The following is a 56,818-nucleotide window of genomic DNA, read 5'->3' as shown; positions in this document are numbered from 1 at the left end:
TTTACTGAAGATAAACTGGCTTTAGAAGTCGCCAATCGCATGTTTGGCGGTAGCGGATTTAATGCGGTATTGATGCAGGAACTGCGGGTGAAACGTGGTTTTACTTATGGCGCTTATAGTTCATTGAGCTTTAGTCAGGCACCCGGCGTATTCAGCTTTAAGTATTCCACGCGTCAGGATCAACTGCTGGAGAGTATTCAGGTCGCACATCAGGCTTTTATCAACTTTGTCAGCCAACCTATTGATACTCAGCGTCTGGAAGAAACCAAAGCAGGCATGTTACGTGCTTTTCCTAATAATTACAGCAGTAATGCCACCATTAATGCCCAGCTAGGCAATATGGGTTTTTATAGTGAGCAAACTGATTATTTATCCAGTTATCCAGAACGCTTGGCTAAAATCACAGCGGCAGATGTACAAAATGCAGTGCGCAAGCATTTTCATCCTGATCGCTTAACCCTAGTCGTCGTCAACAAAGAACTGGATCAAAATGCCTTGAAAATGCGTTTGGAGCGAAATTTAATGGATGCCAATTATTACTTACCAACAAACCCTATGCCTAAGGCATCTCCACAGAAACCGGCGGAAGCTGACGTGCCCGAAGTGATTCCTGCTGATAAGCCTGCATCAATTTAAGATATTGCCCACGACGGATATGCTGCTGCTCTAATAAAGCGAGTGCCATATCCTGAGTTTGGGGAAGGTTTTGCTGTTTAGACAGTTGCTGAATCTGGGTGACTTGAGCAATGCTCAACGGACGATATAGAGCAAATGCGGCTAAAAGTAGAATGATCGCAATAATAAAAATAACCACACTGTTATAAATCTGTTCCAGTTTGATTCTGCTGAAAAATTGGCTTAGTTTTTCTGTATCTATAGACATACACTACCTCAGGTTAGAGGTAGTGTATGGTCGCAGTTACATAAGTTCAAGTCAGCGCACTGAATATTCATAAGAGCTGAATCCTGCTATTTCGAGGACTAATTCATGATTCTGGTAATAATTGTTGAATACAGCACCAATGCAACAACAAGCAATACCAGTGCAATTGCAAATTTACTTAAACCCGCTTCTGCTTCAGGCGGATGCAGACGATCCTCATCTGCAATGCGGACCAGCTCACCATTATAAAGCTTATAAAACTGCTCACGCTGGTTTTCATCCAGCGCACGGGTAAAGTCGTAGACTTCTTTACGTTGTGCCAGTCCATAATCACCCAGATGGGTGTGTTTACTGAATATAGCTTGATCGAGTTTTTTACGATGCAAATCGGCAAGTTCCATAATTTGACCTGCAGTCGGAGGCATATCAAATTTCACACCATCTAAAGTTCTTGTCATCATGGCCTTCTCCTTATTGTTTGCTATCCATTTACAATGTAGCTTAATAATATTTATAGTTGTGTATAGTTTAATCAGTTAAACTATAACTTAAGTAAACAAATAAAATCGAATAGTTGACTTTTCCATTATTTTGTAATATTAGTTTAACAATACTAATTTATATTTGTATTTAGACTAAATAGTCTATCCTGTAATCATAATTAAAATTAAGGAGTTTTTATATGATACAACAACTCTCTCAACACGATCTGGAACATCTGTACGCAGATGCCGTGAATACCATTCAATCGCAAATGAACTTTGCTGATGCAGTAAAACAGCTTGAAGAAGCCGCTCGTGCTGGCCATGGTAAAGCAGCGCTTTTTTTAGCAGAACTTTATTATCAAGGTTTCCGTGTAGAACGAGATTCACTCAAAGCCCAGTACTGGCAGAACATGGCCACCATGCAAGCATAAAGAAACGTCACCTAGGTGGCGTTTTTTTATGCCCTTTTTTCAATAAGTAGCAATCAATACATATTTTCTTACGAATCCTTGCAAAGCTGAAACAGTAATTTCATATAAAGTTTCTAGAATAGAGCCTGAACTCCAATAGCACTTTATTCTAATGAAACCACGAAAAATTATTCAATTTGATCCGATCTGCAAAAACTTTCTGTTAAAGATCACGATGCTTAAATCTTTGATGAATTGTGGCGAGCTATGGGGTGCATATCACCAAGGCTGGGCGATGATGCGTGACCAGGAAGACTGCATCTTCCCATTCTGGCTCAATCCGCTGGATGCTAAAAATTATGCCCAGCAGCATTGGCCGGATTACATCCCGCGTAAAATCAATTCTGAAGATTTTGAAAATGCATTATTGCCGACCCTGTCGCGACTGAATGTTACGCCAGCCCTGTTCAACACCAATGGAACCAAACTCAAACTGACTGCTGCACAGATGCGTCATCTGTTTTTTTCGCAACAAAGACTGCACATTGCTTAAATAACATGCTATTTATAAAGACTAAAACCTAAACACTTAGAGATGTTCAGGTTGAATACATACTCTAGGATTAATAATAAATTAACCAATAAGGATGATTAAGCATGACCAATGTGGCACAGGTGCTCAGTGAAAAAATGCATCAAGCTATTTATACCATCCGTCCAGATTCTACTGTTTTAGAAGCCATCACCTTGATGGCGGATAAAGGAATCGGGGCGCTTGTGGTAACCCATGAAGACAATGTGGTGGGGATTTTGTCAGAGCGGGATTACACGCGTAAGATCGCCCTGATGCAAAGAACCTCATTCGACACCACTGTTAATGAGATCATGACCTCTAAAGTGATTACCGTAAATACAGCTACTAGCGTAGAAGACTGTTTATCTTTGATGACTGAACGCCACCTACGCCACTTACCCGTGGTCGAACATGAAAAACTGATCGGTCTGATTTCAATTGGGGATTTGGTCAAAGCGGCCATGGATGACCAACGCAAATTGATTGAACAGTTACAGCAATATATCTCAGGTTAAAACATCATCTAGCTTTCTCTAAGGCATTTGAAGATCACTTAAGTGACACCAAGATAAAGTTTTATATCTGATCCATAAAAAATCCCGGTATGTGTACCGGGATTTTTTATATGAACATTCTGAATAAAATCAGTTTAGACCTAATTTTTCTGCGACGTAATCTGAGTCTTTATCACCACGACCCGATAAGTTCACTACAATCTTGGTATCTTTTGGCAGTTTCCCTGCTTCACGAATGGCCCAAGCCACCGCATGCGAACTTTCTAATGCAGGTACAATGCCTTCTACGCGTGACAGTGTCATGAATGCATCCAGACATTCCTGATCAGTTGCTGTAGTGTACTCTACCCGGCCCAAATCTTTCAGCAAGCTATGCTGCGGCCCCACACCCGGATAATCCAGACCAGAAGCAATTGAATGCACTGGCAATGGCTCGCCCTGTTCATCTTCTAGCACATAACAGGCCATACCATGTAACTGGCTCGGTTTACCTAAGGTCAAAGTAGCTGAATGCATATCGGTATCTAAACCATGACCTGCCGGCTCAACGCCAACCAGTTTCACATCGGGTTCATTTAAAAATGCAGTGAATGCGCCAACTGCATTGGAACCCCCACCGACACAGGCAACAACATAGTCAGGATTTGCACCAAAACGCTCATTGGCCTGAACTTTAATCTCATCACCAATAATCGACTGGAAATCACGTACCATCATCGGGAATGGGTGCGGCCCGACTACCGAACCAATGGCATAGATGTAGTTTTTCGGGTCTTTTAAATATTCTTCAAAAGCACTGTCGACTGCATCTTTGAGTGTGGCTGTACCGCGAGTCACAGAAATCAGCTTGGCACCCAGAATTTTCATCTTGACGACGTTTGGATGCTCTTTTTCAATATCTACTTGCCCCATATGAATTTCACATGGGATACCCACCAAGGCACATGCAGTTGCCAAAGCAACACCATGCTGGCCGGCACCGGTTTCTGCAATGACTTTGGTCTTGCCCATATATTTCGCAAGTAAAGCTTCACCCAGACAATGATTGATCTTGTGCGCCCCGGTATGGTTCAGATCTTCACGTTTCAGATAAATCTGCGCCCCGCCAAGCTGTTCAGAAAGACGTTTGGCATGAAATAAAGGACTTGGGCGACCGACATAATGGGCAAACAGATCTTTCAATTCATTCTGAAACTCTTCAGTCTGACGAATTTCCTGATAGGCCACATTAATATCATCCATGGCCTGTTTCAGATCGGGTGGAATAAACTGACCGCCATACTGACCAAAAAAACCCTCTTCATTCGGTAACGCAATACCATTAATTTGATGAGCCATAATCATGCCTGAAATTTTAAATAAGAGATAATGAGTGACTTTATACTAGAATAATTTTTTTTAAATCACTAGGGTCTGTTGACATTTCAAGTATAGAATTTACCCGATAAAGGTAGCCAAATAAATATACAAGCTAATGCAACTGCCCCCTCATAGCTACACTTTAGCTTATCATATCGTGTTGCTATTCCTCTGAACTGCTTTAACCTACAAAATGCATTCTCAACTAAGTGTCTGATTTTATATAAATACCAATCCATATGATCATTATTTGACTGAGTATTTGATTTTCTTGGAATATTCGCTTTAGTTTTTTTCGCAGATATTTGTTCTCTTAATGATTCAGAGTCATATCCTTTGTCTGCACAACATACTTCCGTTTCACTCAAATCAAGTTTTTCAATCATTTTGGGAGCAATCTTGACATCATGTATCGTTCCATCGGAGATAATAATTTCGATTGGATTGCCATCCGCATCAACAGCTAAGTGTATTTTAGAACTATTTCCACCAATGCTTTTAGAAATATCCTGATCTTTTATTCCAGCAGAATGTTGGTGTGCCCGAACATGACTACCATCAATAAAAACCCATTCCATATCAGCACTTGAAGAAATTAATTTAAATATTTTCATTAACTTATCATTTTTACACCAACGATTATATTTTTTAAAGATTGAGTTATACGAACCAAATTCTTTAGGCAAATCACGCCATGGGCAGCCTGTTCTTATTCTATAAAGTATTGCTTCGACAAAATTTCTCAAATTAGATTTGAAATAGATATCAAAATTTCGGAAAATAGAAAGTAACTTAGACCAGTGTTGATCATTCAGCATTGTACGAGGCATAGCGAGAAGTAAATTTAGTTTGGCGATTAAATTTTACTTTCTCGCTATTTTTTTGAACAGTAAATGTCAACAGACCCTAATAACTCTAACTAAAGTCACTTATAGATAAATGGAATTAACGCGCCAGATATTTAGTCATGTCTTCAATGCCTTTCAGCGTCATTGGAAACATATGATTTTCAAATATTTGCTGGATCAGACCAATAGTATGGGTGTAATGCCAGTATTTTTCTTCTTCAGGATTCAGCCAAGCGGTTTTATCAAAATGCTGACGTAGACGCTGCAACCAGACTTGCCCAGCCTCATCATTCATATATTCAACCGAACCACCGACAGAATTCAGCTCATAGGGTGCCATGCTGGCATCACCGACTACAATCACGCGATAATCGCGCCCATAGGTATTGAACAAATCCCAGGTATTCATACGTGAACTGGAACGACGGACATTGTCTTTCCAGACATAGTCATACAGACAGTTATGGAAATAAAAATATTCCAGGGTTTTGAATTCGGTTTTCGCAGCACTGAACAACTTTTCACACTGGGCAATATGCGCATCCATCGAACCACCGACATCGAACAGCATTAAAACTTTGATGCGGTTACGACGCTCCGGTACCAATTGTACATCCAGAATGCCCTGCTTGGCCGTTTCACGAATCGTCCCGTCAATATCCAGTTCTTCAGCAGCACCCTGACGGGCAAATTTTCGTAGACGGCGCAATGCCATCTGCATCTGGCGGCTACCCAAAATCTGTTCATCGTCCAGATTTCGATATTGGCGCTGTTCCCAGACTTTCACCGCAGAACGCTTACGCCCCGGCCCGCCAATACGCACACCTTCAGGATGATCGCCATAGGCACCAAAGGGTGAAGTGCCACCGGTACCCATCATCTTGTTGCCACCCTGATGTTTTTTATGCTGTTCGCGCAGACGCTCTTCCAGCATTTTCATCAGTTCTTCCAGCGATCCGGCTTTTTTCAGCTCTTCGCGCTGCTCCGGGGTCAGATGCTTCTCGAGTAATTCGAGATCGAACCAGTCTTTGGGCAGCTTATGCACCTGATTCAGCAGCTCATCCAGATCAAAGGTCGCGATACCATCAAAATAGTCTTTCATAGCACGATCGAACTTATCGAAATAGCGCTCGTCCTTGACCATGACGGTTTTGGCCAGCTGATAGAATTCATCCTGATCGGCAAACACCAGACCTGCAGCAACCGCCTGATTCAGGTCAATCAGCTCACGAGTCGATACCGGCACGCCGTATTTGCGTAAGGTATAAAACAGTCGCACAAACATGCGTGTTTCTCCCTTAACGACGTGACATAAATGCTAGACGTTCGAGCAACTGCACATCTTGCTCATTCTTGATTAATGCGCCGTACAGGGGCGGAATTGCTTTGGATTTATCAGTATTGCGCAGAATATCTTCCGGCATGTCGTCAGCCATAAGCAGGCTGAGCCAGTCGATCAGTTCAGAAGTTGAAGGTGGTTTTTTTAAACCCGGAATCTGACGTAATTTAAAGAAGACTTGCAAAGCCTCATTGACCAATGTGGTCGAGATATTGGCAAAATGCACATCGATGATTTCACGCATGGTGGCTTCATCCGGGAATTCGATGTAATGGAAGAAGCAACGACGCAGGAAAGCATCTGGCAATTCTTTTTCATTATTTGAGGTAATGATCACGATTGGGCGCTGAGTTGCCGTAATGGTTTCGCCAGTCTCGTACACATAGAACGACATTTTATCGAGTTCATGCAGCAAGTCATTTGGAAACTCGATGTCTGCCTTATCAATTTCATCAATCAACAGGACACAGCGCTCTTCACTGGTAAACGCTTCCCATAATTTACCCGGCTTGATGTAGTTCTTGATGTCATAGACACGGTCATCACCCAACTGACTATCGCGCAAGCGGGATACGGCATCGTATTCATACAGGCCTTGTTGTGCTTTGGTAGTGGACTTGATGTGCCAGGTGATCAGCTTCAAACCCAGACTTTCTGCAACTTGCTCGGCCAGCAAAGTCTTACCTGTACCCGGCTCACCTTTGACCAGCAATGGTTTTTGCAAACTGCGTGCAGCTTTCACCGCAAGTTTTAAACTGTCAGTCGCAATGTACTGATCGGTACCTGAAAATTGTTGAATATCAGCAGACATGATTGAACCTTATTTTTTACTTACAGCGGTGAACTTTTCTCGTGAACACGAATATTGCTTTTGTTCGACACATAGGTCGACCAGCAATAGCCAACCACAGATCCAATCCCAATGACAAATAAAATAAGTGACGCATTAATCCAAACCAGGGATTGCTCTTTGGTTAGCACCCCAAATAACAGACCAAAGATCGCGGGTGCAATGGATGCATTCGCCCCCTCGGATACCGTCGGTGTCAATAGAATGGCAAAGGCCACAATCCACAAAAAACCGCCCATAGGTTTAGGCAGACGCTTGGTTACGCTATACCAGCACCATAAAGCAATCAGGCTGCCGAGCAGATAAACTGCAACGGCAATGCTCTGTTCAGGAATTGAGTCTAATACAGCCACATAACCATTCATTTCACAACTCCTGAATTAACATTAAGCACCGCGTAAACCTTCTGGTGCCACAGCATTTGGATCAATCAAGCCTTCTGGCGGCATTTGCAGGAAGAAACCGCGAGTTTCAATAGAATCCATAACATGCAAGACATTGGCACGTGCCAGTTTACGTGATTCACTTAATTCAAGATGCATGACAAAAGTCGCACGTCCAAATGCTGCCTGTACTGCTTCAGTTAATACACTTAAAGGCTCGAATGTTTCAGCTTCGCTTTCATTCGCAGGACGCGCCACATACAGATACATTTCACTTTTTTTGCTGGATTTGTAGATAGACACTTGCATATTTCAAACGACTTTTCTGGAAAAACAACTGCAAGGATACATCAAAAAAAAGACAGAAACATTAGCCACGTCTCATGCATCAGTCGTGATTTTGTATAATTGCTTTTTCTTTAACCATTCCTGTAGCCAATCACTCGCTAACTTTCATCTGGGTAGACAGATAAGATTCATCCTGATGCAATACCTGAATCAGTGGCTGAGTTAATAACTCATAGCGCCAGCCAAGCAGATAATCCGGCAGATCCTGTTCATCCTTGTGAAAAACTACATGCTGATACAGTGCATTCAACCATTTCTTGCGCATCAGCACTTCTTTGGGAATTGAGGTTTCATTGACGACGTTCTGAATAATTGAATCAATTTTTTCGCCAATATCTTTGGAAGAATGGCGAATTGGACGTGCCAGACGTAAAGGCCAATTTGCCGGCTCCGGCAGGAATTTCAGTAAATCTAAAATGGTTTTACCATGCTCACGAACCACATTCGAACGAATGTCTTTCACATGACTCAGCTGGAAATTATTGCGAGGGAACTTTTCCACCAGATCAATCATGCTGGCATTTTTTAAAATAAAACTGCGTGGCTGATTTAGTGCTTTGGCAATCTGATCGCGCCAGACCATCAGTTGCTGCAATTGCATCAACTGACGGCGTGAATGCCGGTAATTGCCGACATCCTGATACAACAAGGCGGTTGGTGTATCTTCGCCAATTTCCTGAGTCAAAAAACGGCAATCTTGCAAAGCAAAATCCAGCAGATCTTTCGAATCCAGATCCTGTTTGATTTTCTCTGACAGTTGCACCAGATAATGTACATCATTGGCAGCATAGAGCAACTGTTCGGAACTGAGTGGACGCGCCAGCCAGTCAGAACGGGTCTGGTCTTTTTCGATATCGACTTCCAGCATCTGCTTCAGCGCATTTTGATAGCTGACTTGCAGACCATGCCCCAAAAATGACATGCCGACCTGGGTATCAAACACATTACTCAGCGATTTCTTCTGGGTATAGTGATAAATCAGATCGATATCTTCACTACAGGCATGAAAAATATTCTGCTGTGCGTTAAAAATTTTATTAAGGAACTCAGTCAGATCCAGCGTGGTTCCATCCAACAAATAGACCTTGTTGTCTACGTTAATCTGAAAAACACCCAGCTTAGGCCATAAGGTATCAACCTTGATAAACTCGGTATCCAGCCCATACACTGAATTCTGATCCATCAGCTTCAGTACATGAGTTAAGTCGTTTTGATGTTGAATAAATTGAAACATAGAACTGAGTCTAAGATTAGATTCTCGATAGATCCATATTAACTGATCTATAGAATTTTTGTATAAAAAATAACGTCAATTCTGCCCTATTTCCTAAAAAATGGCGCTTACTTATCAGGTTTTATATTCTAATTAATATCTTTTTTATATTAAAACTAACAAGATATTTAAGCTCAGCTTACTTCATGCGCATCCGGTTATGTACTGCCTGACTCAAGGTATGGCTATCGACATATTCCAGCTCACCACCTTGTGGTACGCCCTGGGCAATTCGGGTCATCTGGATCGGCAAATGCTTACTGGCCTCAACCAGATAATGTGCCGTTGCTTGTCCTTCTACCGTGGCATTGGTTGCCAGAATCACTTCTTTCACCTGACCATTGGCCAAACGATGCAATAAGTACGGAATACCGATTTCTTCGGGACCAATACCATCCAGTGGCGATAAATGTCCACCCAATACATGATATTTACCTCTGAAGCTGCCACTTTGTTCAATCGCCATGACATCTGCAGGTGATTCTACTACGCAAAGCAATTCATCATCACGATCCAGCGAAGTACAGATATTGCAGACTTCGTCTTCGGTCAAAGAATGACAGACTGAACATTCATGAATGTAATTGGTTGCCTCAGTCAGCGCATGTGCCAGACCAATAGCACCCTCACGATTTTTCATGATCATATGCAATGCCATACGTTGAGCCGATTTCGGCCCAACGCTTGGCAAAATGCGTAATGCTTGAACGAGTTGATCAAAACGATCACTAAACATTGCGCATTCTTCCTTAGAACATACCTGCAAGACCAGGCGGCAAACCCATGCCTGAGTTTGCTGCTTTCATTCTTTCGTCAGATACCACTTCTGCCTGACGTGCTGCATCATTCATTGCAGCTGCAATCAGGTCTTCAATCATGTCTGGATCATCCTGAAGTAATTCAGGATTGATTTCGATACGTTTCACCACGTTACGGCAAGTCATGGTTACTTTCACTAGACCACCACCCGCCTCGGCATGCACTTCAGTTTGCGCAAGCTCTTCTTTGGCTTTTTTTACGTTGTTTTCAACTTCTTTCTGCATGCGCTGAGCTTGCTGCATCAACATGTTAATGTTCATAAATATCTCCGAACATAAATTTATAAAATTAAATCAGGTCTAAACCGCGACGAATATCCTGGATAATATCACCAATCTCTTCCAAACCAACAGATACGCGAATCAAACCTTCGCGAATACCGGCAGCTTCTTTGGCTTCAGGCGACAATTTACCGTGTGTCGTGGTTGCCGGATGGGTAATAGTCGATTTCACATCGCCCAGATTGCCGGTAATCGAGATAAACTGGGTATTGTCGATGACAGTCCATGCTTCCTCACGGCCACCTTTCACTTCAAAAGACACAATACCGCCAAAACCGCTCTGCTGTTTGGCTGCCAGTTCATGACCGACATGCTCAGGCAGGCCCGCATAATATACTTTTTCCACTTTTGGATGCTGATTCAAAAATTCAGCCAGTTGCTGTGCACTTGCTGAATGTTCACGCATACGCAAACGTAGTGTCTCCAAGCCTTTCAGGAAAACCCAGGCATTGAATGGGCTCATTGATGGGCCGGTGGTACGCACATAGCCAAAAATTTCTTCAAGCAGCTTATGATTACCTACGACAGCACCACCCAAGGCGCGGCCCTGACCATCCAGATATTTAGTCGCAGAATACACCACCAGGTCTGCACCAAATTTGAGTGGTTGTTGTAACACTGGGGTACAGAAGCTGTTATCAATCGCCAGTAAAGCATCATTAGCATGCGCAATATCGGCGAGTCCCTGTATATCGGCTACTTCTGCTAAAGGATTCGATGGCGATTCAACAAAGAGAATTTTTGTTTCAGGCTTGATGGCATTTTTCCATGCATCAAGATCAGTCAAATCGACAAAATCAACGCTGACGCCAAATTTTGCGACATATTTTTCAAACATGGAAACCGTAGAACCGAAGACTGCACGTGAACAAATCACATGGTCGCCCGCTTTTAAAAAAGCCATCATCACTGCCATAATGGCTGCCATACCCGAACTGGTGGCGACGGCGCGCTCTGCACCTTCAAGTGCAGCCAGACGCTTTTCAAACATGGCAACGGTCGGATTGGTAAAGCGAGAATAGATATTGCCCGGTTCCTGGCCTGAGAATTTAGCTGCGGCTTCTGCAGCATTTTCATAAACAAAGGACGATGTTAGAAAAATCGGTTCGCCATGCTCACCTTCAAAAGTGCGGGTATGACCGGTACGAATGGCTAAAGTTTCTAATTGGTAAGAAATATCGTCTTGCTGGCTCATCGCTTTACCTCAGCCCTCAGGCTGCCTTTTGTAAAAATTTGCCAACATTTTGAGCGCCTAAGCTATTTCAGGTCAAGGCATAATAAGCGATTATTGCTTAGACTTCGATCAATCCTCCCGCGGATACGGATATTTTATTTACATGATTCAGTTAAAACAAAACTTTCAGCGCCAGCAAAAAAAATTGAAACACCTCAGCACCCGGGTGTTTAATGCCTCCTCACTGATCCTGTCGCAAAAAACCCCTTTTGAATATATTGCCGGCACCGAGTTTTGCAAGATTCGTTATTACGCTTCACCTGAGAAAAAATATAAGGAGCCTCTGGTTTTCATCGCACCGTTAGCCATTAATATGGATATCTATGATCTGTATCCTTATCGCTCTCTGGTCAAGCATTTTCAGCATAGCGGTTTTGATGTCTATCTGGTGGAATGGAAACGCTTTAACTTTAAGCACCGTCACCTGAATTTTTTATCTTTTATCGATGCAGCCATTCCTCAATCCATTGAAACCATCTGCAAGCATTCAGGCAGTCAGTTCATTTCCTTACACGGCTGGAGTATGGCTGGGGTGTTTGTCACGCTCTATACAGCCCTGCATTCGCCTGAACATGTCAAGAATCTGATCGTGGTCGGCAGTCCTATCGACAGTTATGCGTCAGGACGTGTCGGCAAACTTTTTTCTACGACCAATAAACTGATTTCTAAAAATAAGAATTTGCAACAGGCCATTCATCAAGGATTGATCCCGAAGCAATATATTCATACGCCGGGTATTGTAAATGCCTTGGGCTTTAAATTACTTGATCCGATTGGCTGGCTAAAAAGCCAGAAGCAGTTTTTGCTGAATCTGGATCATGTCGAAGATGTCTATGAACATGCCACCATGGGGAATTTCCTGAACAAGATGATCGATTATCCGGGCGGGATTAATCAGGACATGGTTCTGCATTTATGGCTGCAAAATCCTTTAAAATACGGTTCTATCACTTTAGATGGTCGTATTGTTGATCTTAAAAATATCAGCTGCTCCCTATTGGTAGGTGCAGGTCAAACCGACCAGATTGTCACAGAACAGTCAGCTAAGCCTTTGATGGAATTGACAAGTAGCCAGGATAAGACGTTTACTCTTATACCGGGTGGTCATCTTGGACTCATGTCGAACCAGAAAACAGCCAATACATTCTGGCCCAAAATGACGACCTGGCTGGTGCAGCGCTCCACACGTCTTGATGCTTAAAGCAGATTTCTCGCACCAGAAAAATATTAAAAATTATCAATAGATTTAAACATATTCAGAGGGTACAGCATGATTCAATCAGTGGCATTTATCGGCCTAGGTGCAATGGGTTTTCGTATGGCAGCACATTTACCCAAGCATTTTGATACGGTCTATGTCTGGAACCGCAGCTTTAACAAGGCAGAGCAACATGCGGCTGAATATGGCACCCAAGCCGTCACACTGGAACAGGCCGTACAGGCAGATGTGATTTTTTCCTGCCTGCCAACTAGCGCTGACGTTGAACGACTTCTGGAAAATCTGTCGCTTAAATCCGGTTCAGTCTGGGTCGACTGCACCAGTGGTGTACCGGATTCTGCCCAAAAACTGGCAGTACAACTGGCTGAACATGGGGTAATCTTTCTGGATGCACCGGTCAGCGGTCAAACCATTGGCGCTGAAAATGGCACGTTAACTGTGATGGTGGGCGGTAATGCAGAGGGCTATGAACAAGCCCTTCCTGCGATGCAGGCTTTTGGCAAGCTGATCAAGCATGTGGGTGAATCTGGCGCAGGTTTTGCAGTGAAGGCCGTAAATAATATGTTAATGGCTGTAAACCTGTGTGCCGTCGCAGAAGGCTTTACTACACTGAAAGCGCATGGGGTAAACTTGCATGAAGCGCTGGATTGTATTAATGCTTCAAGTGGTAAAAGCATGGTGACTGAAACCGTTTTGCCGCAGCGTATTTTAAACCGCAGTTTTCCTGTAACCTTTGCCCTGCCACTCTTGGCCAAAGATACAGGCATTGCAATCGACCTTGCGCGTGAAGCCAAAATTTCTGCGCCTGTGCTCTCGTTGACCCAGAATCTGATTCAAGCGGCCAGCGATCTGTCGGATAAAAACAGTGATTTTTCCAGTGCTGTGAAAATGTATGAATCATGGAGTAATATTACCATCGAGTAATATCTCGCCATTGAATAATGATAACGAAACCTCATATTGTGACTAGTAGGCAGGCACATATAGTGGATAACCCAGAGGAAACTCTCATGAAGAAATTTTCTGTTGCAGCATTGATCGGCTTTGCAACTTTGTTCGGGGCTTCAACATCGGTTCTTGCATCTGAACAAGAGTGCAAAAAATTAAAAAATGATCATGACGTGATTTATGCGTCTAAAGGTTTCTGTTTCAAAGATCCTGAAGCAAAAGCCAAGTTTGGTAATGACAATTGCTATACAACCAAGCCAAAATTCTCGGAAAAAGAGCAACAACGTCTTGACGCGATCAAAGATCGTCAGAAAGAATTGAACTGTAAATAATTCAGTTTAATGACGCTCAAGGAATATACTTATGACTTATGATGATCAGAATATTTTTGCACGAATTCTACGCGGTGAACTTCCTGCGATAAAAGTGTATGAAGATGACCAGGTTCTTGCATTTATGGACATCATGCCTCAGGCAGAAGGTCATACTCTCGTGGTTCCGAAAACTCCGGCGATCACTTTACTGGATCTACCCCCTGAAGCTGCAGCCTATACGATTCAGATCGTACAGAAAGTTGCAAAAGCCATTGAAAAAGGTTTAGGTGTGGACGGTATCGTGCTGATGCAATTATCAGGGGCCGCAGCGGGTCAGACCGTACCACACGTACATTTCCATCTGGTTCCTACCTCTTTGCACAATCTGGGCAAACATGCAGCACAAATGGGCGACCAGGAAAAAATTAAAGCGCTGGCTGAGAAGATTAAAGCTGCCCTTTAAGCTATTCTTAATACCTAATGTTAATACCTAAAAATGGAGCCTCGGCTCCATTTTTTATGTCTGATGTATTTCACCCTGAATTAAGCCACTCAAATATCAATAAAAGTCACCTAGCCTATTTTTAGGTTTTACAGCAAACACCGAGCCTAGCTGTATTTGTATCAATCCTGCTTACCCCACTTCATAATCCTATAAAAAATAAGACAATGATTGTCTTTAATATTTCTGAAATATTTCCTTAATCATATTGACTTATTTGTAATGAATACTTGGCACCAATAGAGCAGTAGATGTTTCAAAACAATACTGAAACTTGTTTTTAAGACGATGAATAAAAAAGTCTTTATTGGAGCAACACATGAAAAAAACGTTATCTGCATTAGCAATCGGGGCAACAATTTTAACACCAGTGATGGCAGCCGCGGCTGATGTTAAAGTGTATGGTCGTGCACACGTTTCTTTAGATTATCTGGATGATGGCCAGGATTATAACGAAGTAGGTCTTTCTTCAAACTCTTCACGCCTAGGCTTTAAAGCTGAACAAAAACTAGAAAATGGTATGACCGTATTTGGTCAAATCGAACAGGAAATTAACTTTGCAAGTGGTTCTGCAAACGATGATGTTGAATTTGCAACTCGCGATACTTTTGTTGGTTTAAAAGGTGATTTCGGTCAAGCGCGTATCGGCCGTTTTGACAGCCCATTCAAAGTAGCACGTGGCCCGGTCAACTTCTTTGGTGATATGGTCGGTGATGTTCGTAACGTCACACGTGCTGGCAACTTGCGTTTTGATGAACGTAATAACAATACCATTGAATATAAATCACCTAAGTTTGGCGGCGGCTTTAATGTTTTAGCAGCACTTTCTTTACACGAAGGTAATAGCCCTGATAGCGTGTCAACGTCTTCACCAAAAACTACTGTAATTGAAACTGTGAATGGTCCAGTAACAGTAGTCGTACCGGGAACCACAACTACTACCAATAAAGATAATCGCGATGATAAAGCATACGATCTCGCTTTAACCTATAAAGAAGGCAAAGTTGATTTTGCTGCTGCCTATGAACATTATGAAGAAGATGCAGGTCGTGGCGAACGCGATGGTTTCCGTATTGCTGGTGCTTACAAAATCACACCTGAATTCAACTTGGGTGGTTTATACCAATTCCTTCAACACGATAATTCTGAAGCAAACCCAGATGCACAAGTATTTGGTGTAGCCGGTGAATATAAATTTGCACCAAAAACCTCATTCCGTGGTGAAGTATTCCACCGCGATGTCGATGCGGACGATGCAAATGCAACTTTACTGGCAATCGGACTTGAGCACCGTTTAGATCCAACAGTCCGCATTTATGGCAACATAGCAACTGTACTAAATGATGAAAACTCAAACCTTACCCCTTGGGCACAAGGTCGTACCAATACTGTAGGTGGCGTACGCGGTGAAGACAGCCTAGGTCTTTCTCTAGGCATGCGTTACGACTTCTAAGTCGAGCCTCCCTCACAAAGCTTAAAAAGAACATGCCTCCAGCATGTTCTTTTTTTGGTGTGTTTTTTATCAAAATAAATAAGATGAGAAAGATTGTGACACTGATATTCAACCCTTATAAAACCAACCAATTTAGTTTGATTAATTTTATTCTTTATTTTAAAACCAAGCATTTTAATCAGATTTAAAAATAGGAGAATATTATTCCAACCAAAATAATCTACATTAAAATATATAAATATAAGCATTTTAGTCGGATTTAAAAACCAATAAAATTACATAAAATAATAAAAAATATTTAGAATAAATTTTAACTTGAATAAATATATATTTATTACTTTCAAGTATTTATAAATATATATTTATTTAAACTGTATCATCTATTTATTTTTTAGTTACAATAGATTAATAATATACAACAAGTCATATAACAGGCTTAGTCGAATGAGCTTAGTTCCTAAAAATCTAAACCAGAGAGTGGTTAGAGAAATAACCGCCATTTTAATTATCAAGGTTATTTTACTCATGATAATTAAAAATATCTGGTTTGATGCGCCTACGATTCCTAAAAATTTTGATAACCAAGTCGCCGAGCGTATCGCCGGCAATCCTTCCCAAATCCAGGAGACACGTTGATGATTTCTGAAAGCGTGGTCGATCTCTCGCGGTTCCAGTTCGCCATGACCGCGATGTATCACTTTATTTTTGTTCCACTGACGCTAGGTCTAGCATTTCTGCTTGCCATTATGGAAACCACCTATGTGATTTCCGGCAAAGAAATCTATAAAGACATGACCAAGTTCTGGGGAAAACTGTTTGGTATTAACTTTGCCTTAGGGGTAACCACCGGCCTGACCATGGAGTTCCAGTTCGGAACCAACTGGGCTTATTACTCGCATTATGTCGGTGATATTTTCGGTGCACCGCTGGCGATTGAAGGTTTGATGGCCTTCTTCCTTGAATCGACCTTTATTGGCTTGTTCTTCTTTGGTTGGGATCGCCTGTCCAAAGTACAACATCTGGCAGTGACCTGGCTGGTAGCTTTAGGCTCGAACATGTCCGCACTCTGGATTCTGGTCGCCAATGGCTGGATGCAAAACCCGGTCGGTTCAGCATTTAACTATGAAACCATGCGTATGGAAATGATGGACTTTGCTGCACTGATCTTTAACCCGGTCGCTCAGGTTAAATTTGTGCATACCGTATCTGCGGGTTATGTCACAGGTGCCATCTTCGTACTGGCTATTTCAAGTTACTACATGCTGAAAAAACGTGACCTGCCTTTTGCACGCCGTTCTTTTGCCATTGCAGCCATCTTCGGGCTTGCTTCTACACTTTCAGTGATTTTACTGGGTGATGAATCAGGTTATGAGCTGGGTGATGTACAAAAAACCAAACTGGCAGCGATTGAAGCAGAATGGGATACTCACCCTGCACCTGCACCATTTACTTTGTTCGGTATCCCAAATAAGGAAACCATGACTACAGATTATGCAGTGAAAATTCCTTATGTGATGGGTCTGATTGCTACACGTTCTACGACTGAACAAGTCACAGGTATTAAGGACCTGCTGGTTCAGCACGAAGCGCGTATCCGTAATGGTATGGTGGCATATTCACAACTGGAAAAATTACGTGCTGGTGATCAGTCTCCAGAACTGAAAACAGCTTTTGAAGAAAGCCAAAAAGACCTCGGTTACGGTCTGCTACTGAAGAAATACACCCCAAATGTCGTTGATGCCTCTGAAGAGCAAATCAAAGCAGCTGCTAAAGACACTATTCCACACGTACCAAGCCTGTTCTGGGCCTTCCGTGCCATGGTGGCTTCTGGCTTCCTGATGCTACTTCTATTTGCACTGGCAACTTTTGCGGTAGCCAAACGTAATGCTGAAAACAAACCATGGTTATTGAAATTTGCATTATTTGCACTGCCTTTACCTTGGGTTGCTGCGCAGACCGGCTGGTATGTAGCAGAAGTAGGTCGTCAACCTTGGACTATTGGTGAAGTATTACCGACGCATCTTTCAGCATCAAGCTTAAGCACAGGTGATGTCTGGGGTTCAATCTTGGCATTGGCAGCGTTCTATACCGTGTTACTGATTATTGAAATGTATCTGATGATCAAGTTCTCACGTCTTGGCCCAAGCTCACTGCATACCGGTAAATACCATTTTGAAAAGCTTGCAGCTGCAGAGAAGGCAAATGGGGAGACTCAAGCATGATCGAATATGAATTATTAAAAATCATTTGGTGGGTGCTGGTCGGCGTATTGCTGATTGGCTTTGCCCTCACCGATGGCTTCGATATGGGCTCCATGGCGATCATGCCATTTGTGGGCAAAAATGATAGTGAGCGCCGTGCAGCGATCAATACTATTGCACCGCACTGGGACGGTAACCAAGTTTGGTTTATTACTGCCGGCGGTGCGTTATTCGCTGCCTGGCCAATGGTCTATGCAACTGCCTTCTCCGGCATGTACTGGGCCCTGTTGCTGGTCCTGTTTGCCCTGTTCCTGCGTCCGGTCGGTTTTGACTATCGCTCAAAACTGGAAAATACCAAATGGCGCAATTCATGGGATTGGGGTCTAGCGATTGGTGGTGCAGTTCCTGCATTGGTCTTTGGTGTGGCATTCGGTAACATGTTCCTGGGTGTGCCATTTACTCTAGATGAAACTGTACGTTCTACTTATACTGGCAGCTTCTTTGCACTCCTGAATCCGTTTGCTATTGTGTGTGGTCTGGTCAGCTTATCGATGCTGTGTGCACATGGTGGTGCATGGTTAATGCTGCGTACTGATGGTGACCTACGCCAACGCTCTGCCAAAGCAACACAAATCATGGGTCTGGTTTATCTGGTTACCTTCCTGGCTGCAGGCGCTTGGCTGTACTTTGGTGGTATTCAAGGTTATACACTGGTTACACCTTTTGATACCAATGGTGTTGCCAACCCGCTCGCCAAAGAAGTGCTGACCAATGCCAATCCAGGCTGGATGAATAACTACTCGACTTATCCAATCACGATGGCAGCGCCTATTGCCGGCATTTTGGGCGGTTTGATCATTGTACTGGCAGCAGGTAAAAATAAAGCAGGCTTGAGCTTCCTGGGTTCATCTCTGGCAGTTATCGGTGCAATTCTGACTGCTGGTTTCGCCCTATTCCCTTTCCTGATGCCTTCAAGCATTAACCCGGTTGCAAGTCTGACCATGTGGGATGCGGTATCTAGTAAAAATACCTTAACCGTTATGACCGTTGCTGCCTGTATCTTTGTTCCACTGATCCTGATCTATACCACTTGGTGTTATTACAAGATGTGGGGCGTGATTACCAACAAACACATTGAAGATAATTCACACAGCCTGTACTAAGGGCTGTGTCTTAAGGAGAGACAACTATGTGGTATTTTGCTTGGATTCTGGGTGTACTGATGGCATGTTTTGCCAGTGTGATTGCTGCCATTTACATGGAACAACACCAAGACCTAGATGAGGAATAAAACATGACCGAAGCTGCGCTTGAGAAAACCGTTGTAGACAAGAAACCAAACAAATTTGCGATGATGATTTCCTGCCTCCTGGCTTTTCCTCTCGCAGCCGTGTTATTGGTTCATCCTTCTGCAATGCTGGATGCCAACGGTGAATATAGCCATAGTGCCATGATGTATATCATGATTGGTATTTCTGGAGGCTTTGTCCATGGTGTGGGCTTTATGCCGCGCCACTGGTTCTGGAAATGGTTGTTTAGCCCTTTCCTAGCATGGCCTTTAATGATCTGGGGTTATTACACCTGGTTTCTCAGTTAAAGTATGAAATTAAAAAGCCCTCATTTGAGGGCTTTTTAATTTCATACGAATTCTAAAATATTCTTCTTTTTTCTTCTGGCCAAAACAGGATTTTTAAAACAACTTATTTTAAGTATATAAAAAGCCGGAACCAGTCCGACTTTTAGAATGACTTATCGATGAGTATGAATCGACATCACAATGCCCATCCCGGCCAGCATGGAAATCACTGCCGTTCCACCATAACTCATGAGCGGTAATGGATCTCCAGTTACAGGTAAAATCCCGCTCACCATGCCTGAGTTTAAAAATACAAAGAAGAAGAAAGTCAGTCCCATGGCTCCAGCATATAAGCGGCCAAAGTTATGAAAGCTGTTTAAACCAATCATCAGACAGCGAATAATAATGGCAGTGAATAAACTAAACAGCAGGAAAACGCCGATAAAACCGAATTCTTCGGCATAAGTCGACATAATAAAGTCAGTATGATGTTCAGGCAGATAACCTAAATGTGATTGGGTACCTTCGGTATAGCCTTTGCCCGTGGAACCACCTGAACCAATCGCAATTTTGGACTGGATGATATTCCAGCCTGCACCCAAGGCATCCGATTCCGGATCAAATAACGTGGTAATACGTTTTTTTTGATACTCTTGTAGCACGAACATCCATGCAGCCGGAGCTGCCACAGCTACCGCCGCTGCTGCACCACCAATCAGACGCCACGACATCCCACTTAAAAATAGAACAAAAATACCAGGAATTACCAAGCCAATGTTCAAGTCAGGCTGAAGTGCCACCAAAACAAATGGTACGCCCAATAGAATCAAAGCCCCGACAATATGCAAAAATTTGGGAGGAAATGGCTTACGTGCAAAATACCATGCCATCATCAAAGGCATGGCAAATTTCATCACCTCACTCGGTTGCATGCTTCCCACCCCTGGCAAGGTAATCCAGCGGGTTGCACCCAAACGTTTTTCACCAATCACAAAGACCAGAAGCAGCATGAAGATCCCGAAGGCATACAGGTATGGACTAATCGCCTGATAGACTTTCGGTGGAATCTGCGCACAGATAAACAGCAGCACAAAACCAATTCCAAAACTGATCGCCTGACGCACCACCATGCCAGAGTCTTCGGATGTCGCGCTATACACCACCATTAAACCCAGGATTGCATTGAGAACTAGAAAGCACAATAACCAGGGATCAAGGTGCAACTTGGTCCATCGAGATGAATCTTGCGGGTTAATACTACGTCCATCACGCAAAGAGTGACGTAAAAACCGATACTGCTGTGAAGGTATCATTGGCCAAAAGGTGAAAAAGAATGATGGCAAAATTATAAGTGAAAGCTATAGCGAATAGATCGCTATAGCCAGATTTATTCTGCTTTTATTTAGGGTCTGTTGACATTTACTGTTCAAAAAAATAGCGAGAAAGTAAAATTTAATCGCCAAACTAAATTTACTTCTCGCTATGCCTCGTACAATGCTGAATGATCAACACTGGTCTAAGTTACTTTCTATTTTCCGAAATTTTGATATCTATTTCAAATCTAATTTGAGAAATTTTGTCGAAGCAATACTTTATAGAATAAGAACAGGCTGCCCATGGCGTGATTTGCCTAAAGAATTTGGTTCGTATAACTCAATCTTTAAAAAATATAATCGTTGGTGTAAAAATGATAAGTTAATGAAAATATTTAAATTAATTTCTTCAAGTGCTGATATGGAATGGGTTTTTATTGATGGTAGTCATGTTCGGGCACACCAACATTCTGCTGGAATAAAAGATCAGGATATTTCTAAAAGCATTGGTGGAAATAGTTCTAAAATACACTTAGCTGTTGATGCGGATGGCAATCCAATCGAAATTATTATCTCCGATGGAACGATACATGATGTCAAGATTGCTCCCAAAATGATTGAAAAACTTGATTTGAGTGAAACGGAAGTATGTTGTGCAGACAAAGGATATGACTCTGAATCATTAAGAGAACAAATATCTGCGAAAAAAACTAAAGCGAATATTCCAAGAAAATCAAATACTCAGTCAAATAATGATCATATGGATTGGTATTTATATAAAATCAGACACTTAGTTGAGAATGCATTTTGTAGGTTAAAGCAGTTCAGAGGAATAGCAACACGATATGATAAGCTAAAGTGTAGCTATGAGGGGGCAGTTGCATTAGCTTGTATATTTATTTGGCTACCTTTATCGGGTAAATTCTATACTTGAAATGTCAACAGACCCTAAATATTATTTGAATATATTTTTAAGCCTGAGCCTGTAAAATCAGCTTGGCCAGTTCCAGATCGTCCGGATAGGTAATTTTAATATTATCGGAACGCCCTTGTACTACACTCACCTGTTCGCCGATATGTTCCAGCGCACTGGCTTCATCAGTAATCGTAGCACCATCTTGCAAAGCCTGCTCAATCGCCCGTTTCAACACACCTAGCTTGGCCATTTGTGGTGTTTGTGCCTGCCATAGCATTGAGCGATCCACTGTTTCCTCAATATCAAAATTGGTTACTACACGCTTAAGTGTATCTCTTACTGGAATCGCCAGAATCGCAGCCTGATCATTTGTAATCGCCGTATTGACTAACTGTTGCAGACAATCCAGACCGACACAGGGACGCGCCGCGTCATGTACCAGCACCCACTCATCTTCAGAAGCGATTTGAGATAAATACGTGAGTGCATTTAACACGGAATTCACCCGCTCGGCACCGCCCAGACAGAAATGGGCTTTCTCTTGACTGGAAAATGGCAGCATTTTTGCGACGTTGTCCTGTTCACCAATCGCCAGGACATAACCCGCCAAAGGCAGTTGATTCAGACGAGCCACCGTATGTTCAAGAACAGTTCGCTCTTGAATCATCTGATATTGTTTCAGTTCTGTTTTGGAGAAACGGCTACCGGAACCTGCAGCTGGAAGAATGACCCAAAGTTTAGGGTGTGGTTGGTGCTTCAGCTGACTCATTGGTTCGCAGGTCTACTTTAGAATTAGGATTAAGATAGATCGGTTTATATTGAGTACTGATCGTGCTCATTTGAATAAAAGTTTCGCGTGGCTTAATCAGACCAAGATCTAAACGCGCATGTTCTTCGATGGCTTCAATACCATTCTTCAAATCATAAACTTCTGCTGCCAGAACGCGATTACGCTCTTTTAGCTCATCATTCAATTCCATTTGTTGTTGGATTTTCTGGGTCAGTTGCTGATGATCATGATAACCACCTTCACCAAACCAGTATAAATATTGAAACCCTGCGATCAAAATGATCGCAAGGCCCAACAGTACTTTACTCGCAGTCGAGTCGAATACATTTAACATTGACATAAGTCGCTTAGTTCAAACCTTTGAACTCAGCTTTACCGCGATATGCAGCATTAGTCAATTCTTCAATACGAAGTAATTGATTATATTTCGCTACACGGTCAGAACGGCAAAGTGAACCAGTCTTGATTTGACCTGCTGCTGTACCTACTGCAAGATCAGCAATGGTTGAATCTTCCGTTTCACCTGAACGGTGTGAAATTACAGTAGAGTAACCATTTTCTTTCGCAAGATAGATGGCATCTAAAGTTTCAGTCAAGGTACCGATCTGGTTGTATTTGATCAGAATCGAGTTACCCACTTTTTCGTTGATACCACGTTGCAGGATTTTCGGATTCGTTACGAACAAGTCATCGCCAACCAACTGGATCTTGTCGCCAAGGATAGAAGTCAGGTAAGACCAGCCTTCCCAGTCAGATTCGTCCAGACCATCTTCAATCGAGATAATTGGATATTGGTTTACAAGACCTGCTAAATAGTCAGAGAACTGGTTGCTTGTGAACGCTTTGTTGCCTTCGCCCGCAAGAATGTACTGACCATTTTTGTAGAATTCTGAAGATGCACAATCCAGCGCAAGCATGATATCAGAACCTGCTTTGTAGCCCGTTTGACCAATTGCTTCAAGAATAACTGTGATTGCTTCTTCGTTTGAACGTAAGTTCGGCGCAAAACCACCTTCATCACCTACCGCAGTGTTTAAACCTTTTTTGTTTAATACTGATTTAAGTGAATGGAAGATTTCAGCACCTGCACGTAGCGCTTCAGAGAATGAAGTGAAGCCTACTGGCTCAATCATAAATTCTTGAATATCGACGTTGTTGTCTGCATGTGAACCACCATTGATGATGTTCATCATTGGTACAGGCATGGTTAAAATCGTTTGACCACGAAGATCTGCGATATATTGGAAAAGAGGAATTTTCTTTTCTTCAGCAGCAGCGCGCGCAGCAGCCAAAGACACTGCCAAAGTTGCGTTTGCACCTAATTTTTCTTTGTTTTCAGTACCGTCAAGCGCGATCATCGTGTTATCGATGTCTTTTTGTTCGAATACTGATTTACCGACCAAAGCGTCACGGATTAACGTATTGACGTTATTTACCGCAGTTTTAACGCCTTTACCTAAGTAACGCGCTTTATCGCCATCACGAAGTTCTAAAGCTTCACGAGAACCAGTTGAAGCACCAGATGGTGCACATGCACGGCCAACTACGCCAGATGCTAAGATTACGTCTGCTTCGATGGTAGGGTTACCACGAGAGTCCAAAATTTCACGTGCACGAATGTCAACGATTTGGCTCATGAACTATTCCTCAGTTGATTAATATGAGCTGCCTATACGGCAGCGCAAGAGTGATAAACTCAGTGTGTATCTAACTTTTCGAAACCTTTAACCAAGGTATCCAATTCTTTTAGCTGTGCCAGGAACGGCTCAAGCTGAGACATGCGCAGCGCACATGGACCATCACACTTGGCTTTTTCCGGATCTGGGTGTGCTTCTAAGAACAAACCAGCAAGACCCGTTGCCATACCCGCACGCGCAAGCGTTGTAATTTGCGCACGACGACCACCGGCAGAATCTGCACGGCCGCCTGGGGTTTGTAAGGCATGGGTCACATCAAAGAATACCGGGACATTCATTTCTTTCATGATGTCGAAGCCCAGCATGTCTACAACCAGATTGTTATAGCCAAATGCCGAACCGCGTTCACAAATGATCAGCTTGTCATTTCCAGCTTCCAGACACTTATGCAAAATATGACGCATTTCGTGTGGCGCAAGGAATTGTGCTTTTTTGATGTTGATGATGGCATCCGTTTTTGCCATGGCTTCAACCAGATCCGTCTGACGGCTTAAGAAAGCTGGCAATTGAATAATGTCTGCCACTTCTGCAACAGGAGCCGCTTGGTACGGCTCATGCACATCGGTGATGATCGGCACATTAAAGTGTTTTTTAATGTCAGCTAACCACTCGAGACCTTTTTCCAGGCCTGGGCCACGGAAAGAGTTCAGGCTTGAACGGTTGGCTTTATCAAAGCTGGCTTTGAACACATAAGGAATGCCCAAACGTGTGCAGATATCGACATAAGTCTCTGCAATTTCAAAAGCCAGGTCTTTAGATTCAAGTACATTCATTCCGCCGAATAATACAAATGGCAAATGATTTGCCATTTGTATATCGCCCAAACGTACAATTTCTTGTGGTTTTAATTGCGACATTTAAACTTCCCTAGTTGTGTCCTACGCACCGATTATTTGGTTTTTTGGTACTGCTTTTTCGCAGCATCAATGAAACCTGCAAACAACGGGTGACCATCACGTGGCGAGCTGGTAAATTCCGGGTGGAATTGTACTGCAATAAACCAAGGATGTGCAGGAATTTCAACAGTTTCTACCAGATGCTGTACCGGAGAATAACCAGAAATCTTCATGCCTTTTTCTTCCAGCACTGGGATATAACGGTTGTTCATCTCGTAACGGTGACGGTGACGCTCGATGATTTCTTCAGAACCATAAACTTCTGCAGTTTTAGTCCCTGCAACCAGTTCAGATTTTTGCGCGCCTAAACGCATCGTGCCACCCAGATCAGAATCAGCAGAACGTTGCTGAACTTCACCACGCTCATCTAACCATTCAGTAATTAAACCAATCAATGGAGATTTGGTTGAACGGTTAAATTCAGTCGAGGTCGCGTCTGCAATATCAGCAACATTACGTGCGTATTCGATCACAGCCAACTGCATACCCAAGCAAATACCGAGGAACGGCACACCGTTCTCACGTGCGAATTGAATCGCCTTCATTTTGCCTTCAGTACCGCGCTCACCGAAACCGCCAGGAACCAGAATCGCATCAGCATCTTTCAATACTTCTGCTACATCTTGGCTTTCAAGCTCTTCAGCGTTTACGTAGTCAATCTGAACTTTCACACGGTTTTGAATACCCGCATGTAGAAGTGCTTCGTTGACAGACTTGTATGCATCTGGAAGTTCAACGTATTTACCGACCATTGCAACACGTACGGTGTATTCAGGGTTCAGCAGTGCTTCTACAACGTTATCCCAATCTGTTAAGTCAGCTTCAGGAAGATCGTTATAACCAAAACGTTCACAGATTAAATCGTCAACATTTTGTTCGTAGAATGTACGTGGAATCTGGTAGATCGAACGTGCATCTTTACATACCACAACGGCACGTGCTTCAACGTTAGTAAATAATGCAATCTTACGCGTCGTATCTGCATCTACATCGTATTCTGTACGGCAGATGAGAATGTCTGGCTGAATACCAATCGACAGGAGTTCTTTAACAGAGTGCTGTGTTGGTTTGGTTTTTAATTCTGCTGCAGACTTAATGTATGGGAGTAACGTTAAGTGCATTAACATGGTACGTTTATGACCAAGTTCAACCATTAACTGACGTACAGATTCCATGAATGGGAGAGATTCAATGTCACCTACAGTACCGCCGATCTCTACGATCGCAACGTCATAACCTTCGCCTGCACGAAGTACACGCTCTTTGATATTGTCAGTAATGTGTGGAATAACTTGAACAGTACCGCCTAGATAGTCACCACGGCGTTCTTTGTTTAGAACATCCTGGTAAACACGGCCTGATGTGAAGTTATTTAGTTTGGTCATTTTCGCACGACGCAAGAAACGTTCGTAGTAACCCAAGTCTAAGTCTGTTTCAGCACCATCTTCTGTAACAAAAACTTCACCATGCTGGAATGGGCTCATTGTCCCTGGATCGACATTAATGTATGGATCCATTTTTACCATGGTCACTTTTAAACCACGAGCTTCTAAAAGTGCAGCAACAGAAGCAGCTGAAATACCTTTACCTAGTGATGAAACTACACCACCAGTAACGAAAATAAAATGGGTCATTGGGTTTCTCGTACAATCGAGCCTAAATCGGCCTGCAATGTTGCGCAATTTTACTTTACCTTGTACCTAGAAAGCAAAGTCAATCCGCATCAATTCAAAGAACAATAAACAATTGACTATTCTAACAGCAATTCCTATAAAAAATTACAGTAAGTTCATATGATTTCTATCTTGCATTTTGCTGCTATAATAGTGTATCCACTCCACACTTTTATGTTTGATGCAATGATGATGAAGAAACTTTTAATCTCCACCCTAATCCTGACTGGCCTGACATTAACTGCGTGTGTAAAAAAAGAAGCACCAAAAGAAGAAGAGCAAGTAGAAGTTACTCCAGCATCTGAAATCTCGACTCCAGAACCAACGCAATTTGAACCGCTTGAACCTGTAGAGCCAGCGGCAATTGAAGAGGAAGTAGCGCCAACGGTTGAAATTCAACGTGAGCAAACTGAAAACACCACGACTGAAATCCGTCGTGAAATCAAAAAACCAGAAACTACTGAGCCGGCACCAGTGCCTGAAACCCGCGAAGAACCTGCGTCAAAGCCTGCTGCGACCACACCTAAAACCAATTCAAATCCAGAAAACAAGTCTGAGGATGATGCGGTTGCTGACGCAATTGCCGCAGCGATGCCAGCACTTGACTAATTACAGTATCATTCATCAAAAAACCCAGCAGATGCTGGGTTTTTTATTGGAACTTTTTAAGCGGATACTGTTGCCGGTGCACGAGATAAGTGAATCAAATAGTCTGCCATTAGTCGGGTAGCCCAAGATTCGGTTTGCATCAAGCCCTGATAAAAGCCGCAATGACTGCCTTTTTTGGTGGTAATCACCATAATATTAGACATCGCCCGAATTTTTTCTTTATAAGGTTCTAAATTTCGGATGTGACAAACCGGATCATCCTCCGCATTTAAAATCATCAGTGGGATTTTGACACTTTCAAACACATAAATCGGATTGGTTGCCTGAGTATAACTGGCATAATCCGCAAATCCGGCCAGTTCAAAATAAAGTTTTTCAAATTCAGACAGATCTTTAACTTCTAATAACTGTTTCCAGCTTGGGCAGACCTGCCAGGTTTCTTGATAAGGATGAATAAAGCGCTTAATCAGTTTTTTGGCCATGACTTTACTGTAAAACGGATGCACATTGGCAAAACCGGTTTCAGTGTTATAGCCAGGACATAAAGCAAAAGCTGCTTTGAGTGGGGTTTGTTCACCCTCTTCACCCAGATAACGCACCAACAATCCCGTACCCGCAGAAGATCCAACCCCATAGAGATCGGACTGAGGAAATCTGTCCTGTATATACAAGAGCTGCTCACGCAAATCCTGAGTTGAACCAAACAGGTTCATTTTAGGCACAGGCATGGGTAAGTCTGCATGACCACGGCGTAAACACAATGCCACACGCCAACCGGTATGTTTATGCAGATCACGAACCAGTTCACGCATCGATTCAGGAGAACCGGTAATAGTATGGAGTAAGACAATGGTTGGCGTACTTGCCGGAAGATCCAGCCCATACCAGGCAATACCGGTAATTCCGCCATCTGACATTTTCAGCTGTTCAAGCGCATCGTATTTCAGCTTAATGGTACGTTTTTTAATTAAATCAAAATACAGAATATGTGCGTGTGCATTGGCTAACCAAGGTGTAGGACGATATTTTTGTTGCAGCTGCGGTAAGCGTTCAATGAGTCCTGAAAATACACCATTCGGATTGTAATACAGGGTCGGCTCGTCTGCTCCGCTGAAACGATCCAGATATTCACTGGAAAGCTGACCCAATTTTTTAAGCAACATTTTCATCTGTCATCCCCCCTCTAGTTGTACTAGCTGTGATTTACAAATTTCATGCCGACTTGAATCAATAGTTCGAATTAAGTTTTAGCTTGGAATAATTGCATCCGCTGGCCCATCTGTACAGCCAAGGCTTCAAGTCCGGACTTAGGTCGAATCATGACTTCAAAATCAACCATCTGACCCTCTTCATTAAACTGAATCATGTCAACTCCCTTTAGTTTTTTATCGCCCACATTGGCAGAAAACTCAAGTACGACATTGTTACCATCTTCACTTATAAATTCACGGTGATAGGTGAAATTTTCAAAGACTTGAATGACATTGGTCAAAATAAAAAATACCACCTGTTTTCCAGGATAAGGCTGAAAAGCCACAGGCGAACGAAATACCACTTCTTCAGCAAGCAGTTCATTCAAGATCGACATATCACGGCTTTCCAGCATCTCATGCCAGCGTGAAATGGATTTTTTTGTATTTTCGATGGTCATTTTGGATTCCTTTTTTGTTATTAAAAAATTAATCTCCCTCACCCCAGCCCTCTCCCAAAGGGAGAGGGAGATAACACTTTTTATACCGATTTATCCCTCTCCTTATAGGAGATGAGTAGCACTGCTGCGCAAGGGAGAGGTTAATAAAGCTTGACGTTTTTAAATTAAATCACCGCCGCCAATTCAGCACCCTGACGGATGGCACGTTTGGCATCCAACTCACCCGCTTCTTTCGCTCCACCAATCAGATGCACATTTTTCCCGGCTGCTTTTAGCTCATCAAACATGGCGGTATAAGATTCCTGACCGGCACAAATAATCACATGATCGACTTCTAGTACCGCAGGTTTGTCATTCACGACTATATGTAAGCCCTGATCATCAATTTTTTCATAGCTGGCGCCCGCAATCATTTTCACATCACGGTGTTTTAAACCAGTACGATGAATCCAGCCTGTGGTTTTACCCAAACTTGCGCCGACTGAAGCGGCTTTACGTTGCAATAAATAAATTTCACGTTGCGGTTTTTCTACATTTGCAGCTTTTAAGCCACCGACATTTTCATAGTCAGTATCAATACCCCATTCATCATAGAATTTTTCCGGATTGATACTGCCACTTTCTCCTTCATGACTCAGGAATTCGGCTGTATCAAAACCAATACCGCCTGCACCAATAATGGCAACTCGCTGACCCACTGGCTTACGTTCTTTCAAAACGTCCAGATAAGACAGTACTTTTGCATGATCAATACCTGGAATCTCAAGTTGACGTGGTGTCACGCCTGTTGCCACCACAATATCATCAAAGCTTGACTGAGCCAGCTCTTCCAGACTCGCCTTATGATTCAGTTGCAATTTGATACGTGGTTGTAATTCAATCTGACGCTTGAAGTAGCGCAAGGTTTCATAAAACTCTTCCTTGCCCGGAATGGTCTTGGCAATATTAAACTGCCCGCCAATCTGAGCAGCGGCTTCAAATACCGTCACCTGATGACCGCGATTTGCTGCATATACAGCAAAGCTTAAACCTGCAGGACCCGCACCAATCACGGCAATATTTTTTGCTACATTGGTTTCTTTAAAAATGAGCTCTGTTTCATAGCAGGCACGTGGATTGACCAGACAGGTGGCAATTTTCATTGAGAAAATATGATCCAGACAGGCCTGATTACAACCGATACAGGTATTGATCTCATCGCTACGACCCTGCTCCGCTTTCAGGACAAACTCAGAGTCTGCCAGCATCGGACGGGCCATGGAAATCATATCAGCATCACCAGACGCCAATACATATTCAGCCATTTCCGGAGTATTGATACGGTTTGAAGTGATTAAAGGGATCTTCACCTGACCTTTCAGCTTACGCGTCACCCAGGTGAAGGCTGCACGAGGCACTTTAGTGGCAATCGTCGGAATACGCGCTTCATGCCAGCCAATGCCGGTATTGATAATGGTGGCACCAGCTTTTTCAATTTCTTTGGCCAACTGGATGACTTCTTCCAGAGTTGAACCGCCTTCGACCAGATCCAGCATAGATAGGCGATAAATAATGATAAAGTTCTCACCGACCATTTCACGTGTACGGCGTACGATTTCAATCGGGAAACGGATGCGGTTTGCATAGCTTCCACCCCACTCATCATCACGATGGTTGGTACGTGCTGCAATAAATTCGTTAATCAGATAGCCTTCCGAGCCCATGATTTCTACACCGTCATAACCGGCGTATTGAGCCAGCTTGGCACAATTGGCAAAATCATCAATGGTTTGCTGCACCTCAGCCGAAGTTAAAGCATGCGGTTTGACTGGATTGATCGGTGCCTGAATTGGGGATGGCGCGACATTTTCAGCCTGATAAGAATAACGTCCGGTATGCAGAATCTGCATGGCAATTTTCCCGCCCGCTTCATGTACGGCCTGGGTAATCACCTTATGCTTTTCAGCTTCTTCAATGGTGTCAAGTTTGGAACCGCCATGAAACGTTACGCCATGATCATTTGGTGAAATCCCGCCGGTGACGATTAAAGCGACTCCACCTTTGGCGCGCTCTGCATAAAAAGCTGCCATCCGATCATATCCGCCGGGTGCTTCTTCAAGACCAACGTGCATGGAACCCATTAATACGCGGTTTTTAAGTGTGGTAAAACCCAAGTTCAATGGGGCAAGTAAATTCGGATATTTAGACATTTCAACTCCTGAGCATGCGTTTAGGCTGGCTATTGTTTTAGCAACTGGCAGTTTGATCCCTCAATCTTTCCAGTTTAATGCAACTTGTTGCACTAATTTATATGCCAGAATTGATTTTTATGCAACATGTTGCATAATAATCCCGAGTCACTTTTTTGAGACGTTTATGTCTTTAGCGCATGTTTTATTGACCAGCCTGATTGAAAAACCTAGCACCGGAATCGAACTGGCTCGCCGTTTTGACCGTTCCATGGGCTTCTTCTGGAATGCCACTCATCAGCAGATTTATCGCGAGCTGAATGCCATGCTGCAAAAAGGCTGGATTTCGACGATAGAAGAGGAAGACTCGAATAGCCGCAAAAAGACTTATCAGGTAGAACGTCTGGGCCGCGAAGAACTGGCCAACTGGATGTTGCAACAGAGCCCACCAGCACAATTACGTGAAGAGCTGATGGTACGTTTACGTGCCGAAGCCCAACTTGGTGGCAATAACACTTTGGCAGAGCTGGAACGCCATCTGGAACTGCATAAAGAGAAATTGAAAACCTATCAGCAGATTTTTGCCAAGGACTTTGCTCAAGCGGACGAAACTGACCGTACCTTATATATTCATAAAATGATTCTGCAACTGGGAATTGATCAGGAACTGGGTTGGATTTCCTGGCTGGAACAGGTTATTCCGCGACTGCAACAATTTGACGCACAACAATTATAAATACGGAGACACACATGCCCTTTTATCGCATGCCCGATGGTGAACAGCTGTTTGTACGCGAATACGGTCGGGGACAGCCGGTACTGGTACTCTCTGGACTTGGCATGCTGAGCTGGCAATGGAAAGCTTTTCTCTATCCGCATCAGAAAAATTTCTGTTTCATTATTCCAGAATGGCGCGGCTTTGGGGCTTCCAGTCGCTGTAAAATTCCGCAAGATCTCGATGCAATTTCCAGTCACTGGCTGGATGTGCGTTCAGTTCTGACCCAGCTAGAATTAGATCAAGTCATCGTCATTGCCTATTCCATGGGTGCAACCACCGCAATGCACGGCATGCATTATGACAACTTTGCCAGTCAGATTTCTGCTTATTTGCACATTGATCAGACTCCCAAAATTCCGGTCGATGATGCCTGGGATTTTGGTCTTTTTGGTCCACGTTATCAGGAATTTATCGACATCCTGCAGCAGCTCTCTGTCCTACTTACGCAATATCAGCAAGTTGAATTGATCCGTGATCTTGACGTTTCTGTCCGTAAACAAATTGCCGCCCTATGGCTAAAGTTTATTCAGCTACAAAATCAACAAAAATATAGTCTGAAAGCTTTCGAATTCATTTTGAATCAACCTCGCCTGCAAAGTCTGTTAATGCCTTCCAGCCGGGTGGATTATATGGCGTGGTATATCAACAATTATTTATACCATCGTGAGGATTACCGAGAGGCATTGGCCCAGCTCAGCTGTTCGGTGACTTTCTTTAGCGGCGTACAATCCAAGCTATATCCTTTTGAAGGTCAGCGCCTGATTGCAGAAAGCCTGCCTCAGGCCAAACAGATACTTTTCAGCAAATCCGGCCATACACCTTTACTGACTGAACCGCTAAAATTTTCCCGAGAACTTGGCATCTTCTTAAAAGAAAATTCGCAATCTAGCACTTCAGCTGCCTAAAGATTCAGGAGATAGAACAATGAAGAAACTGGTGGTCTTTTCCGGTGCAGGCATGAGCGCCGAAAGTGGCATTAATACTTTTCGCGACAGTAATGGACTTTGGGAACAATACCGGATTGAAGAGGTTGCCACACCTGAAGCCTGGGCCAAAAATCCGCAACTGGTGCAACGCTTTTATAATGCACGTCGTAAAAATATTCTGAAAGCACAGCCGAATGCAGCCCATCAAGTGATTGCCAATCTTGAAGATGAGTTTGATGTGCATGTAATCACCCAGAATATTGATGACTTGCATGAACGTGCCGGCAGCTCCAAGGTGATCCATTTACATGGCAATATTCGTCTGGCCAAAAGCTCAGGCCCCGATGCACAAAGCACGACCGAGTTTTATCCAATTGAAAGTGCTGAATTAGATTTAAATCAACACTTTTGTAAGGCAGGCTATCCGTTACGTCCGCATGTGGTCTGGTTTGGTGAAGCCGTGCCCGCGTATGAAGAAGCTCAAGACAGTGTACAGGATGCCAATATTTTCGTGGTGATTGGCACCAGCTTGCAGGTTTATCCAGTTGCCGGGTTAATTCATGAGATTCCTGCGAACTGTCAGGCCTATTACATCGACCCGAAAGCCGAGCAGCAGCATTTACCTGGACAGTTTTACAAGATCTCCCAAAACGCGACCGACGGCATGCAAACACTGCTAGGTTTACTTAAATCCGGGAATTAGATTTTTTTATATGCTGCATTCTCTGATTGACAGTATGCAACAATCAATTTTTAATCAACTTATCGTTGCAAGAATGGAATTAAACCATGCTGTCTGATCTGGATGACTTTTACTGTTTCGCTCAGGTGGTGGAACATGGCGGCTTTAGTGCAGCCGAACGTGCAACCGATATTCCCAAATCCAAACTCAGCCGTCGGGTGTTTAATCTGGAAGAGCGCCTGGGTGTACGTCTGATTCAGCGCAGTTCGCGTCATTTTGCCGTCACCGATATCGGTATGAATATTTACCGGCATGCCCAAGTTATGCTGAGTGCTGCACAGGCGGCGCATGATCTGGTGGACCATCTGAGTACCGAACCGCGCGGAACCATTAAAGTCAGTCTGCCAGTCTCTATTGCCCAGAACGAACTGGCAAAAATTCTGCCGGATTTTTTGAAAAAATATCCTGAAATTAAAGTCCAGATGATGATCACCAATCGCCGGGTCGATATTATCAATGAAGGCTTTGATCTGGCCTTACGTGTCCGTTCCAGCCTGGATGATGACCCAAATCTGGTGATCCGCCAGTTTGAAAAAATTGAGCAGCATTTATTCGCCAGTCAGGGTTATTTAAATGAATTTGGTGAACTAAAAAACCCAGAGCAACTGGCTGAACATAAAATCCTGAGTATGGCCGAAGACCATACCGAACAGTTTCTAACCTTACAAAATGAACAGCAGGAACAAAAAAAAATTCGTGTCAGTCCAACGGTTATGGGTTCTGACTTAAATATGCTGGCACAACTGGCCGCGTCAGGCTCAGGCGTCACTTTGTTGCCAGATAACGTGGTCGAGCAGTACGTGGCAAGTGGTGAACTGGTTCGAGTGCTTCCTGACTGGAAAGCACCGCATGGTATTTTCCATGTGGTTTATCCTTCACGTCGCGGCTTATTACCTGCAGTAAGGGTCTTTATTGATTATCTGGTCGCTGAATTAAATCGGCGCTAAATGAAGTACTTTTGAGAAAAACTAGACAAAAAAAATAGCTCATTCTTGGGGAAAAATGAGCTAGAGAAACTTTCACTACAGCATAGTGAGCGAAAAAAAGGGAACCTATGTATCTGACTCTTAGTTTAATCAGATATAAAATCCTAAACCACTGTTTAATGTAGTGTTTTGTATGTTTTCGTCAGCAAGAACGAGTGAGTTGTAATTTATGTAAGTGGATTATCTGAATAAAGATCATTCAATCAATATTTTAAATTTCCGGATACTCACCTGTGCCTTCAGGCCAAGGCGACAAGACTTCAAACCCGGTTTCGGTGACATAGACCATATGTTCCCATTGCGCCGACCAGGATTTATCCGTGGTGACTACAGTCCAGCCATCTTTCAGCTCTTTGACGCGGGCTTTTCCCATATTCACCATCGGCTCAATGGTAAACACCATGCCTGGAACCAGTTTAATGCCCTGACCTGGCTGACCGTAATGCAGAATGTTTGGCTGCTCGTGATAGACCTTACCGATGCCGTGACCGCAATATTCGCGCACGATGGAATAGCCTTCACGCTGTGCGACCGTTTGAATCGCATAGCCGATATCACCTAGAGTCGCGCCCGGCTTCACCGCATGAATCCCGGCCACCATGGCTTCATAGGTGGTATTGACCAGTCGCTTGGCTTCTGGAGAAGGAGTTCCAACATAGTACATCCGGCTTGTATCACCAAAATAACCGTCTTTAATAATGGCAACATCAATATTGATAATATCGCCATCCTGCAGAACGACTTTCGATGATGGAATGCCGTGACAAACCACTTCATTCGGTGAAATACAGGTGGTTTTAGTATAGCCATAATAGCCAATATTGGCTGGCGTCACCTTTAATGTATTTACAATAAAATCATGACAGAGATCATCCAGATATTCAGTGGTGACACCTGGCTTGACATGCTCCCCGATCATCGCTAAAACCTCTGCAGCCAAACGCCCAGATATCCGCAATTTTTCAACATCTTGCTCAGTTTTAAGACTAATCGCTGGAGCGCGCATATACCTATCCTCACTATGAATCCCTGAATTATAATCCCTTTTTTGCGAAATATGTCGCAGTTGTTGAGTTTCGGCACAGCAATTTTCCTTGAAATAGGAATTTTCACTGCTGTTTATTTGTACAAACAATAACTGACATATTTTGATATCAAGTGCAGATATTTTTTGAGCTTGTAAGGAAAAATATATTTTTCAGCGAATTATCAAACATATATTTCTACCAAGATTTGAATGACCGGTTATGTGATCCGCAAACTCACTAGAATCAAGGCTTCCAGCCTTAAAATAAACTCCAAAAAATTGGACATATACACTAAAATCGCTTTCTTTTGTTCTATTGATCTCCCTTTATGACAAGTCTGCGTACCCGGGATATTGTCGCCCTAGGTTTTATGACCTTTGCACTATTTATTGGTGCGGGCAACATTATCTTCCCACCGATTGTGGCTCAACAAGCCGGTGAACACGTATGGCTCGCTGCTTTAGGTTTCCTTATTACAGCAGTCGGCTTACCCGTGATTACCATTATTGCGTTGTCTCGCGTTGAAGGTTCCATTCAGGCACTAAGCTCGCCTCTTGGCAAAGCAGCCAGCATCTTGCTGACTGTAATCTGTTACTTAGCTGTTGGCCCTTTATTTGCGACGCCGCGTACCGCAACCGTTTCTTATGAAATCGGTTTTTCATCTTACTTTGGTAATGAATCTGGCAGCCTGCTCATTTACAGCATCATCTATTTTGCTGTGGTGACCATCGTGTCCTTATATCCCAATAAGATTCTGGATACCGTCGGCTATTTCCTGTCGCCACTTAAAATTATTTCTTTGATCATTTTGGGTGTAGCAGCCGTGATGATTCCTGCCAGCAATCCGCCTGCAGCGATCGATAATTACGTTACCAGTCCAGTGACTGAAGGCTTCGTAAATGGTTATTTAACCATGGATACTTTGGGCGCTTTAGTTTTCGGTATTGTGATTGTTAAAGCCATTACTTCACGTGGTGTAACCGATAAAAAACTGATTACCAAATATGCAGTGAATGCCGGCATTATTTCTGGTATTGGTTTAACTCTGGTGTATTTAAGTCTGTTTAAACTTGGACTAGGTAGCCATGAGATTGCACCAAATGCAGCCAATGGTGCCATTATCCTGCATGCATATGTACAACATGCTTTTGGCGATATGGGTGCTTACTTCCTGTCCGGCATGATTTTTATTGCCTGTATGGTCACTGCAATTGGTCTGACCTGTGCCTGCGCTGAGTATTTTTCCAGCTTGACCAAAATTCCGTACAAGATCTTTGTATTTATTCTGGTGGGCTTCTCACTGGTGATTTCAAATCTGGGTTTAACCAAACTGATCGCTGTTTCGGTTCCAGTCTTAAGTGCGATTTATCCGCCTGCCATTAGCGTCATTATGCTGAGCTTCTGTGCAAGCTTCTTCAAGAAACCATCTCATGTGATTGCGCCAGTGACCCTGGTGGCCTTGATCTTTGGTATTTTTGATGGATTAAAAGTCGCTGGTTTTGAATTGCCTGCATTACTGCAAAATTTACCTCTATCAGATCAGAATCTGGCCTGGTTTATCCCGTCCATGATTGTATTGCTGATTACAGCTGTGATTGACCGTATTAGAAACTAAAACTTCTAGGATGTCTGAAAAATCGTATTTTTACCCAAAATCCGGTTTGAGCGTGATCAATAATTGTCAGGTTTTATCCAAACGGACATTTATTGTTTCTTAATGATGACATCAAATCACCGCTGTAAATCTTGATACTAAGATTTTCTATAAAAAATCGTTTCTATAAATAAGATCGCACTTTAATTATTTTATTTTTTATATAAATATAAACAGAACTTTTGATTTTCTGATGTTAGATACTTATTGTTGCCAACTTAAACCAAGTTCCCTTCCGAGTCATACGCAGACTTACAAAGTATTGATTAACCCTACATATCTTTGGCGTAAAATTTGCATTTTCTATCTGGTCGCATTAATTAAATGATGACTACATCTTATTTCCAAAATTAACTGGAGGTGAAATCTGAAAATATAATTCTTGCCTAATCAAGTGATTATGTAGTTATACGACTAAAGATGGCCATTTTGACTGTAAAAGCCTGCCACGGCAGTTGCAAAGGCCCAAATTAAACAGTACAACTATATATTCAATTCTGACTGATTAAATCTGCTTTAATCTTCAATAACATAAATAAATGGGAGGGATGGAGATGTTATCATTACATTTCAACAAGCAAGTCTTCATTGACGCTCTTAAAGCCAACAACACCAATCTGGTGACATTTATATGCACCACTTTTGCACTCATGCTGACTTTAACCGTTCATTGCTTAATTCAAGGTAATTTAAAACTTGAATACTTTGGCTATGCACTGATTGTCTCAGCTGCATTTTTCCTATGGGCTGCCATAGACCAGAAATACCGATAATCAAATTTTAAATTAGCCCAGATGGATGATATGGCCAGTCATCCATCTGGTGAAAAAAGTGTTTTAATTTTCAATCATTCCAGCATCCTTTCAGAATAACTATAAAAAGAAGATTAAAATAATCCCGCAAATGCTCCATAGAGCAAAATCCCTGTCCCGCCCAATTCTGCAACAATTAAACCCAGCATGGCGAAAGTCATTAAACTTCCAGGCAAATGAAATTTACCCAGTTGATGCGGCTGTTTAAACTGATTCGTCGTATCTTGCAGGAAACCATGCAACATATAAGCGGCAATCGAGAAGCTGAAAAATATTATATTAATGAGTACGCAAATCAGATTCACCCTACTCGGCAATACTGAACAATAGGCCAATACTGCCAGAATTAAGGTCGCAGGTGCATAAAGCAGGCTGCTACGATGGGCAATATCGACATAATAATGTGCACGTGACTGAGGCGATTGACGAATCTGCCAATATTTCCAGACACCGGTCAACATCCCGATCCACAAGAAGATTCCACTAAAAATAATGCCGATTTTAACGGCCAGCTCAAGTTCCATTAGCTGCATAAGATCATTCCATGTTTATTATTTGACTGACTTTAAAGTCATGTTTTCCCCGACCTACCCTGCTAAAAATCTATACAGTAAAAGCTTCATGGGATGATAAAAATCATAGTGTAACGTATGTCTGAATTTGAAACATTGACTCTCCAGTGCCAAGATGGCTATCGCTTAAGTGCACGTTTTTATGCAGCTATTTCTGAAACTGACAAACTTCCAGTATTAGTCTGCCCGGCAACTGGCATTACTAAACAGTTTTATCATCAGTTTTGTGTGTGGTTACAAGCGCAAGGCTATGCGGTTATGGTCTTTGATTTCCGGGGGATTGGTGATTCACTACATGGCCCGTTGAAAAATTCAAAAGCCAGTATTGTGCAATGGGGTCAACTGGATATACCGGCCGCAATAGATGCTTTATCAACGCGTACTAATGCAGAAAAAGTGATACTACTTGGACATAGTGCCGGTGGTCAGCTTTTAGGAATCGTACCAAATCATCATAAAGTCGCAAAAGTGGTGGCTGTCTCTGGCTCTACCGGACATGTGAAAGGACTCAAAGGCAAAACCAAGTTACTTGCGCCAGTGATGTTTAATGTCATTTTCCCACTGGCACGCTTCACTAAAGGCTATGGCCCGACTCAAGCGATTGGTATGGGTGAAAACCTGCCGAAAGATGTAGCTCGCGAATGGGCGCAGTTCTGTAGTAAACCGGGTTATGTAATCAACGCGATTGGTAAAAATATTGCACCATCCCATGATTATCATGCTCAAGTCACCTGCCCGATTACCTCAATCTGGTCATCGGATGATGAAATTGCCACCGAAGCCAATGTGAAAGATTTACTACGTTTATATCCAAACGCAAAAACCCAGATAATTGAACTTAGACCTAAAAGTTATGCGTATAAAAACATTGGTCATATGCTGATGTTTAAAAAGTCGCATCAGAATTTATGGCCGGTGATTGAACAGCAATTGGCTGTTTAAATCAGATTTAGATGGTTATTTTCAGGCTGCTGTGTTCTAATACACGCAGTTTGAGATGAGCCTCTTACAGTATATGGGCTTGACCTATATACGACTAGCCCCTAACCATGGGGCTTTTTATTGTCTAAAAACAAATACTTATGATTAATGGGCGAAAAACTGGCGTAATTAAGAAGTTATCCACAAGCAACAACTACTTGTTAGTGCTGATTATATCATCTATTTTACATGAGTTCAGAAAGCATTTGTTCTTCTAAAAATATAAACCTACTTCTACATAATGCATATAGTATGAAAAAGAAGTTTTTCAGGAAAGATTCTGAGCAGAGTTTGGCATAAAGTATAAGATATACCTTAAGGGGGAAATTAAAAGAAATGTTTAAATATTCGAAAAAAGCTCATATTGATAAGCTCCTTAATAAAGGGATTATTAGGATAGGAACGCTACATGAGTATAGGGATAGCAAATATGAAGAAGGGATTCAAGATAACAAGGAAGGTCTTAAAAATGTAAATGTGAGTGTAAAGAGGTTAGATTTAGCATCCAGAGACCCTGCGACTCACAGAATTTTGAATAATTATCTTGGAGGGAGACTCTTCGGAGAGGGGGTTCTAATTATGGAGGGTGATTCCCCCATGTTTACTAAAGAGGTTTCAAGCAATAACCACTTAGTATTTTGTGCCTCATTTGAGCATACGCCTCTTGTTTTAGAGAAATTTAAATATGATGCTGGGGTGGTTATCACGCATCCAGATAAATTTATAAAATTAATCAGTACCAAGTTAAAACAAACACACAATGCAAAATTGGTTTATTTTGACAAAATAAAATATATGACAAAAGAAGAAGAATGGAATCATATTAATTATGGCCAAAATCCAATGTTATTCAAAGACGAAAGTTTTTCCTATCAAAATGAAATTAGAGCAATATGGAACGTTCCTGACCATACAAAACTAACACCCCAAATATTGAGAATTCCAGAGTTAAGAGAGTATTGTGAATTGATAGATCTAGATTAGGCGATATAGGGTATTCAAATATCTTCCTAAATTTGCATTAATCACCATTGAATGAGCTATGCAATTATATCTGAGAATCTTTACACATCCGCAATAATGATGATTTATTTAAATAAAAAAGCCCTCACTTAAAGAGCCTTCACACATATCCCCACATTCACATTCGTCGTAATCGAATGAGCTGTGCAACCCGATAAGAGGAGGCACAGCAATAAAGCAAATAACTTCATTTTAAGAATAAGGCCTTTTCAGCAGCCCGGCGATTGACCAGACCTTGCATGCGCTTGCCACCGGCATTCACCCATACATCAAACTGATTGGCTGCAGCTTTATAATTTCCTTCATTCAATCGTTTGACCAAAGTGGAATTTTTGAATGCAGTTGATCCAATGTTGTAGGCCAGTGAAACTAAAGCATCGAACTGATTCTGATTGAGTGGAACTTTGACCGTATTATTTACAGTCTGCTCAAATGATTTCAGATCGTTCTGCATATAAGCTTTGGCTTGATCCAGTGTGCAGGTATCCCCTTTTTTGACACGAATACCATTTGGGTATTTTGTGGTGCCGAAACCAATAGTCCATACACCTACGCCATCATCATAGGCTTTCAGTCGCAGACCTTCAAAATTGCAGATCAAATCGACTCCACTTGGACTCACATGCATTTCATCTGTGGCGATACCTAATACATCGTTCAGATCGTCATAGGCAGTTGCAATCAGATTATCTGCAGCATCAACCTGCTTCTGGGTGAGTTTGCCGCCACTAATCTTTCGCAAGAAATCAAAAATGTGTTTCATTATGGACCACCCTTAACTTTAGGCTGCGCAATCTTACGGCCAACGTATGCTAGTGCCGGTAAAACTACAGAAAGCAAAATAGCATGGTATTCAGCAGGGATAAGCTGCGTATTGATGCCTTCCTGAATTAAAACAGGCAGCACACCCAATAAAAAAGCTCCGATAATTGGGAGCTTTACAGATAAATATTTCCAGACATTTTCGGGGATGAATTTCATTTTTCCTCTCTCATATTTCGTTCATAAAGTTTGTTGCGGATTTCTTCAACTGTTCTTAAAAGTTGGTCGGATTGTTTTTCAAGAACTTGGATGGATTGGCTGTTGGTCATGGCTTGAGTGTTTACCGTGTCTGTTTTGCTCGTCTGCGTATTCCAGGCAACAACAAACAAGCCAGCTAAGAAAATGCCACCAAAGCGTACAAGGCTTGTGGTGTTATCAATCTTTGTTTTGCTTTCATGTAGCACCCTGATCTGCATATCCATCTCTTTAAACTTCGGATCGATCTCATTTCGAACCTGCTTAATCTCGCTTTTAAAGTTTGACTTGGCTCGATCCAGATCATCTTGCAGATTGTCCCGAGTCTGATTTAAGTCATTACGGGTCTGCTGATGCTCTTTATTGAGTTGCTCTAACTGCATATTCATACGGTCGAGCTTTTGGGGCATTTCAGCTAACTTATCCATACTTTTAGATATGTCATTAATCTTGTCTGAGATGGCAAGAAGCTGCCCTGCTGTTGCTACTGGTGGGTCAGATGAATAGTCATTTGACATTGCGCCCCCTAAATTTTGGTAATAAAAAAGCACCCGGAGGTGCTATAAATTAATTGCTTCAACCTGCTCTTTGGTTTCGGCTTCATGGATTAACTGCCTTGCGATACGCCCACGTTCATGAGCGTTTGCAATATGCGCTTGCAATGCGGCATAGAGTTGCTGCAACTGTGATGCGCTTAACTCAACTGTAGTGTTGTCAGCTAAAGTCCAGACTTGATCTATCCCGGCAGCAGCCGCGCCCATAATTCGACCTTGAGAAACCTGATCTGAGTCGTAAATATTACCCTCAAATTCAAAACCGCTAAACTCAAGACTGTCTCGCCCAGATTTAATCTCGGCCCATTTCTGGGCTTTGATTTCGTCGATGGTGCGGGGGTCGATCCACTCCCCTACTTCATAGTTAAATTGATAAAAATCTGATGGTTTGGGTGGCAGGTCCATCCATTCACTATCTTTGTACTGCATGTTTGCAGATGGAGGGTCGTCAACCGCCACACAATCTTCAGGTGTGTTTAATTTAATAGTTTCAGCATCCCCGTGTATGCTAAATAAGGGTTTGCCATACCGTGTAATAATAGTGGTCATTTCTTTAGCTCTAAAAGCGCAAGTGAGGCGGACTGAATATATGATGTTCTAGAGACTGGAGGGGTCAGCACATTGGCAACCGCACCTACCTTTTCAATAGCAAATCCAATCCGCAATGTATACGTTGTTAGCCCTGTCCCAGCACTATCTATGTAGGGAGGCATAACATACGACCCGTCAAACGTCTTAGTTGATAATGCAATTGCCGCTTCTGTAAACTTATACCTAGCAACAACCTCCCCATTTCTAAGCAATACAAGCGACAAATAAATAAAATCACCATCATTATTGTTCGCTGGATAAGCCCCGACACGTATGTCCGAGACAACAACCCCTGCGTCAACCCTGACCTTCCCGCCAGACCGAGTTACACTAATTGATGCAAGATCACCTATAGCGGCAGCAACTGCATCTATATTTGCCTCTTGACTTGAGCTTGCTGTTGAGTTTGTTGGGCTTGCCGTGCGCCTTGGCATTAAAATACCAACCGGCACCGTAACAGCATTGTCTTTAATCTTAAGCGTATCAACCTGAAGATCACCAATCTTCGCAGTCGTCACCGCCAAATCATCAATCTTTGCAGTCTTAACTGCCAAATCTTCAATATGCGAAGTTTTGACAGACTGATAGTCCATCATTGCTGATTTTAAGTAAGCGGACACAGGAAACACTGTGCCCGTCACCGGATCAGTGAATGGCGTATTGCGGAATATAAATGGGTAATAGCCTGTGCTATTGCCAGAACCAATCGCAAATGAATCAAAGTTCAAAATGAAATTAGATTCTTTGCCATCGTTAGCACCGCCCCAACCTGCGACCTTTCCATTTACGTCGAGTTTGATGTACTTCTGGGCATAAAGACCATTTACTGACTGGCTGACCTCCTGAATTGATGCGGTGTTTTGGCCAACTGTTGATTGAAGCGTGGTGGTTGCTTTCACGTTTGCAGAAACAGCATCAGCATTCGCTTTGATTTGTTGCTTGTATAAAGCATCATTTCCGCTAATCGTTGCAAGAACTTGATCGGTTCTTTGTGCCTGAGCCATATCACCTTCAATCAATGCTGATTGAATAGACCAGACACCCGCAAAGCCTTCGGTTGAGCCAATCAGGTCTTCAGTTGAGCCAATTAACTTCGGATTAACCTGTGCATATACGCCATCAATCTTTGTGGTGTTGGCGCTGATTTTCCCTTCATGCTCAGCAACCTTGGCATTGGTTTGCGATAGAGCACCTGTGGTTGCCTTATCACCTAACTCCAATGTAATCGCATCAAGTCGTGTTGCATTGGCACCCGATTGAGTTGCAGCAACATTCGCAGTAGATAAGGCAGTTGCAGCGGTTTGATTTGCTGTGTCTGCTGTATCGGCTGCCTGATTTGCAATTGCACTGGCCTGACTGGCTAGACTTGCTGCTGATCCAGCCTGAGTCGTTGCGGTTTCAGCCTTGGTTAATGCGGTAGCTGCATTGGTTTTTGCAGTATTTGCATTGCCCTCTGCTGTAGTTACACGGCTATCCAGCGCCTGAACCGCTTGTGTATTTGCAGATGTCGCGGTTACCGCTGTGTTTACCTGTTGCTGAACATTTGCAAGTGCCTGATCATTGCTGCTCTTGTAGTTATTCAAAGCGTTCAGGTTAGCAGTATCACCAGTCTGGCGATCCTCAATCTCTTGCGTTAAACCATCATCCAGATCCTGCACTGCCGAGATGCGTTGACGGGTTTCCTGATTTAATGCAGTATTTAGCTGATCTGCCTGAGTTTGTACCGCAGTAATATTATCGATTAAATTGCCAATATCACCATCAAGGCCTGCAATCGTGTCGATCTTATCAATCTTGGTTTGCAAGTCTTGATGAAGTTGAGTCTCAGTAATTTTCCTCGATAAAATATCGAGTACAGCTGACGCATCCGCAGATGTTGTAGCACTAACACGTGCAGACCATGGACCAATGTTTCCGATCCGGTCAATCAAACGACCACGGAACCAGCGGGTTAAATTCGGCTGCATGCCTTGAATTTCATGCACAGTTGTTGGATAAGCAAATAAGCCAAGCGTTGCTGCATTAGCACCATTTGCTGTGCTTGAAATTTCAATTTCCGTATAAGCAGTATCAAGCGCACCAACCGCAGGAAAATTCCAATCTAAGCGATAACCAAACAAGATGCCTGTCGCTGCAATGTTGGCTAAAGCAGGCGGCAAGCCTTGTTTTCCAGTCAGTGCAGTCAGTATGGAATACGTTGGCAAGGAAGCAATATCAAAGGCTGAAATTGCTGTCACACGCGCTTCGTAATTACCCGCATAAATGCCCTGCACTTCAATAGAATTGCTACCCGTAATCGGCAACTTAATCCAGGTGCCATCATCCTTGCGCCATTCCACCTGATACTTGGTTGCGCCTTGAGCTTGAGGCCATGAGATAGCCATAGTTTCAATGGATAAGCCTTGCTGCACCATAGTTTCAGAAGTGATTGATACAGACTCTACGGGTGCCTGAATTGTTGGATTAATGATGGAAATTGGACGCTCATCAATAAAAGCACCGAAATCGATTGCATTATATTTGGCTGATTCATATTGCAAGCCAGTGATTGAAAACTGATGCTTGTCGTCTTGAGTAATACTCATGACGCGAAACTTCATGGTTTTCAAATCTTGCGCATCAACGACCCAGACATTTTCCGCTGCAACAGAGTCAAACGCCACTGTAACTGTGATATTGCGACCACTTACGGACGATACGATTCGAGCTTGTGCTTTTCCGTTTTCACCGTTTACAACCAGTCGATCACCCGCACGGCACACCACATCGTCACGATCTAAAGTGATAATTTTACGGTCGGCACTCACAGCAGAAATACGACCACCATTGGCACGGCCTGCAAAAAGCTCGTCTGCGATTTCAATCACTTTACCTGGTTGTGGGATATAACCATCAAGACCGACTTTAAAAGATACAGTGCGAGTTTCCAGTTGCTCAGACTTTAACGCCCAAAGACCTGCACGTTGCGCTTGCCCCTCACTCGTACAACCCCATGCATCAATCTCAACGATACGCACACCAAGCGGACTGGCGATTGCTTTCTCATCACGCACATAAACATATTCGGTCTTGTAGTGATTTGCAGGATTATCCCAAGCTACTTTCGCTACAGTGTGACGGTCTTTTGCTCTACTACCAACATACTCAAAATTCCCATCAATGACATTGGCGCGGGTATAAGTGAAGTATGTATCTTGCGGAATATCAGCATCACAGACAATTGAATTGCCATCCCAATAAGAGATTGCACGGAATACACCTGCCAACTTGCTCAAAATGGTATAAGCATCTTCTGTGGATTGTAGATAGACGTTGCAGGTAAAACGTGGCTCTTTTCCGCCTTTGCCATCATCCACCATCTGGTCGCAATACTGTGCAAGGCGATATAAAGACCATTTATCCAACATTGTAGACGTTAATCGATCACCCAGAGCATAGCGTTTTGCGGTGCAGATATCGTAATAGATCCAGGCTGGATTATTGGTATAGGCGCGCTTAAAAGTGCCGTCCCACATCCCGGCATAAGTGCGTGCAACCGGATCATAATTTGATGGAACCTGAAGCTTGATACCTTTTAAATCAACCGCGACTTTTGCCACATTAGAAAAGGTTTCGGCATCATATTGAAGGCCAAGCAAAGCGGTATTCGGATAACTGAGTTTTAGATCGATTACCTCAGTCAATGCATCCACATACATCTTGTCACTGATGTATTCAGATGTTGAGTTAGGTGTGATTCGACGCACACGAACTGTCCAGCCTGTATCTGCCTTTGGTAAATCAATTCGATGTGAACGCTCATAATTTGCCGAAGTTTTATCAGCGATTTGAGTATTTAGAACTTCAGTCCATGTGCCACCATCAGTTTGTAGATCAATCGCATACTGAATGACGATGCCTTTTACATCGCCATTATCAGCATTCTGCTGACGCAATGGCCCCCACTTAAAGCGCAAACGGATTGCATCCAGATCAGTATTGGTAAGTGAGCGAACCCAAGGCGTATCAGACTTTAATTCAACATTGATTGCAGTTTCAGATGAGATATCCGGAAAGCCTTCGATGTGAGCCTGATCATTGGTACCGTGGCGAAAGTCAGCCTGAACATCCTCAAAGTTCCAACCACCAGCCGGATTCTGTAGCGGTGTTTCTTCCAGATAAACTGACTGCAAGCCGTTGGCTAAACCTTCCACTTCTCCCTCAGACAAGCCATATAGAATTTTTATATAGGTTTTCGACTGAGCTGAGTCAGGTGCAATGACCGCTTTTCTTGCCTTACCCTCACCTGCTTTTGCGCCTTTAATTACTGCATTCATACTTATCCTCAGACAATAAAAAAGGCGCTGTATGCGCCTGTATATTCCTGTTATTTACATCAAGTCTTCGGGATACTGTCCGGCACTTGCGATAAATCCACCAACTTCGCGCTGACCATAAAGCACTGGCACTGGATTGCCTTGTGCAATGGTTGTAACCGCACCACCAAAGCCTTTATTGGCCTTGTTTCCGTCTTGGTTTTGGTCTTGGTTTTCAATCTTAGGCATTAGCATCATTGCAATACCACCGACCATCATGCCGGCACCAGCACCAATTAAGCCAACTGCAGCTGCACCCGCCACACCTGTCCAGCCAAGTGTTGCACCAACAACAATACCCGCTACAACCAATACAGCACCAACAATGGTTTGAACCACACCACCCGCACCTTTTACTTTCGGAACAACCTTAATCACTTTAGCACTGGTGCTCATGTCGAGTTCGGTTTCAGAGATATTTTGCTTATCCTGAAAAACCGCAAACTCTAAACCTTGTTCATGCGCATGCAGCATGAAGTACTCAAAGCCCGGCACCTGAACTGATAAAGCTCTCATCGCTTCACGGGTATTTTCCACATCGAGCCGAAATTCTTTACCGAAACGCTTGGCTAGAATGCCGTACAACTTAATTGTTTTGAGCATATCGAACCACCTTTGCTACTCGTTCTTGCCACTGTGGACCAAAGATTTCACGCACAGATTTACGGCCATACGGGTGATGTAGAATCAAAGCCGAACCAATGCAAGGCTCTGTTTTTTCGGATTTCAGCATGCCATTATCACCCAACCAGATCAGCGCATGATTCACATGCTCAGTGCGTCCGACTCGACACAACAAGACATCACCATACTGCGGCTGATCTACCTCAATAAAGCCCTCCTTTTGGAAATTATCCAGATAGAGAGATGGGCTGTCCTTAGACTCCCACCACAAGTCTTGACGCTCATAGTCTGGAATATAAATATCCAACTCGCGTTTGTAGAAATCACGAACAATGGCAAAGCAGTCTTGAATGCCGTGAATGTAGTTGCGGCCGACTAAAGGCGCTTTGTAGCCGCATGGATCATAGACCTGAAATTCAATATCAGGATAAGCACAGATGACCCATGGCTTTTCATGCAGCTCAATTTGAATTAAATCAATTTCAGATGCGCGTGCAGAAGCATTGGGGTGTGAATGCACATAGGCTTGAATCTCGCCCAGATCTTCAGCTCTGGCTAAATCCTCGTGATGAATTTCAAACTGATCTTTATTGTCTGAAATATTGCGGCACGGGATGTAATTTTTATCTACAATCACACCGCAGCATTCATCTGGGTAAACTTCAGCAGCATGTGCCTGAATTGCTTTTTTAAGTTTTGTGGTTAGTTTCATACACCACCTAAAATAATGAACTGGCAGGAAAAGCACCAATGCGCAGGACATTGCCTTTGCCGAAATGGCACTCACAACCCCTAGTTCTCTTTGAGCATTTATCCAGAGCGGGGTTATCAGTAGGTTCATCTCTGTCCGTAAACATAGCTGCGCCTGTATAGCCGCATTGTTCACTGCGATATTCCCATGCGCAGTAATTGGAAATCTGCCGAACTGGTATCTTCAAGCCTTCGAAATCAATCGGGTTTGAAAGTTCAAATGTTACAGCATTGGCGTTTTCGGAAGTCTTTTGCTCAATGTACCAAAGCTGCTCCTTAGCTTCATTTGAAGCGGATGCATTGCCCGCACTAAAGTTTTCAGCATCAAGATACTTGGCAAGTGTGGTAATGACTTTAAGCTTTGCGCCTGCAAAATCACTAAACTGCAAGCAAAGAGCAGAAACTGCGTTTTGAATGCCACTAATATTATTCGCCATGCTGAATGTTGGTGCAGATGCTTTACCGTCTGAACGCATCTCAAGACCTGACACTTCAAGCGCCATTGGCTCGAATGTCTGGCCCTGCCAGATGATGTTGCGATACCATGTTTTTGATTCGGCGCTTTCAAACACTTCACCAATTAATTGAGCCTCATCACCAAGCAATGAACTTGAGCCGATATAGCTGTAAATGCGCTCCCAGTCCTCATAAGAAATATGGCCGTGAAAACGTAAAATGCCCGCACCTAAAGTACGAGCATCGAGTTCAAACAGGGTAATTAGGCCATCTACATAGAGTTTTTGAAAATCACTGTTCAGTGCCATTCATCATCTCCGAAACTGCTTGAGCAATGCCAGTCGGCTGAAAATCTGCGGGTGTTTTTGACGTCGACATCTCATACTCAACTGGTGGCAACTCTTGCAGTCGCAAGTCAATCCAACGTGTTTCAGGGATGTCTACAGGCGTTTCAGTGTCAGCTACAATTCGCCCTTTCTTATTGAGCATGTAGTCATACGTCTTAACAGTAATGTCGCCATTTTCAAGTTGCTCATAGACCACTGCGACTAACACATTACCGTTTGCGTCTTTTGGAGTTTCAATATACCAACCCTCTTGCGCGAAACCTGATGAGCCTTTGATTAAATAATCACCCACACCTAACTTTTCAAACTCAATATTCTGCTGTTGCGCTTCATCGTTGAGTTTAATTTTATCAGCGAAAAGTTGAACGATAGGTGAGGCATTTTTCACAAAACCATTACTATCCGAGGTGGTATTCCCTGAGTGCAAGAATTTGTACCACGGCAAAACACTTGATGTGGTGTATTGACCTTTTCTAAAATACAAATCTTTACTTGTGTCATGACCAATTATTTGAAGTACGCGATCTGCGCTCGTACTACCGCCTGACGAAACACTTAATACATAACCCCACGCCAAACCGGCTTCGGGCAAAGGACGAACTGAGGAAGTTATTCCTTTAGACATAACAAATTGATTTTCAGTTAGGGTGTCTAAATCCAACCCTGTACCTTCTCCTTTCGATACATTCATGTTTGAGGTGGCTATAGCACCCAAACCTAAATTACTTCTTGCTGCTGCTGCTGTCGTAGCACCCGTCCCACCCTTATTGACTGGAAGTGCAGCAGGCAACACTCCTTGAGTAGTCGCGCCCAACTGAGCATAAAGCTCATCATCATTCGCCTGTAGTTTTTCCGAACCCGAGCGGAACGTGTCACCACCTGCACCTGTAGGTGCTGTGCCTTGATTGATTGTTTGCTTAGCCATAATTTACGCCCACAAAAAAGCCCTCGATTGAGGGCATAAAATTGATTGAAGTTAAGGTTTAAAGTCTTGGGTGAATGTAGTCGAGATTGACCAGACCATGCCACCCACCTGTCTTGCTTGGTATGAAGTGCTGGTCTTAACTCTCACCTCGCCATCCAAAGGAGAATCCCATAAAAATGAGTCAGCACCCTTGTGGCGATCAAAGAAGGCTTTAATTGCGATAATCTCATCCTTGTAGCCAGTTCTTTGATAGGCCCATTCGCCTTTTCGGTTGTTGATGCCAACCGAGATGCTTTGCTCATACCCATCACCGAATCTGCTAGATAACACATTGAAGTTTTGAGTATCCGAGCTGCCTTCTAGATCGCATGGGAAAGTAAATTTTTCGTTGCTCATAAATTGCGTCCAAGAAAAAACCTCCCGAAGGAGGTTTTGTTTAATCTATTTTTTTAATTTAAATCAGGTGCAATGAAATACTGACCGGAGATCGGGTCTGTGAAACCATCATCCATATCCAGCCCTACTGTTTGATTATTAATCTCCACACTTTTTACCGCATAAAGATATTGACTTGTTGTGGCTTCTATCGGGGTTGCATCAATCTCGGTAATGCTTGCAATAAACTCCTTAGCCACCCCATCTTTGCTTTTAAATGTCACTTTCTTTTGCATGCTTTTTACTTCCCGCTTATTTAATCCCATAAAGCTCCCCACCTTGTCGCCTAGCTTTCAAAAATCTTTGGTCGACTTTTTGATCAACCATAGAATTAACCATCTTACCAATAGTGACCATTAATTCACCATCCTGATTTGTCGAAGTTTCAACTTTCTCAGAAGAGTAATTATTGATAACCACTTTAGGTTGAATGACAGCTTTTCCACCAGAGCTACCCGAATTAATCGCATTCACAGTGCCCATACCAATACGATGGGTATCTCTAGCAGCATTAATACCTGCTATACCACCATTCGCATAACTACCATCTTTAATAGATTTTCTTAGCCCTTCGAAACCTTGTGGACCACCAATGGCCATCATCTCTTCTTTAGTAAGAACACCTTCCCACTTATGAACGATACCTGCCGGTTCATATTTACCGCCATAACCAGTGAACCCTCCTTCAGCAAAGCCTGCAATGGTTTGGGCTGCAATAGCCCCAACGCCTGCCATACCCATGCCAAGCACAATATTTGCTGCTGTAGACTTGCTAATCAGGTCTGTATTCCATGGACTTGCCAATACTTGGTTGTAGGCCAGAAAAGCACTTACAGTTGCAGAAGTCATCGCAAAGGCTTGCTGCATAGCAAACATAGCCTTATAAGCACCTGATTGCTCACCTGCGCCATCCTTAACGAGTTGAGTCATATTTGACCATGTTGAGGATGTTGCTGATAGAAGCACATTTAAAGATGATAAAGCTAAATCCTGCTTATCCCTTTCAAACTGCGACTGTGCAGCAAGTGTTTCAGCCGTAAATTGAGCCTCGGACATGGTGAACCACTCCCGATACTCAATGATTGCATTCATTCGATTTTGAAGTGCTGCTTCTGCACTGTAGTCCACTCCAATAGCACCCAAGAAGTTTTGAGCTGCTCCTTGCTGGGCATAAGCAGTGTCTTGGCCTTCACGCATATAAGAGGCAACCATTAGCTCATGGCGCTCATCGCTTGATAGTTTTCGATTTCGATCAATTTCTCTGCGCTCTAGTTCATAGCGCTTTTTAATCCTGTCTATTTCAGCATATTGGAATTCATTGGCTGCAAAGATTCGCTGCTCCTGGGTGAGCTTAATCAGTTCCAATTCCTGCTTAAACTGCTCATCCAGCGAGCTTTTCTTAAGGGCTTTTTGCTCCTTTGTTAAGTCATGATCTGCCTTGATTTCCTGTTCTCTAATATTCATCGAGAACCGAAGCTTCTGCTCTTCAGTCATCAGGTGTTCAGCCAATTCAAATTCGAACTTCATCTGAATCAGTTTTTCTTCCTGATTGTATCGGTCTTGGGCATCATCTATATATTTAGACATGCCTTTTTCCTGAAGATACTCGATTTCATCATTCAGCTTCATTCGTCGCTGCTGATCGGCAGTAGCATATTCATATTCAATTCGAGCGATTTCTTTAGCTAAACGCTCAGCTTCACGTTTTCGCTTGTCGCCTTCTGATTTGGCCTTCTTGGTTTTTTCCTTTTCACCTGCTGTAAAGTCATCAAGGCCAGTGGTGATGCCTTTTCTAGGGGTGTCTTTTGGAGGTGGAACTTTCAGGTTTTTTACATTGTTAGCTGTTTTTCCAGTAAAAATCTTGTCGATTTTTTCCATTGAGTTGGCAACCGAATCAACAGCATTGGTATAGTTATCCTTAACAATTTGCGCTGCACCAGCAAAATCACCACTAAGGAAGCGCATCATAGCCGCCGCACCAGCCCCAATGGCATCACCAACCAAATAGAAGGCATTGCCTACCACAATAGCGGTAGAGGCCAATACTTTTAGGGTTACAGCCAGAGTATCTCCAACTTGGGCGAAGGTGCTGCCTTGCTCCGAATCCTGAAAGAAGGCATCAGCGATATCAACTAGGGCGGGAACAACAGCAGCAAGCATGGTGTTGCTCATGCCCTTTAATTGAAGCTCTAGCAGCCGCGCTTGGGCTGAAAAATCAATAGCCGTCTCAATACCCTGTTCCGTGATAATAAAGCCAGCGCGCTCAGCAGCATTGCCCCATTCTTCAATTGCAGCACCATTGTCAGCAAATATTGGCAAAAGTTTAGTGAAGTCATTTGCCATATTCTCAGTCAAAAATGACATTTGCTCTTGTGAAACACCTGCCTCTTCAAGCTTATTTACATACATCTGCATGGCATCGCCACCGGATGCCTTTTGCATTTCAAGGGCAAACTTTTTAATTTCTTCGCCTGACATTTTGGAATGCTTTTGTAGCAGTTCGAATGCGTCTGTAGCTTCACCCTTACCAGTTAAAACAAACTCCCCAAGCTTTTCATTAAAATCTTTGATTTGGTCTGATAGTTGCTCTTGTGTTATACCAACCTGTTGAGCAGCTACAGCCATGCGCTGAAATTCTACTACCCCCATATCAGCTACAGTGGCAAGGTTTTGAATCTCTTTTGCATTATTGGAATATGCTAATGCCATTCCAGTTAAAGCGCCAAGCGAACCTACTGCTGCACCTGCAATAGAAGCAATACCAATAGCCGCACCTGAAAGCAATGCACTGCTTGATCCTAGAGTTTTAGTAAGACCGCCAAGCGACCCATCGAAACTAGAGACTCCATCTTTAGCTGATTTAGCTGAATCTCCAGCCTGTTTAAAGGCCACACCAAGGTCTTTTGATTTCTTGGCTGTCTTATCCCCCTGCGTTTCAACATTCTTAAGTGACTTATCAACCGAATCCAGTTCAGTTTTTGCTTTTCTGGAATCAACTGTGATGAGTAATTTGGATTCTTGAGCCATTTTGTTTTCCTGCGGGCAATAAAAAACCCCGCTTTTGCGGGGTTATATTTAAGGGCTTAATCTATGGGCAGTGCTTTTTCCATAAATCATTAAATTCAGATTTGGATGCGTTGTAGTCTTCAAGGTAAACGTTATCACCATCACTTAAAAAACGTTTTGCACCGGCATAGCCACCAAAACTATTTTTAGAGTTAACTTGACCACATTGTGCGCTTACAAACTCATATTTGGCAGACTCTGGATCTTTAAGTATCCCAGATAAAGCTGTTTGAATTTGCGCTTGTTGCATCATCTTCTGAGTTTCTGCGCTCGGCTCGGATGGAGGTGTGTCAGAATTCACACTAACTATTATCATAATCACCGTAAAGATAATAAAGCCAAGCACTATTTTAGTGAATAATGATGTTTTCTTTGGTTGTTTTGCGCCACATTGCGGACAATTTTCAGCTTTATCGCTTATCTGGTTTCCGCATTCCTTACATGGTTTAAGCGCCATGTTATTCCCCGATTTTAAGAATTATCAGGGATAAGATACTAAGTTTCTCTCAAAAAAGAAATGTGAGCACATTAATCCAGCTCTTGAAGGTCATAGGCATTAAAATTTGGACAAAGATCACAGCTAACCTCAACTGCTTTAGCTTGGAGTTGATCCTGAAGTGATGCGGGGTGGCACTTATTTAAAAAACGAGCTGCGCCAGAGAGTTGCTTGCATGGATAAATCCATTGCGTAGGCTTTTTATCACTTTCTTTACTCAAGAGAGTGTCATTCTCGTTAATTATTCTTAACTCAAAAATCATTGATCCATAGTTGGGCGACCCTAGGTCTTCTTTTATCTCGAAACAGTATGCCTTGTGGTCTTTTACCCTGAAGGAATTGCGGTAACACCTCAGCATCTCAGCCAAGTATCTAGACCTATTTAATGGTTTGCCATCCAAGAAGATATGAACCCCTTTCCAGTCAATCGCCAGATCAAGCAAAGCAATCAATAAGCTACAATTTTTTTGATTTATCGAGAAAGTTGAGATGTAGTAAACCGCTTTTCCATCTATCTTTTCCTCAAATTCATCAGCTAGCTTAGCTAGGCTCAGCGCAGCGGGAAAGTTGCGAGATTTCGACTTAGGGAATGCTATCGTAAAGTTTGAGTTGAGCGACCTTACAATCATTTGTGCTTGAATATCTGGTGTTAATTCGTACATAACATTTTTTTTGCGAATTTTTAACACAAGATACTAATTCCAGCATGAAAAAACCATCCCGAAGGATGGTTGTTTTTACTTAATCATCAAGACTATCGCCACAATGACCAAGATAGCTGTTAGCAGATAGCAATTGGTTCGCCACATCAGGATGGTCTTAGTACCTCGCTTTATTAAAGCATCGTACTCCCGCATTTTATCCATTGCGCGGGCCATAGCTGCATCACCTCTTTGCAGGAGAGTAATCATTTCTAATTTTTCCTGCTCCAAGATTCGTCTTTCCTTGGCATGCAGGAGAATCATTTCATGATCTGCCAGAATTCGATATTTAATATCTTCCAGCAACTCATCACGGCTCATGCTTAGAATGTCTTCGCTCAACTCAAAATCTAGATCATTCATGCTGTGCCGCCTTGATCTTTAGCTAACTTTGCCAAACCTTTAGGTGTGATGCGAACTTGTTCAGTAATTTTGGTAGTGCCATCACCTCGCGTCACCTCAGTTATCTTATGTTCCAGATAACCAGCTTGCACTTTGTCTTGATAGCCTAGCCAGTGAGAGTTACCTGCTCGCTTGTAAATCCATTTACCAGATGAAAGCTTGGCAATTAGATCTTTTGGGCGCATTTGCAGAGCTTTAGCTGCATCGGTTAGACATAGACTTCCATCAGCTTTGGCAATTCGATCATATGCCTCTACTGAAGGCTTCATTTCCTGAACTTCTTCCTCTAAACCCACAATCCTTTCAGAGTAACCTAGAAGCAAATCTCTCAAAACGCGCGGATCAGCTAAAGACTTCATTGGGTCAAAGTTTTGGATAAGCTCTTTGGCTTTGAAGTAACCCTTCACTAATTGTTTTTGTACCTTCCAAGCTAAGTCGTCGGTAAATGACTTAACCAACATGAGATAACCTGATTCAGTGATCAATACTCCATTAGAAGCAAACTTAGAAAAAACACCGTCTTGAAGGTTGGAACGAATTTCGTCCTTACCTACTTCAAAGTAATCTTCACCTTCTGTTAAGTGCTTTTTGTTAGTACCAAAATTCCGTTTAGCTGTGCCTTCTGGGCGACCATGAACTTCATCAACCATTGCGAAAGTTACAACACGCTGACCTTGGTACTCAACAATATCCAAAACCTTATCAGCAACAGTCACTCTGTTATTTAATTTTGCATTCATGCCACTGACTCCTGTGCTAATAACTTTGCCGCTTTCGGTGAATGTTGCTCAAAGTAGGTAACTTCTTCACAGCACTCATCTACCCATTTATTCAAATGATCCCAAGTGATTGAGGCTAAGGTGTAGGCTGTTGTGTGCTTTTCAGACTTTTCCATAATCAGAGTGACTAAGGTTTGCAGGTCGCTAAAGCCTTTTTCAGCATTGTTAATAAAATCAACAAAGCGTTCTAATTGGTGTTCACTGATCTGAACTTGATTCGCTTCAGTGATATGGGTTATATTTGACATGTGTTTACATCCTTCTGTGATGGCAACTGAACCTTGCGAAATG

General features: G+C 42.8%; 64 protein-coding genes (1 of these 64 only partly in view). 24 read left to right on the top strand and 40 right to left on the bottom strand.

Going from position 1 to position 56,818, the window contains the following annotated elements; translation table 11 throughout:
- Positions 1–636, top strand: partial view of a M16 family metallopeptidase gene (locus tag PYW33_RS06730; protein ID WP_004645253.1) — the 3' portion only. Its footprint begins 939 nt before the window's first position; the window shows 636 of its 1,575 coding nt (coding positions 940–1,575); the start codon falls outside the window, past its left edge; the stop codon is at positions 634–636.
- Here the strand turns inward: PYW33_RS06730 and PYW33_RS06725 are convergent.
- Together PYW33_RS06725 and PYW33_RS06720 are read right to left on the bottom strand one after the other, a co-directional pair.
- The gene (locus tag PYW33_RS06725) at positions 560–883 is read right to left on the bottom strand and encodes a hypothetical protein (protein WP_004645254.1); all 324 of its coding nucleotides are present in this window, start codon (positions 881–883) and stop codon (positions 560–562) included. The genes PYW33_RS06730 and PYW33_RS06725 overlap by 77 nt on opposite strands.
- Positions 884–981: 98 nt before the next feature.
- Complete coding sequence (locus PYW33_RS06720) at positions 982–1,341, bottom strand: hypothetical protein (RefSeq protein WP_034436454.1); 360 nt, start codon at positions 1,339–1,341, stop codon at positions 982–984.
- A 224-nt stretch (positions 1,342–1,565) separates the two neighbouring features.
- On the opposite strand from PYW33_RS06720, the gene PYW33_RS06715 reads away from it, so the two are divergent.
- The 3 genes from PYW33_RS06715 (at position 1,566) to PYW33_RS06705 (ending at position 2,867) form a co-directional block, all read left to right on the top strand.
- Positions 1,566–1,799: an SEL1-like repeat protein gene (locus PYW33_RS06715; protein ID WP_004278686.1), complete on the top strand. Its 234-nt coding sequence runs from the start codon at positions 1,566–1,568 to the stop codon at positions 1,797–1,799.
- A gap of 151 nt (positions 1,800–1,950) precedes the next feature.
- A complete protein-coding gene (locus PYW33_RS06710; protein ID WP_004645256.1) occupies positions 1,951–2,331 on the top strand; it encodes a DUF2750 domain-containing protein in 381 nt (126 codons plus the stop codon).
- 104 nt (positions 2,332–2,435) lie between these two features.
- Positions 2,436–2,867, top strand: coding sequence for a CBS domain-containing protein (locus tag PYW33_RS06705; protein WP_004278688.1), 432 nt, complete (start codon positions 2,436–2,438; stop codon positions 2,865–2,867).
- Positions 2,868–2,996: 129 nt separating this feature from the next.
- Here the strand turns inward: PYW33_RS06705 and trpB are convergent, their stop codons facing one another.
- The 10 genes from trpB to PYW33_RS06655 all read right to left on the bottom strand — a co-directional run bounded on the left by trpB (position 2,997) and on the right by PYW33_RS06655 (position 11,562).
- Complete coding sequence (gene trpB / locus PYW33_RS06700; RefSeq protein WP_004645257.1) at positions 2,997–4,205, bottom strand: tryptophan synthase subunit beta; 1,209 nt, start codon at positions 4,203–4,205, stop codon at positions 2,997–2,999.
- 86 nt (positions 4,206–4,291) lie between these two features.
- Entirely contained in the window at positions 4,292–5,056 is a 765-nt protein-coding gene (locus tag PYW33_RS06695) for an IS5 family transposase (RefSeq protein ID WP_004645258.1), read from the bottom strand.
- A gap of 115 nt (positions 5,057–5,171) precedes the next feature.
- The gene (locus PYW33_RS06690) at positions 5,172–6,359 is read right to left on the bottom strand and encodes a vWA domain-containing protein (RefSeq protein ID WP_004645259.1); all 1,188 of its coding nucleotides are present in this window, start codon (positions 6,357–6,359) and stop codon (positions 5,172–5,174) included.
- Positions 6,360–6,372: 13 nt separating this feature from the next.
- Complete coding sequence (locus PYW33_RS06685; protein WP_004278691.1) at positions 6,373–7,224, bottom strand: AAA family ATPase; 852 nt, start codon at positions 7,222–7,224, stop codon at positions 6,373–6,375.
- A gap of 20 nt (positions 7,225–7,244) precedes the next feature.
- Complete coding sequence (locus PYW33_RS06680; protein WP_004645260.1) at positions 7,245–7,628, bottom strand: hypothetical protein; 384 nt, start codon at positions 7,626–7,628, stop codon at positions 7,245–7,247.
- 21 nt (positions 7,629–7,649) lie between these two features.
- Positions 7,650–7,955, bottom strand: a complete 306-nt coding sequence (locus tag PYW33_RS06675; RefSeq protein ID WP_004278695.1) for a YcgL domain-containing protein — start codon at positions 7,953–7,955, stop codon at positions 7,650–7,652.
- A 130-nt stretch (positions 7,956–8,085) separates the two neighbouring features.
- A complete protein-coding gene (locus PYW33_RS06670) occupies positions 8,086–9,228 on the bottom strand; it encodes a ribonuclease D (RefSeq protein WP_004278697.1) in 1,143 nt (380 codons plus the stop codon).
- 178 nt (positions 9,229–9,406) lie between these two features.
- On the bottom strand, positions 9,407–10,003 hold the full coding sequence (gene recR, locus PYW33_RS06665) for a recombination mediator RecR (protein WP_004278698.1): 597 nt from the start codon (positions 10,001–10,003) through the stop codon (positions 9,407–9,409).
- Positions 10,004–10,016: 13 nt separating this feature from the next.
- On the bottom strand, positions 10,017–10,346 hold the full coding sequence (locus tag PYW33_RS06660; protein WP_004278699.1) for a YbaB/EbfC family nucleoid-associated protein: 330 nt from the start codon (positions 10,344–10,346) through the stop codon (positions 10,017–10,019).
- Between the two features lie 28 nt (positions 10,347–10,374).
- Positions 10,375–11,562 (bottom strand): O-succinylhomoserine sulfhydrylase, encoded by a 1,188-nt coding sequence (locus PYW33_RS06655; RefSeq protein WP_004278701.1) that lies wholly within the window; start codon positions 11,560–11,562, stop codon positions 10,375–10,377.
- 142 nt (positions 11,563–11,704) lie between these two features.
- Between PYW33_RS06655 and PYW33_RS06650 the strand changes: the two genes are divergently transcribed.
- The 10 genes from PYW33_RS06650 (at position 11,705) to PYW33_RS06605 (ending at position 19,835) form a co-directional block, all read left to right on the top strand.
- A complete protein-coding gene (locus PYW33_RS06650) occupies positions 11,705–12,802 on the top strand; it encodes an alpha/beta fold hydrolase (RefSeq protein WP_004645261.1) in 1,098 nt (365 codons plus the stop codon).
- A 69-nt stretch (positions 12,803–12,871) separates the two neighbouring features.
- The gene (locus PYW33_RS06645) at positions 12,872–13,744 is read left to right on the top strand and encodes an NAD(P)-dependent oxidoreductase (protein ID WP_004645262.1); all 873 of its coding nucleotides are present in this window, start codon (positions 12,872–12,874) and stop codon (positions 13,742–13,744) included.
- Between the two features lie 86 nt (positions 13,745–13,830).
- A complete protein-coding gene (locus PYW33_RS06640; protein ID WP_004278704.1) occupies positions 13,831–14,100 on the top strand; it encodes a YARHG domain-containing protein in 270 nt (89 codons plus the stop codon).
- Positions 14,101–14,131: 31 nt separating this feature from the next.
- Positions 14,132–14,545 (top strand): HIT family protein, encoded by a 414-nt coding sequence (locus PYW33_RS06635; protein WP_004278705.1) that lies wholly within the window; start codon positions 14,132–14,134, stop codon positions 14,543–14,545.
- A gap of 358 nt (positions 14,546–14,903) precedes the next feature.
- Entirely contained in the window at positions 14,904–16,037 is a 1,134-nt protein-coding gene (locus tag PYW33_RS06630) for a porin (protein ID WP_004645263.1), read from the top strand.
- Positions 16,038–16,481: 444 nt separating this feature from the next.
- The gene (gene cydP / locus PYW33_RS06625; RefSeq protein WP_004645265.1) at positions 16,482–16,673 is read left to right on the top strand and encodes a cytochrome oxidase putative small subunit CydP; all 192 of its coding nucleotides are present in this window, start codon (positions 16,482–16,484) and stop codon (positions 16,671–16,673) included.
- Complete coding sequence (locus PYW33_RS06620) at positions 16,673–18,259, top strand: cytochrome ubiquinol oxidase subunit I (protein WP_004645266.1); 1,587 nt, start codon at positions 16,673–16,675, stop codon at positions 18,257–18,259. The genes cydP and PYW33_RS06620 overlap by 1 nt, the downstream gene beginning before the upstream one ends.
- Complete coding sequence (gene cydB, locus PYW33_RS06615; protein ID WP_004645267.1) at positions 18,256–19,401, top strand: cytochrome d ubiquinol oxidase subunit II; 1,146 nt, start codon at positions 18,256–18,258, stop codon at positions 19,399–19,401. Before PYW33_RS06620 ends, cydB begins: the two co-directional genes overlap by 4 nt.
- A 26-nt stretch (positions 19,402–19,427) precedes the next feature.
- A complete protein-coding gene (gene cydX / locus PYW33_RS06610) occupies positions 19,428–19,529 on the top strand; it encodes a cytochrome bd-I oxidase subunit CydX (RefSeq protein WP_004278713.1) in 102 nt (33 codons plus the stop codon).
- 3 nt (positions 19,530–19,532) lie between these two features.
- Positions 19,533–19,835, top strand: coding sequence for a cyd operon YbgE family protein (locus PYW33_RS06605; RefSeq protein WP_004278714.1), 303 nt, complete (start codon positions 19,533–19,535; stop codon positions 19,833–19,835).
- Positions 19,836–19,987: 152 nt separating this feature from the next.
- On the opposite strand, the gene rodA is transcribed toward PYW33_RS06605, so the two are convergent.
- The gene (gene rodA / locus PYW33_RS06600) at positions 19,988–21,127 is read right to left on the bottom strand and encodes a rod shape-determining protein RodA (RefSeq protein WP_004645269.1); all 1,140 of its coding nucleotides are present in this window, start codon (positions 21,125–21,127) and stop codon (positions 19,988–19,990) included.
- 169 nt (positions 21,128–21,296) lie between these two features.
- Here rodA and PYW33_RS06595 point away from each other — a divergent pair, with 169 nt between their 5' ends.
- On the top strand, positions 21,297–22,061 hold the full coding sequence (locus tag PYW33_RS06595) for an IS5 family transposase (protein ID WP_004645258.1): 765 nt from the start codon (positions 21,297–21,299) through the stop codon (positions 22,059–22,061).
- A gap of 37 nt (positions 22,062–22,098) precedes the next feature.
- Here PYW33_RS06595 and ispD read toward each other — a convergent pair whose 3' ends face one another.
- The 5 genes from ispD to PYW33_RS06570 are packed head-to-tail and all read right to left on the bottom strand — an operon-like array spanning position 22,099 to position 27,060.
- On the bottom strand, positions 22,099–22,812 hold the full coding sequence (gene ispD, locus PYW33_RS06590) for a 2-C-methyl-D-erythritol 4-phosphate cytidylyltransferase (protein ID WP_004645270.1): 714 nt from the start codon (positions 22,810–22,812) through the stop codon (positions 22,099–22,101).
- Positions 22,781–23,173, bottom strand: a complete 393-nt coding sequence (locus PYW33_RS06585; protein ID WP_004645271.1) for a septum formation initiator family protein — start codon at positions 23,171–23,173, stop codon at positions 22,781–22,783. Before PYW33_RS06585 ends, ispD begins: the two co-directional genes overlap by 32 nt.
- 7 nt (positions 23,174–23,180) lie before the next feature.
- Entirely contained in the window at positions 23,181–24,470 is a 1,290-nt protein-coding gene (eno, locus tag PYW33_RS06580) for a phosphopyruvate hydratase (protein WP_004278719.1), read from the bottom strand.
- A 59-nt stretch (positions 24,471–24,529) separates the two neighbouring features.
- On the bottom strand, positions 24,530–25,387 hold the full coding sequence (gene kdsA / locus PYW33_RS06575; RefSeq protein WP_004278721.1) for a 3-deoxy-8-phosphooctulonate synthase: 858 nt from the start codon (positions 25,385–25,387) through the stop codon (positions 24,530–24,532).
- A 32-nt stretch (positions 25,388–25,419) separates the two neighbouring features.
- The gene (locus PYW33_RS06570) at positions 25,420–27,060 is read right to left on the bottom strand and encodes a CTP synthase (protein ID WP_004645272.1); all 1,641 of its coding nucleotides are present in this window, start codon (positions 27,058–27,060) and stop codon (positions 25,420–25,422) included.
- 225 nt (positions 27,061–27,285) lie between these two features.
- On the opposite strand from PYW33_RS06570, the gene PYW33_RS06565 reads away from it, so the two are divergent.
- Positions 27,286–27,708: a hypothetical protein gene (locus tag PYW33_RS06565; protein WP_370940779.1), complete on the top strand. Its 423-nt coding sequence runs from the start codon at positions 27,286–27,288 to the stop codon at positions 27,706–27,708.
- A gap of 56 nt (positions 27,709–27,764) precedes the next feature.
- On the opposite strand, the gene PYW33_RS06560 is transcribed toward PYW33_RS06565, so the two are convergent.
- From PYW33_RS06560 to PYW33_RS06550, 3 genes are all read right to left on the bottom strand, one after another.
- Positions 27,765–28,877 (bottom strand): YheT family hydrolase, encoded by a 1,113-nt coding sequence (locus PYW33_RS06560; RefSeq protein WP_004645273.1) that lies wholly within the window; start codon positions 28,875–28,877, stop codon positions 27,765–27,767.
- 71 nt (positions 28,878–28,948) lie between these two features.
- Complete coding sequence (locus PYW33_RS06555; RefSeq protein WP_004645275.1) at positions 28,949–29,359, bottom strand: nuclear transport factor 2 family protein; 411 nt, start codon at positions 29,357–29,359, stop codon at positions 28,949–28,951.
- Positions 29,360–29,523: 164 nt separating this feature from the next.
- Positions 29,524–31,548 (bottom strand): NADPH-dependent 2,4-dienoyl-CoA reductase, encoded by a 2,025-nt coding sequence (locus PYW33_RS06550; protein ID WP_004645276.1) that lies wholly within the window; start codon positions 31,546–31,548, stop codon positions 29,524–29,526.
- A gap of 166 nt (positions 31,549–31,714) precedes the next feature.
- Here PYW33_RS06550 and PYW33_RS06545 point away from each other — a divergent pair, with 166 nt between their 5' ends.
- The 4 genes from PYW33_RS06545 to PYW33_RS06530 all read left to right on the top strand — a co-directional run bounded on the left by PYW33_RS06545 (position 31,715) and on the right by PYW33_RS06530 (position 34,920).
- Positions 31,715–32,263 carry a PadR family transcriptional regulator gene (locus PYW33_RS06545; protein WP_004645277.1) on the top strand — a complete coding sequence of 183 codons (549 nt, stop codon included), beginning with the start codon at positions 31,715–31,717 and terminating at the stop codon, positions 32,261–32,263.
- Between the two features lie 14 nt (positions 32,264–32,277).
- Positions 32,278–33,210 (top strand): alpha/beta fold hydrolase, encoded by a 933-nt coding sequence (locus PYW33_RS06540; RefSeq protein ID WP_004645278.1) that lies wholly within the window; start codon positions 32,278–32,280, stop codon positions 33,208–33,210.
- Positions 33,211–33,229: 19 nt separating this feature from the next.
- Positions 33,230–33,934 carry an SIR2 family NAD-dependent protein deacylase gene (locus PYW33_RS06535; RefSeq protein ID WP_004645279.1) on the top strand — a complete coding sequence of 235 codons (705 nt, stop codon included), beginning with the start codon at positions 33,230–33,232 and terminating at the stop codon, positions 33,932–33,934.
- Between the two features lie 86 nt (positions 33,935–34,020).
- Positions 34,021–34,920 carry a LysR substrate-binding domain-containing protein gene (locus PYW33_RS06530; protein WP_004645280.1) on the top strand — a complete coding sequence of 300 codons (900 nt, stop codon included), beginning with the start codon at positions 34,021–34,023 and terminating at the stop codon, positions 34,918–34,920.
- 250 nt (positions 34,921–35,170) lie between these two features.
- Here PYW33_RS06530 and map read toward each other — a convergent pair whose 3' ends face one another.
- On the bottom strand, positions 35,171–35,965 hold the full coding sequence (map, locus tag PYW33_RS06525; protein WP_004645281.1) for a type I methionyl aminopeptidase: 795 nt from the start codon (positions 35,963–35,965) through the stop codon (positions 35,171–35,173).
- Between the two features lie 350 nt (positions 35,966–36,315).
- On the opposite strand from map, the gene brnQ reads away from it, so the two are divergent.
- Positions 36,316–37,602 (top strand): branched-chain amino acid transport system II carrier protein, encoded by a 1,287-nt coding sequence (gene brnQ / locus PYW33_RS06520; protein WP_004645282.1) that lies wholly within the window; start codon positions 36,316–36,318, stop codon positions 37,600–37,602.
- Between the two features lie 593 nt (positions 37,603–38,195).
- On the top strand, positions 38,196–38,414 hold the full coding sequence (locus tag PYW33_RS06515) for a hypothetical protein (protein WP_004645284.1): 219 nt from the start codon (positions 38,196–38,198) through the stop codon (positions 38,412–38,414).
- Between the two features lie 113 nt (positions 38,415–38,527).
- Here the strand turns inward: PYW33_RS06515 and PYW33_RS06510 are convergent, their stop codons facing one another.
- Positions 38,528–38,986 carry a hypothetical protein gene (locus PYW33_RS06510; protein ID WP_004645285.1) on the bottom strand — a complete coding sequence of 153 codons (459 nt, stop codon included), beginning with the start codon at positions 38,984–38,986 and terminating at the stop codon, positions 38,528–38,530.
- 117 nt (positions 38,987–39,103) lie between these two features.
- Here PYW33_RS06510 and PYW33_RS06505 point away from each other — a divergent pair, with 117 nt between their 5' ends.
- Together PYW33_RS06505 and PYW33_RS06500 are read left to right on the top strand one after the other, a co-directional pair.
- Positions 39,104–39,967 (top strand): alpha/beta hydrolase family protein, encoded by an 864-nt coding sequence (locus PYW33_RS06505; RefSeq protein WP_004645286.1) that lies wholly within the window; start codon positions 39,104–39,106, stop codon positions 39,965–39,967.
- Between the two features lie 375 nt (positions 39,968–40,342).
- Positions 40,343–40,990, top strand: coding sequence for a hypothetical protein (locus PYW33_RS06500; RefSeq protein ID WP_004645287.1), 648 nt, complete (start codon positions 40,343–40,345; stop codon positions 40,988–40,990).
- 226 nt (positions 40,991–41,216) lie between these two features.
- Here PYW33_RS06500 and PYW33_RS06495 read toward each other — a convergent pair whose 3' ends face one another.
- From PYW33_RS06495 to PYW33_RS06415, 17 genes are all read right to left on the bottom strand, one after another.
- Positions 41,217–41,792 carry a lysozyme gene (locus PYW33_RS06495; RefSeq protein ID WP_004645288.1) on the bottom strand — a complete coding sequence of 192 codons (576 nt, stop codon included), beginning with the start codon at positions 41,790–41,792 and terminating at the stop codon, positions 41,217–41,219.
- Positions 41,792–42,010 (bottom strand): DUF7940 domain-containing protein, encoded by a 219-nt coding sequence (locus PYW33_RS06490; protein WP_004645289.1) that lies wholly within the window; start codon positions 42,008–42,010, stop codon positions 41,792–41,794. The genes PYW33_RS06495 and PYW33_RS06490 overlap by 1 nt, the downstream gene beginning before the upstream one ends.
- Positions 42,007–42,564 (bottom strand): coiled-coil domain-containing protein, encoded by a 558-nt coding sequence (locus PYW33_RS06485; RefSeq protein WP_004645290.1) that lies wholly within the window; start codon positions 42,562–42,564, stop codon positions 42,007–42,009. The genes PYW33_RS06490 and PYW33_RS06485 overlap by 4 nt, the downstream gene beginning before the upstream one ends.
- Positions 42,565–42,606: 42 nt before the next feature.
- Complete coding sequence (locus PYW33_RS06480) at positions 42,607–43,149, bottom strand: DUF4376 domain-containing protein (RefSeq protein ID WP_004645291.1); 543 nt, start codon at positions 43,147–43,149, stop codon at positions 42,607–42,609.
- On the bottom strand, positions 43,146–47,507 hold the full coding sequence (locus tag PYW33_RS06475) for a TipJ family phage tail tip protein (RefSeq protein ID WP_004645293.1): 4,362 nt from the start codon (positions 47,505–47,507) through the stop codon (positions 43,146–43,148). Before PYW33_RS06475 ends, PYW33_RS06480 begins: the two co-directional genes overlap by 4 nt.
- Before the next feature lie 54 nt (positions 47,508–47,561).
- A complete protein-coding gene (locus PYW33_RS06470) occupies positions 47,562–48,149 on the bottom strand; it encodes a tail assembly protein (protein ID WP_004645294.1) in 588 nt (195 codons plus the stop codon).
- Positions 48,133–48,882: a C40 family peptidase gene (locus PYW33_RS06465; protein ID WP_004645295.1), complete on the bottom strand. Its 750-nt coding sequence runs from the start codon at positions 48,880–48,882 to the stop codon at positions 48,133–48,135. The genes PYW33_RS06470 and PYW33_RS06465 overlap by 17 nt, the downstream gene beginning before the upstream one ends.
- Before the next feature lie 7 nt (positions 48,883–48,889).
- Positions 48,890–49,684 (bottom strand): phage minor tail protein L, encoded by a 795-nt coding sequence (locus tag PYW33_RS06460; RefSeq protein ID WP_004645296.1) that lies wholly within the window; start codon positions 49,682–49,684, stop codon positions 48,890–48,892.
- On the bottom strand, positions 49,668–50,648 hold the full coding sequence (locus tag PYW33_RS06455; RefSeq protein ID WP_004645298.1) for a phage tail fiber protein: 981 nt from the start codon (positions 50,646–50,648) through the stop codon (positions 49,668–49,670). Before PYW33_RS06455 ends, PYW33_RS06460 begins: the two co-directional genes overlap by 17 nt.
- A gap of 51 nt (positions 50,649–50,699) precedes the next feature.
- Positions 50,700–51,044, bottom strand: coding sequence for a phage tail protein (locus tag PYW33_RS06450; RefSeq protein WP_004645299.1), 345 nt, complete (start codon positions 51,042–51,044; stop codon positions 50,700–50,702).
- Between the two features lie 53 nt (positions 51,045–51,097).
- Positions 51,098–51,349, bottom strand: a complete 252-nt coding sequence (locus PYW33_RS06445; RefSeq protein ID WP_004645300.1) for a hypothetical protein — start codon at positions 51,347–51,349, stop codon at positions 51,098–51,100.
- The gene (locus PYW33_RS06440; RefSeq protein ID WP_016806988.1) at positions 51,336–54,110 is read right to left on the bottom strand and encodes a phage tail tape measure family protein; all 2,775 of its coding nucleotides are present in this window, start codon (positions 54,108–54,110) and stop codon (positions 51,336–51,338) included. Before PYW33_RS06440 ends, PYW33_RS06445 begins: the two co-directional genes overlap by 14 nt.
- 61 nt (positions 54,111–54,171) lie before the next feature.
- Positions 54,172–54,606 carry a zinc ribbon domain-containing protein gene (locus tag PYW33_RS06435; RefSeq protein WP_004645303.1) on the bottom strand — a complete coding sequence of 145 codons (435 nt, stop codon included), beginning with the start codon at positions 54,604–54,606 and terminating at the stop codon, positions 54,172–54,174.
- Positions 54,607–54,677: 71 nt separating this feature from the next.
- Positions 54,678–55,334, bottom strand: coding sequence for a hypothetical protein (locus tag PYW33_RS06430; protein WP_016806987.1), 657 nt, complete (start codon positions 55,332–55,334; stop codon positions 54,678–54,680).
- Between the two features lie 48 nt (positions 55,335–55,382).
- Complete coding sequence (locus PYW33_RS06425; protein ID WP_004645305.1) at positions 55,383–55,709, bottom strand: hypothetical protein; 327 nt, start codon at positions 55,707–55,709, stop codon at positions 55,383–55,385.
- A complete protein-coding gene (locus PYW33_RS06420) occupies positions 55,706–56,488 on the bottom strand; it encodes a phage antirepressor KilAC domain-containing protein (RefSeq protein ID WP_004645306.1) in 783 nt (260 codons plus the stop codon). The genes PYW33_RS06425 and PYW33_RS06420 overlap by 4 nt, the downstream gene beginning before the upstream one ends.
- Positions 56,485–56,775, bottom strand: a complete 291-nt coding sequence (locus PYW33_RS06415) for a hypothetical protein (RefSeq protein ID WP_004645308.1) — start codon at positions 56,773–56,775, stop codon at positions 56,485–56,487. Before PYW33_RS06415 ends, PYW33_RS06420 begins: the two co-directional genes overlap by 4 nt.
- Between the last annotated feature and the right edge of the window lie 43 nt (positions 56,776–56,818).

Source organism: Acinetobacter lwoffii, assembly GCF_029024105.1.
Classification (GTDB): Bacteria; Pseudomonadota; Gammaproteobacteria; order Pseudomonadales; family Moraxellaceae; genus Acinetobacter; species Acinetobacter lwoffii.
Note: the sequence above shows the minus strand (reverse complement) of the source record. Positions and strands in the feature narration are given on the sequence as shown.

Bases quoted from the DNA above. Each gene is read 5' to 3' on its own strand.
- PYW33_RS06585 (WP_004645271.1), bottom strand. From the start codon at position 23,173: ATGTCAATGTTAAATGTATTCGACTCGACTGCGAGTAAAGTACTGTTG.
- eno (WP_004278719.1), bottom strand. From the start codon at position 24,470: ATGAGCCAAATCGTTGACATTCGTGCACGTGAAATTTTGGACTCTCGT.
- PYW33_RS06620 (WP_004645266.1), top strand. From the start codon at position 16,673: ATGATTTCTGAAAGCGTGGTCGATCTCTCGCGGTTCCAGTTCGCCATG.
- PYW33_RS06710 (WP_004645256.1), top strand. From the start codon at position 1,951: ATGAAACCACGAAAAATTATTCAATTTGATCCGATCTGCAAAAACTTT.
- kdsA (WP_004278721.1), bottom strand. From the start codon at position 25,387: ATGTCGCAATTAAAACCACAAGAAATTGTACGTTTGGGCGATATACAA.
- PYW33_RS06425 (WP_004645305.1), bottom strand. From the start codon at position 55,709: ATGAATGATCTAGATTTTGAGTTGAGCGAAGACATTCTAAGCATGAGC.
- PYW33_RS06495 (WP_004645288.1), bottom strand. From the start codon at position 41,792: ATGAAACACATTTTTGATTTCTTGCGAAAGATTAGTGGCGGCAAACTC.
- PYW33_RS06460 (WP_004645296.1), bottom strand. From the start codon at position 49,684: ATGGCACTGAACAGTGATTTTCAAAAACTCTATGTAGATGGCCTAATT.
- PYW33_RS06565 (WP_370940779.1), top strand. From the start codon at position 27,286: ATGATGATGAAGAAACTTTTAATCTCCACCCTAATCCTGACTGGCCTG.
- PYW33_RS06540 (WP_004645278.1), top strand. From the start codon at position 32,278: ATGCCCTTTTATCGCATGCCCGATGGTGAACAGCTGTTTGTACGCGAA.
- PYW33_RS06485 (WP_004645290.1), bottom strand. From the start codon at position 42,564: ATGTCAAATGACTATTCATCTGACCCACCAGTAGCAACAGCAGGGCAG.
- PYW33_RS06660 (WP_004278699.1), bottom strand. From the start codon at position 10,346: ATGAACATTAACATGTTGATGCAGCAAGCTCAGCGCATGCAGAAAGAA.
- trpB (WP_004645257.1), bottom strand. From the start codon at position 4,205: ATGGCTCATCAAATTAATGGTATTGCGTTACCGAATGAAGAGGGTTTT.
- PYW33_RS06715 (WP_004278686.1), top strand. From the start codon at position 1,566: ATGATACAACAACTCTCTCAACACGATCTGGAACATCTGTACGCAGAT.
- PYW33_RS06480 (WP_004645291.1), bottom strand. From the start codon at position 43,149: ATGACCACTATTATTACACGGTATGGCAAACCCTTATTTAGCATACAC.
- PYW33_RS06500 (WP_004645287.1), top strand. From the start codon at position 40,343: ATGTTTAAATATTCGAAAAAAGCTCATATTGATAAGCTCCTTAATAAA.
- PYW33_RS06555 (WP_004645275.1), bottom strand. From the start codon at position 29,359: ATGACCATCGAAAATACAAAAAAATCCATTTCACGCTGGCATGAGATG.
- cydX (WP_004278713.1), top strand. From the start codon at position 19,428: ATGTGGTATTTTGCTTGGATTCTGGGTGTACTGATGGCATGTTTTGCC.
- cydP (WP_004645265.1), top strand. From the start codon at position 16,482: ATGAGCTTAGTTCCTAAAAATCTAAACCAGAGAGTGGTTAGAGAAATA.
- PYW33_RS06685 (WP_004278691.1), bottom strand. From the start codon at position 7,224: ATGTCTGCTGATATTCAACAATTTTCAGGTACCGATCAGTACATTGCG.
- PYW33_RS06545 (WP_004645277.1), top strand. From the start codon at position 31,715: ATGTCTTTAGCGCATGTTTTATTGACCAGCCTGATTGAAAAACCTAGC.
- PYW33_RS06490 (WP_004645289.1), bottom strand. From the start codon at position 42,010: ATGAAATTCATCCCCGAAAATGTCTGGAAATATTTATCTGTAAAGCTC.
- PYW33_RS06450 (WP_004645299.1), bottom strand. From the start codon at position 51,044: ATGAGCAACGAAAAATTTACTTTCCCATGCGATCTAGAAGGCAGCTCG.
- PYW33_RS06445 (WP_004645300.1), bottom strand. From the start codon at position 51,349: ATGGGATTAAATAAGCGGGAAGTAAAAAGCATGCAAAAGAAAGTGACA.
- PYW33_RS06640 (WP_004278704.1), top strand. From the start codon at position 13,831: ATGAAGAAATTTTCTGTTGCAGCATTGATCGGCTTTGCAACTTTGTTC.
- PYW33_RS06680 (WP_004645260.1), bottom strand. From the start codon at position 7,628: ATGAATGGTTATGTGGCTGTATTAGACTCAATTCCTGAACAGAGCATT.
- PYW33_RS06670 (WP_004278697.1), bottom strand. From the start codon at position 9,228: ATGTTTCAATTTATTCAACATCAAAACGACTTAACTCATGTACTGAAG.
- PYW33_RS06720 (WP_034436454.1), bottom strand. From the start codon at position 1,341: ATGACAAGAACTTTAGATGGTGTGAAATTTGATATGCCTCCGACTGCA.
- PYW33_RS06475 (WP_004645293.1), bottom strand. From the start codon at position 47,507: ATGAATGCAGTAATTAAAGGCGCAAAAGCAGGTGAGGGTAAGGCAAGA.
- recR (WP_004278698.1), bottom strand. From the start codon at position 10,003: ATGTTTAGTGATCGTTTTGATCAACTCGTTCAAGCATTACGCATTTTG.
- rodA (WP_004645269.1), bottom strand. From the start codon at position 21,127: ATGATACCTTCACAGCAGTATCGGTTTTTACGTCACTCTTTGCGTGAT.
- PYW33_RS06440 (WP_016806988.1), bottom strand. From the start codon at position 54,110: ATGGCTCAAGAATCCAAATTACTCATCACAGTTGATTCCAGAAAAGCA.
- cydB (WP_004645267.1), top strand. From the start codon at position 18,256: ATGATCGAATATGAATTATTAAAAATCATTTGGTGGGTGCTGGTCGGC.
- PYW33_RS06725 (WP_004645254.1), bottom strand. From the start codon at position 883: ATGTCTATAGATACAGAAAAACTAAGCCAATTTTTCAGCAGAATCAAA.
- PYW33_RS06595 (WP_004645258.1), top strand. From the start codon at position 21,297: ATGCCTCGTACAATGCTGAATGATCAACACTGGTCTAAGTTACTTTCT.
- PYW33_RS06420 (WP_004645306.1), bottom strand. From the start codon at position 56,488: ATGAATGCAAAATTAAATAACAGAGTGACTGTTGCTGATAAGGTTTTG.
- brnQ (WP_004645282.1), top strand. From the start codon at position 36,316: ATGACAAGTCTGCGTACCCGGGATATTGTCGCCCTAGGTTTTATGACC.
- PYW33_RS06435 (WP_004645303.1), bottom strand. From the start codon at position 54,606: ATGGCGCTTAAACCATGTAAGGAATGCGGAAACCAGATAAGCGATAAA.
- PYW33_RS06675 (WP_004278695.1), bottom strand. From the start codon at position 7,955: ATGCAAGTGTCTATCTACAAATCCAGCAAAAAAAGTGAAATGTATCTG.
- PYW33_RS06515 (WP_004645284.1), top strand. From the start codon at position 38,196: ATGTTATCATTACATTTCAACAAGCAAGTCTTCATTGACGCTCTTAAA.
- PYW33_RS06505 (WP_004645286.1), top strand. From the start codon at position 39,104: ATGTCTGAATTTGAAACATTGACTCTCCAGTGCCAAGATGGCTATCGC.
- PYW33_RS06560 (WP_004645273.1), bottom strand. From the start codon at position 28,877: ATGAAAATGTTGCTTAAAAAATTGGGTCAGCTTTCCAGTGAATATCTG.
- PYW33_RS06510 (WP_004645285.1), bottom strand. From the start codon at position 38,986: ATGCAGCTAATGGAACTTGAGCTGGCCGTTAAAATCGGCATTATTTTT.
- PYW33_RS06470 (WP_004645294.1), bottom strand. From the start codon at position 48,149: ATGCTCAAAACAATTAAGTTGTACGGCATTCTAGCCAAGCGTTTCGGT.
- PYW33_RS06530 (WP_004645280.1), top strand. From the start codon at position 34,021: ATGCTGTCTGATCTGGATGACTTTTACTGTTTCGCTCAGGTGGTGGAA.
- ispD (WP_004645270.1), bottom strand. From the start codon at position 22,812: ATGAGTCAGCTGAAGCACCAACCACACCCTAAACTTTGGGTCATTCTT.
- PYW33_RS06415 (WP_004645308.1), bottom strand. From the start codon at position 56,775: ATGTCAAATATAACCCATATCACTGAAGCGAATCAAGTTCAGATCAGT.
- PYW33_RS06655 (WP_004278701.1), bottom strand. From the start codon at position 11,562: ATGAGCCAGCAAGACGATATTTCTTACCAATTAGAAACTTTAGCCATT.
- PYW33_RS06630 (WP_004645263.1), top strand. From the start codon at position 14,904: ATGAAAAAAACGTTATCTGCATTAGCAATCGGGGCAACAATTTTAACA.
- PYW33_RS06695 (WP_004645258.1), bottom strand. From the start codon at position 5,056: ATGCCTCGTACAATGCTGAATGATCAACACTGGTCTAAGTTACTTTCT.
- PYW33_RS06465 (WP_004645295.1), bottom strand. From the start codon at position 48,882: ATGAAACTAACCACAAAACTTAAAAAAGCAATTCAGGCACATGCTGCT.
- PYW33_RS06535 (WP_004645279.1), top strand. From the start codon at position 33,230: ATGAAGAAACTGGTGGTCTTTTCCGGTGCAGGCATGAGCGCCGAAAGT.
- PYW33_RS06550 (WP_004645276.1), bottom strand. From the start codon at position 31,548: ATGTCTAAATATCCGAATTTACTTGCCCCATTGAACTTGGGTTTTACC.
- PYW33_RS06650 (WP_004645261.1), top strand. From the start codon at position 11,705: ATGATTCAGTTAAAACAAAACTTTCAGCGCCAGCAAAAAAAATTGAAA.
- PYW33_RS06570 (WP_004645272.1), bottom strand. From the start codon at position 27,060: ATGACCCATTTTATTTTCGTTACTGGTGGTGTAGTTTCATCACTAGGT.
- PYW33_RS06605 (WP_004278714.1), top strand. From the start codon at position 19,533: ATGACCGAAGCTGCGCTTGAGAAAACCGTTGTAGACAAGAAACCAAAC.
- PYW33_RS06645 (WP_004645262.1), top strand. From the start codon at position 12,872: ATGATTCAATCAGTGGCATTTATCGGCCTAGGTGCAATGGGTTTTCGT.
- map (WP_004645281.1), bottom strand. From the start codon at position 35,965: ATGCGCGCTCCAGCGATTAGTCTTAAAACTGAGCAAGATGTTGAAAAA.
- PYW33_RS06455 (WP_004645298.1), bottom strand. From the start codon at position 50,648: ATGGCTAAGCAAACAATCAATCAAGGCACAGCACCTACAGGTGCAGGT.
- PYW33_RS06635 (WP_004278705.1), top strand. From the start codon at position 14,132: ATGACTTATGATGATCAGAATATTTTTGCACGAATTCTACGCGGTGAA.
- PYW33_RS06705 (WP_004278688.1), top strand. From the start codon at position 2,436: ATGACCAATGTGGCACAGGTGCTCAGTGAAAAAATGCATCAAGCTATT.
- PYW33_RS06690 (WP_004645259.1), bottom strand. From the start codon at position 6,359: ATGTTTGTGCGACTGTTTTATACCTTACGCAAATACGGCGTGCCGGTA.